The organism is Streptomyces sp. NBC_00224 (assembly GCF_041435195.1).
Taxonomy (GTDB): domain Bacteria; phylum Actinomycetota; class Actinomycetes; order Streptomycetales; family Streptomycetaceae; genus Streptomyces.
Genome location: NZ_CP108106.1, coordinates 2912304 through 2969974 on the forward strand (window position 1 = coordinate 2912304; position 57671 = coordinate 2969974).

General features: G+C 71.4%; 52 protein-coding genes (2 of these 52 cut by a window edge). 15 read left to right on the forward strand and 37 right to left on the reverse strand.

Annotated elements, in window-relative coordinates:
• The 3 genes from OG965_RS12985 to hisI form a co-directional block, all read right to left on the reverse strand.
• A protein-coding gene (locus tag OG965_RS12985; RefSeq protein ID WP_371652184.1) for a TIGR02234 family membrane protein crosses the window boundary here: on the reverse strand, window positions 1–141 show its beginning. The gene continues 510 nt to the left of window position 1, outside the view; the window shows 141 of its 651 coding nt (coding positions 1–141); its start codon is at window positions 139–141; its stop codon lies off the left edge, out of view.
• Between the two features lie 142 nt (window positions 142–283).
• Window positions 284–1768, reverse strand: a complete 1485-nt coding sequence (locus OG965_RS12990) for an anthranilate synthase component I (RefSeq protein ID WP_371652185.1) — start codon at window positions 1766–1768, stop codon at window positions 284–286.
• 9 nt (window positions 1769–1777) lie between these two features.
• A complete protein-coding gene (hisI, locus tag OG965_RS12995; RefSeq protein WP_344079184.1) occupies window positions 1778–2134 on the reverse strand; it encodes a phosphoribosyl-AMP cyclohydrolase in 357 nt (118 codons plus the stop codon).
• An 82-nt stretch (window positions 2135–2216) separates the two neighbouring features.
• On the opposite strand from hisI, the gene OG965_RS13000 reads away from it, so the two are divergent.
• Complete coding sequence (locus tag OG965_RS13000) at window positions 2217–2849, forward strand: TIGR03085 family metal-binding protein (protein ID WP_371652187.1); 633 nt, start codon at window positions 2217–2219, stop codon at window positions 2847–2849.
• 156 nt (window positions 2850–3005) lie between these two features.
• Here OG965_RS13000 and hisF read toward each other — a convergent pair whose 3' ends face one another.
• The 8 genes from hisF to hisD are packed head-to-tail and all read right to left on the reverse strand — an operon-like array spanning window position 3006 to window position 8764.
• Window positions 3006–3761 carry an imidazole glycerol phosphate synthase subunit HisF gene (hisF, locus tag OG965_RS13005; RefSeq protein WP_371652188.1) on the reverse strand — a complete coding sequence of 252 codons (756 nt, stop codon included), beginning with the start codon at window positions 3759–3761 and terminating at the stop codon, window positions 3006–3008.
• Window positions 3758–4183 carry a RidA family protein gene (locus OG965_RS13010; protein WP_371652190.1) on the reverse strand — a complete coding sequence of 142 codons (426 nt, stop codon included), beginning with the start codon at window positions 4181–4183 and terminating at the stop codon, window positions 3758–3760. The genes hisF and OG965_RS13010 overlap by 4 nt, the downstream gene beginning before the upstream one ends.
• On the reverse strand, window positions 4180–4917 hold the full coding sequence (gene priA / locus OG965_RS13015) for a bifunctional 1-(5-phosphoribosyl)-5-((5-phosphoribosylamino)methylideneamino)imidazole-4-carboxamide isomerase/phosphoribosylanthranilate isomerase PriA (protein ID WP_371652191.1): 738 nt from the start codon (window positions 4915–4917) through the stop codon (window positions 4180–4182). Before priA ends, OG965_RS13010 begins: the two co-directional genes overlap by 4 nt.
• Window positions 4917–5567 carry an imidazole glycerol phosphate synthase subunit HisH gene (gene hisH / locus OG965_RS13020; protein ID WP_371652193.1) on the reverse strand — a complete coding sequence of 217 codons (651 nt, stop codon included), beginning with the start codon at window positions 5565–5567 and terminating at the stop codon, window positions 4917–4919. Before hisH ends, priA begins: the two co-directional genes overlap by 1 nt.
• A complete protein-coding gene (locus OG965_RS13025) occupies window positions 5564–5728 on the reverse strand; it encodes a hypothetical protein (RefSeq protein ID WP_371652195.1) in 165 nt (54 codons plus the stop codon). Before OG965_RS13025 ends, hisH begins: the two co-directional genes overlap by 4 nt.
• Window positions 5725–6318 carry an imidazoleglycerol-phosphate dehydratase HisB gene (hisB, locus tag OG965_RS13030; RefSeq protein ID WP_067158063.1) on the reverse strand — a complete coding sequence of 198 codons (594 nt, stop codon included), beginning with the start codon at window positions 6316–6318 and terminating at the stop codon, window positions 5725–5727. Before hisB ends, OG965_RS13025 begins: the two co-directional genes overlap by 4 nt.
• On the reverse strand, window positions 6315–7436 hold the full coding sequence (locus tag OG965_RS13035) for a histidinol-phosphate transaminase (protein WP_371652197.1): 1122 nt from the start codon (window positions 7434–7436) through the stop codon (window positions 6315–6317). Before OG965_RS13035 ends, hisB begins: the two co-directional genes overlap by 4 nt.
• Complete coding sequence (gene hisD / locus OG965_RS13040; RefSeq protein WP_371652199.1) at window positions 7433–8764, reverse strand: histidinol dehydrogenase; 1332 nt, start codon at window positions 8762–8764, stop codon at window positions 7433–7435. Before hisD ends, OG965_RS13035 begins: the two co-directional genes overlap by 4 nt.
• Window positions 8765–8934: 170 nt before the next feature.
• Between hisD and OG965_RS13045 the strand changes: the two genes are divergently transcribed.
• The 4 genes from OG965_RS13045 (at window position 8935) to ybaK (ending at window position 13073) form a co-directional block, all read left to right on the forward strand.
• Window positions 8935–10536 carry an oxidoreductase gene (locus OG965_RS13045; protein WP_371652201.1) on the forward strand — a complete coding sequence of 534 codons (1602 nt, stop codon included), beginning with the start codon at window positions 8935–8937 and terminating at the stop codon, window positions 10534–10536.
• A gap of 96 nt (window positions 10537–10632) precedes the next feature.
• Entirely contained in the window at window positions 10633–11796 is a 1164-nt protein-coding gene (locus tag OG965_RS13050) for a hypothetical protein (protein ID WP_371652202.1), read from the forward strand.
• A gap of 5 nt (window positions 11797–11801) precedes the next feature.
• Window positions 11802–12563 (forward strand): LON peptidase substrate-binding domain-containing protein, encoded by a 762-nt coding sequence (locus tag OG965_RS13055; protein WP_371652204.1) that lies wholly within the window; start codon window positions 11802–11804, stop codon window positions 12561–12563.
• An 18-nt stretch (window positions 12564–12581) separates the two neighbouring features.
• Entirely contained in the window at window positions 12582–13073 is a 492-nt protein-coding gene (gene ybaK, locus OG965_RS13060) for a Cys-tRNA(Pro) deacylase (RefSeq protein ID WP_371652205.1), read from the forward strand.
• Between the two features lie 608 nt (window positions 13074–13681).
• Here ybaK and OG965_RS13065 read toward each other — a convergent pair.
• The 4 genes from OG965_RS13065 to OG965_RS13080 form a co-directional block, all read right to left on the reverse strand.
• Window positions 13682–14323, reverse strand: a complete 642-nt coding sequence (locus OG965_RS13065) for a DUF2567 domain-containing protein (protein ID WP_371652206.1) — start codon at window positions 14321–14323, stop codon at window positions 13682–13684.
• Window positions 14324–14357: 34 nt separating this feature from the next.
• Complete coding sequence (locus OG965_RS13070) at window positions 14358–15185, reverse strand: ABC transporter permease (protein WP_371656931.1); 828 nt, start codon at window positions 15183–15185, stop codon at window positions 14358–14360.
• 5 nt (window positions 15186–15190) lie between these two features.
• Entirely contained in the window at window positions 15191–16198 is a 1008-nt protein-coding gene (locus tag OG965_RS13075; protein ID WP_371652208.1) for an ABC transporter ATP-binding protein, read from the reverse strand.
• 164 nt (window positions 16199–16362) lie between these two features.
• Window positions 16363–17625 (reverse strand): NYN domain-containing protein, encoded by a 1263-nt coding sequence (locus tag OG965_RS13080; RefSeq protein WP_371652210.1) that lies wholly within the window; start codon window positions 17623–17625, stop codon window positions 16363–16365.
• A gap of 283 nt (window positions 17626–17908) precedes the next feature.
• On the opposite strand from OG965_RS13080, the gene OG965_RS13085 reads away from it, so the two are divergent.
• Window positions 17909–18082, forward strand: coding sequence for a hypothetical protein (locus tag OG965_RS13085; RefSeq protein WP_371652212.1), 174 nt, complete (start codon window positions 17909–17911; stop codon window positions 18080–18082).
• A gap of 90 nt (window positions 18083–18172) precedes the next feature.
• Here OG965_RS13085 and dnaE read toward each other — a convergent pair whose 3' ends face one another.
• The gene (gene dnaE / locus OG965_RS13090) at window positions 18173–21715 is read right to left on the reverse strand and encodes a DNA polymerase III subunit alpha (RefSeq protein ID WP_371652214.1); all 3543 of its coding nucleotides are present in this window, start codon (window positions 21713–21715) and stop codon (window positions 18173–18175) included.
• A gap of 223 nt (window positions 21716–21938) precedes the next feature.
• Between dnaE and OG965_RS13095 the strand changes: the two genes are divergently transcribed.
• The 4 genes from OG965_RS13095 to OG965_RS13110 all read left to right on the forward strand — a co-directional run bounded on the left by OG965_RS13095 (window position 21939) and on the right by OG965_RS13110 (window position 26718).
• Window positions 21939–23291, forward strand: coding sequence for a DUF2252 domain-containing protein (locus OG965_RS13095; protein WP_371652215.1), 1353 nt, complete (start codon window positions 21939–21941; stop codon window positions 23289–23291).
• A gap of 55 nt (window positions 23292–23346) precedes the next feature.
• Window positions 23347–24036 (forward strand): hypothetical protein, encoded by a 690-nt coding sequence (locus tag OG965_RS13100; protein WP_371652217.1) that lies wholly within the window; start codon window positions 23347–23349, stop codon window positions 24034–24036.
• Window positions 24037–24127: 91 nt separating this feature from the next.
• On the forward strand, window positions 24128–24940 hold the full coding sequence (locus OG965_RS13105) for a thioredoxin domain-containing protein (protein WP_371652219.1): 813 nt from the start codon (window positions 24128–24130) through the stop codon (window positions 24938–24940).
• Between the two features lie 128 nt (window positions 24941–25068).
• Window positions 25069–26718 (forward strand): alkaline phosphatase, encoded by a 1650-nt coding sequence (locus OG965_RS13110; protein WP_371652220.1) that lies wholly within the window; start codon window positions 25069–25071, stop codon window positions 26716–26718.
• 10 nt (window positions 26719–26728) lie between these two features.
• Here the strand turns inward: OG965_RS13110 and OG965_RS13115 are convergent, their stop codons facing one another.
• A complete protein-coding gene (locus OG965_RS13115) occupies window positions 26729–27298 on the reverse strand; it encodes a dienelactone hydrolase family protein (RefSeq protein WP_371652221.1) in 570 nt (189 codons plus the stop codon).
• Between the two features lie 30 nt (window positions 27299–27328).
• Between OG965_RS13115 and OG965_RS13120 the strand changes: the two genes are divergently transcribed.
• Entirely contained in the window at window positions 27329–28396 is a 1068-nt protein-coding gene (locus OG965_RS13120; RefSeq protein ID WP_371652222.1) for a mechanosensitive ion channel family protein, read from the forward strand.
• 162 nt (window positions 28397–28558) lie between these two features.
• On the opposite strand, the gene OG965_RS13125 is transcribed toward OG965_RS13120, so the two are convergent.
• The 4 genes from OG965_RS13125 to OG965_RS13140 form a co-directional block, all read right to left on the reverse strand.
• On the reverse strand, window positions 28559–30145 hold the full coding sequence (locus OG965_RS13125; protein ID WP_371652223.1) for a Na+/H+ antiporter: 1587 nt from the start codon (window positions 30143–30145) through the stop codon (window positions 28559–28561).
• Window positions 30146–30333: 188 nt separating this feature from the next.
• Window positions 30334–31275: an RluA family pseudouridine synthase gene (locus OG965_RS13130; protein ID WP_371652224.1), complete on the reverse strand. Its 942-nt coding sequence runs from the start codon at window positions 31273–31275 to the stop codon at window positions 30334–30336.
• A 52-nt stretch (window positions 31276–31327) separates the two neighbouring features.
• Window positions 31328–31894 (reverse strand): signal peptidase II, encoded by a 567-nt coding sequence (gene lspA, locus OG965_RS13135; protein WP_371652225.1) that lies wholly within the window; start codon window positions 31892–31894, stop codon window positions 31328–31330.
• A 60-nt stretch (window positions 31895–31954) separates the two neighbouring features.
• A complete protein-coding gene (locus OG965_RS13140; protein ID WP_371652226.1) occupies window positions 31955–32914 on the reverse strand; it encodes a TraR/DksA family transcriptional regulator in 960 nt (319 codons plus the stop codon).
• Window positions 32915–33501: 587 nt separating this feature from the next.
• Between OG965_RS13140 and ileS the strand changes: the two genes are divergently transcribed.
• The gene (gene ileS / locus OG965_RS13145) at window positions 33502–36654 is read left to right on the forward strand and encodes an isoleucine--tRNA ligase (RefSeq protein WP_371652227.1); all 3153 of its coding nucleotides are present in this window, start codon (window positions 33502–33504) and stop codon (window positions 36652–36654) included.
• 436 nt (window positions 36655–37090) lie between these two features.
• Here the strand turns inward: ileS and OG965_RS13150 are convergent, their stop codons facing one another.
• From OG965_RS13150 to rsmH, 16 genes are all read right to left on the reverse strand, one after another.
• Window positions 37091–38323: a DivIVA domain-containing protein gene (locus OG965_RS13150; protein WP_371652228.1), complete on the reverse strand. Its 1233-nt coding sequence runs from the start codon at window positions 38321–38323 to the stop codon at window positions 37091–37093.
• Between the two features lie 55 nt (window positions 38324–38378).
• Complete coding sequence (locus OG965_RS13155) at window positions 38379–38669, reverse strand: YggT family protein (RefSeq protein WP_067158122.1); 291 nt, start codon at window positions 38667–38669, stop codon at window positions 38379–38381.
• 68 nt (window positions 38670–38737) lie between these two features.
• Window positions 38738–39355 (reverse strand): cell division protein SepF, encoded by a 618-nt coding sequence (locus OG965_RS13160; protein WP_101387917.1) that lies wholly within the window; start codon window positions 39353–39355, stop codon window positions 38738–38740.
• Between the two features lie 142 nt (window positions 39356–39497).
• Window positions 39498–40220 carry a YggS family pyridoxal phosphate-dependent enzyme gene (locus tag OG965_RS13165; protein ID WP_371652229.1) on the reverse strand — a complete coding sequence of 241 codons (723 nt, stop codon included), beginning with the start codon at window positions 40218–40220 and terminating at the stop codon, window positions 39498–39500.
• On the reverse strand, window positions 40207–40998 hold the full coding sequence (gene pgeF, locus OG965_RS13170) for a peptidoglycan editing factor PgeF (protein ID WP_371652230.1): 792 nt from the start codon (window positions 40996–40998) through the stop codon (window positions 40207–40209). Before pgeF ends, OG965_RS13165 begins: the two co-directional genes overlap by 14 nt.
• A complete protein-coding gene (gene ftsZ, locus OG965_RS13175) occupies window positions 40995–42188 on the reverse strand; it encodes a cell division protein FtsZ (protein WP_371652231.1) in 1194 nt (397 codons plus the stop codon). The genes pgeF and ftsZ overlap by 4 nt, the downstream gene beginning before the upstream one ends.
• 276 nt (window positions 42189–42464) lie before the next feature.
• Window positions 42465–43268 carry a cell division protein FtsQ/DivIB gene (locus OG965_RS13180; protein ID WP_371652232.1) on the reverse strand — a complete coding sequence of 268 codons (804 nt, stop codon included), beginning with the start codon at window positions 43266–43268 and terminating at the stop codon, window positions 42465–42467.
• A gap of 24 nt (window positions 43269–43292) precedes the next feature.
• Window positions 43293–44378 (reverse strand): undecaprenyldiphospho-muramoylpentapeptide beta-N-acetylglucosaminyltransferase, encoded by a 1086-nt coding sequence (gene murG / locus OG965_RS13185; RefSeq protein WP_371652233.1) that lies wholly within the window; start codon window positions 44376–44378, stop codon window positions 43293–43295.
• A 6-nt stretch (window positions 44379–44384) separates the two neighbouring features.
• Window positions 44385–45734: a putative lipid II flippase FtsW gene (ftsW, locus tag OG965_RS13190; protein WP_371652234.1), complete on the reverse strand. Its 1350-nt coding sequence runs from the start codon at window positions 45732–45734 to the stop codon at window positions 44385–44387.
• A gap of 60 nt (window positions 45735–45794) precedes the next feature.
• Window positions 45795–47225, reverse strand: a complete 1431-nt coding sequence (gene murD, locus OG965_RS13195; protein ID WP_371652235.1) for a UDP-N-acetylmuramoyl-L-alanine--D-glutamate ligase — start codon at window positions 47223–47225, stop codon at window positions 45795–45797.
• Entirely contained in the window at window positions 47207–48277 is a 1071-nt protein-coding gene (gene mraY / locus OG965_RS13200) for a phospho-N-acetylmuramoyl-pentapeptide-transferase (protein ID WP_371652236.1), read from the reverse strand. Before mraY ends, murD begins: the two co-directional genes overlap by 19 nt.
• Window positions 48274–49695 (reverse strand): UDP-N-acetylmuramoyl-tripeptide--D-alanyl-D-alanine ligase, encoded by a 1422-nt coding sequence (murF, locus tag OG965_RS13205; RefSeq protein ID WP_371652237.1) that lies wholly within the window; start codon window positions 49693–49695, stop codon window positions 48274–48276. Before murF ends, mraY begins: the two co-directional genes overlap by 4 nt.
• Entirely contained in the window at window positions 49692–51377 is a 1686-nt protein-coding gene (locus tag OG965_RS13210) for a UDP-N-acetylmuramoyl-L-alanyl-D-glutamate--2,6-diaminopimelate ligase (protein WP_371652238.1), read from the reverse strand. Before OG965_RS13210 ends, murF begins: the two co-directional genes overlap by 4 nt.
• A 14-nt stretch (window positions 51378–51391) precedes the next feature.
• Window positions 51392–53323, reverse strand: coding sequence for a peptidoglycan D,D-transpeptidase FtsI family protein (locus OG965_RS13215; protein ID WP_371652239.1), 1932 nt, complete (start codon window positions 53321–53323; stop codon window positions 51392–51394).
• Window positions 53324–53327: 4 nt separating this feature from the next.
• Window positions 53328–53927 (reverse strand): septum formation initiator, encoded by a 600-nt coding sequence (locus OG965_RS13220; RefSeq protein ID WP_371652240.1) that lies wholly within the window; start codon window positions 53925–53927, stop codon window positions 53328–53330.
• Window positions 53924–54928, reverse strand: coding sequence for a 16S rRNA (cytosine(1402)-N(4))-methyltransferase RsmH (gene rsmH, locus OG965_RS13225; protein WP_371652241.1), 1005 nt, complete (start codon window positions 54926–54928; stop codon window positions 53924–53926). Before rsmH ends, OG965_RS13220 begins: the two co-directional genes overlap by 4 nt.
• A 409-nt stretch (window positions 54929–55337) precedes the next feature.
• Between rsmH and OG965_RS13230 the strand changes: the two genes are divergently transcribed.
• The 3 genes from OG965_RS13230 to OG965_RS13240 form a co-directional block, all read left to right on the forward strand.
• Complete coding sequence (locus tag OG965_RS13230; protein ID WP_371652242.1) at window positions 55338–55901, forward strand: beta-class carbonic anhydrase; 564 nt, start codon at window positions 55338–55340, stop codon at window positions 55899–55901.
• Window positions 55902–56229: 328 nt separating this feature from the next.
• The gene (locus OG965_RS13235; RefSeq protein WP_371652243.1) at window positions 56230–57240 is read left to right on the forward strand and encodes an AAA family ATPase; all 1011 of its coding nucleotides are present in this window, start codon (window positions 56230–56232) and stop codon (window positions 57238–57240) included.
• Window positions 57240–57671, forward strand: partial view of a DUF58 domain-containing protein gene (locus OG965_RS13240; protein ID WP_371652244.1) — the 5' end (the start) only. 975 nt of this gene lie beyond the right edge of the window; only the first 432 of its 1407 coding nucleotides appear in the window; the start codon lies at window positions 57240–57242; the stop codon falls past the right edge of the window. Before OG965_RS13235 ends, OG965_RS13240 begins: the two co-directional genes overlap by 1 nt.

The window sequence follows — 57671 nt, forward strand, 5'->3', positions numbered from 1 at the left end:
CCCGGAGGCGAGCAGGACCACGGCGGCTCCGACGGCTGCGAAGAGCAGGGCGGCGGCGAGGGCGCGGCGACCGCCGCCACGGGCGGGCGACGCGGATTCGGCACGCGACTGGGGTTCGGGAACGGCACTCACGTACTCCACTATCGCCTGCGCGGCGGTGATCTTGTCAGCCGGGGGCGTGTTATGGCGCGAAATCTATCGGCGAGAAGTTCGGCTGCGGACCGGTGGGAACTGCGCGAGCGACCCAGCACGGTCCGCAGGGCGACGCACTTGCCGCGGAGCACTAGTCGTTGAGTCGGTTCGCCGTATGCACTGCCCGCAGCACCGCCGCCGCCTTGTTGCGGCACTCGTTGTCCTCCGAGACCGGGTCGGAGTCGGCCACCACGCCCGCCCCGGCCTGTACGTACGCCGTGCCGTCGCGCAGCAGCGCGGTGCGGATGGCGATGGCGGTGTCGGAGTCCCCGGCGAAGTCGAGATAGCCGACGCAGCCGCCGTAGAGCCCTCGGCGGCTCGGCTCCAGCTCCTCGATGATCTGCATCGCACGCGGCTTGGGCGCGCCGGAGAGGGTCCCGGCGGGGAAGCACGCGGTGAGCACGTCGAAGGCGGTACGACCCGGGGCGACCCGGCCGGTCACGGTCGACACGATGTGCATGACGTGCGAGTACCGCTCGACGGACATGAAGTCGACGACCTCGACGCTGCCCGGCTCGCAGACCCGGCCCAGGTCGTTGCGGCCCAGGTCCACCAGCATCAGGTGCTCGGCCCGCTCCTTGGGGTCGGCGAGCAGCTCCTCGGCCAGGTCGTTGTCCTCCTGCGGGGTGGCGCCCCGGTGCCGGGTCCCGGCGATCGGGTGGACCATGGCCCGCCCGTCCTCGACCTTGACGAGGGCCTCGGGGCTGGAGCCGACGACGTCGAAGCCGTCGAAGCGGAAGAGGTACATGTACGGGGACGGGTTGGTGGCCCGCAGCACCCGGTAGACGTCGAGCGCGCTGGCGCTGCAGGGCGTCTCGAACCGCTGCGAGGGCACCACCTGGAAGGCCTCGCCCGCGCGGATGCGCTCCTTGATGTCCTCGACGGCGTCCTGGTACGCCTTGCCGCCCCACAGCGCGGTGTACTCGGGCAGCACGGACGGCGGGAGGGCGGCGGGCGCGTACTCGGCGGGCTTCGCCAGGTCCGCCTCCATGGCGTCGAGCCGGGCCACGGCGTCCGCGTACGCCTCGTCGACGCCGGTGTCCAGGTCGTTGTGGTTGATCGCGTTGGCGATCAGGAGCACCGACCCGGCCCAGTGGTCGAGCACGGCGAGGTCGGAGGTGAGCAGCATGGTCAGCTCGGGCAGCCGCAGGTCGTCGCGCCCGTGCTCCCCGATCCTCTCCAGCCTGCGCACGATGTCGTAGCCGAGGTAGCCGACCATGCCGCCGGTGAACGGCGGCATTCCCGCCGCCAGGTCGCGCGGGGTGTGCAGCGCCTCGACGGTCGCCCGCAGGGCCTCCAGCGGATCACCCGAGGTGGGGACGCCGACGGGCGGGGTGCCCAGCCAGTGGGCTTCGCCGTCGCGGGCGGTGAGCGTGGCGGCGGAGCGCACGCCCACGAACGAGTAGCGCGACCAGGACCGCCCGTTCTCGGCGGACTCCAGGAGGAAGGTGCCGGGCCGCTCGGCGGCGAGCTTCCGGTAGAGCCCGACGGGGGTGTCGCCGTCCGCGAGGAGGCGGCGGCTGACCGGGATGACGCGGCGGTCCACCGCGAGCTTGCGGAAGGTTTCGAGATCCATGGCGAGACCCTACTGAGCGGGGGCGGGCAGCAGGACGTCGGCGTCGAAGCATGTCCGATCCCCGGTGTGGCAGGCGGCGCCGACCTGATCGACCTTGACGAGGAGGGTGTCCCCGTCACAGTCCAACGCGACGGACTTCACCTGCTGGAAATGCCCGGAAGTGTCGCCCTTGACCCAGTACTCGTTCCGGCTGCGCGACCAGTAGGTGCAACGGCCGGTGGTCAGGGTGCGGTGCAGGGCCTCGTCGTCCATCCAGCCGAGCATGAGCACCTCGCCGGTGTCGTACTGCTGGGCGATGGCCGGGACCAGTCCATCGGCGGTCCGCTTGAGGCGGGCGGCGACGGCGGGGTCGAGAGTGCTGGTCATGGCCCCATTGTGCCGTGGCGCGGGGGCGCTCCGGCGGTGCGTCCACTGGGCGGACGTGGGCGCGGGTCGTACGCTGGCCCCCATGTCGACCCATGCCAAGCGTGAACGGCTCCTGCTCGCCGACCTGTTGGAGGCGGCGGGCCCGGAGGCCCCGACCCTCTGCGACAGCTGGACGGCGCGCGACCTCGCCGCCCACCTGGTGGTCCGCGAGCGCCGCCTCGACGCGGCCGGCGGGATAATCCTCGGCGCGCTGAAGTCCCGTCTCGACCGGGTGCAGGCGGAGTTCGCCGCGAAGCCGTACGAGGAGCTGGTCCAGCTCTTCCGTACGGGGCCGCCGAAGTACTCGCCGTACAACCTCAAGCAGGTCGACGAGGGGGCGAACGCGATCGAGTTCTACGTCCACGGCGAGGACGTCCGCCGCGCCCAGCCCGACTGGACGCCGCGCCCGGTCGACCCGGTCTTCGCGGACGTCCTCTGGTCCCGCCTGGAGAGGATGGCCCGCCTGATGGGCCGCCGCTCCCCCGTGGGCCTGGTCCTGCGCCGCCCCGACGGCCAGACGGCGGTGGCGCGGCGGGGCACCCCCGTGGTGACGGTCACGGGCGAACCGGGCGAACTGGCCCTGTTCGTGTCGGGGCGCCAGGGGGCGGCGGATGTGCAGGTGGAGGGGGAGAAGGACGCGGCGGCGCGGGCGCTGGAGGCGAAGCTGGGGGTTTGATCCCCCGTTCGTCTGCGGGCCGGTGGGGGTTGCTCGCGCAGTTCCCCGCGCCCCTAGGGGGTTAGGGGCGCGGGGAACTGCGCGACCAGCCACAGACGGCCCGCAGACGAACACCCACCGCCGGAGGCTTTCGGGAAGGGGCGGGGTGGGGAAAAATCAGCGCACCGGGTGGCCCGCCTCGCGCAGCGCGGTCTTTACGTCCCCGATCCGCAGGTCCCCGAAGTGGAACACCGACGCTGCCAGGACCGCGTCCGCACCCGCCGCCACCGCCGGAGCGAAGTCGGCGAGACGGCCCGCCCCGCCCGAGGCGATCACCGGCACGGTGACGTGGCGGCGGACCGCCGAGATCATCGGGACGTCGTACCCGTCCTTCGTCCCGTCCGCGTCCATGGAGTTCAGCAGGATCTCCCCCGCCCCCAGCTCCGCCGCCCGGTGCGCCCACTCCACCGCGTCGATGCCGGTGCCCCGGCGCCCGCCGTGCGTGGTCACCTCGAAGGAGCCGGATTCGGTACGGCGGGCGTCGACCGACAGGACGAGCACCTGGCGCCCGAACCGCTCCGCGATCTCGCGGATCAGCTCGGGGCGCTCGATCGCCGCCGTGTTGACGCCCACCTTGTCCGCCCCGGCCCGCAGCAGCTTGTCCACGTCGTCCGTCGAGCGGACCCCGCCGCCCACTGTCAGCGGGATGAAGACCTGCTCGGCGGTGCGCCGCACCACGTCGTACGTCGTCTCGCGGTTGCCCGAGGACGCGGTGATGTCCAGGAACGTCAGCTCGTCCGCGCCCTCGGCGTCGTACAGCTTGGCCATCTCGACCGGGTCGCCCGCGTCGCGCAGGTTCTGGAAGTTGACACCCTTCACCACCCGGCCGTTGTCGACGTCCAGACAGGGGATGACTCGCACCGCGAGCGTCATGCGGGGGCTCCTTCGGGGGCGCCGTCGGTGGCGCCTCGGTAAGCGTCCACTTCTACTTCGACCAGCATGCGCGGGTCGACCAGACCGGTCACGATGACCAGCGTGGCCGCCGGACGGACGGCGTCGAAGAGCTCCTTGTGGGCCCTGCCCGCCTCGTCGATGTCCCGCGCGTGGGTCAGATACATACGGGTGCGGACCACGGACTCGACCCCGAGCCCGAACTCCGCGAGCGCGGCGAGGGCGTTCGAGAAGGCCACCATGGCCTGCTCGTACGGGTCGCCCTCGCCGTACAGCACCGTGCCCTTGAACGGCGTGGTGCCGGCGACGTGCACATGGTCGCCCGCGGCGACGGCGCGCGCGAAGCCGAACGAGTCCTCCCAGGGACTGGGAACGTCACTCTGCACACGCCGTACGTCGCTCATCGGGACACAGCCTCCAGGGCTTCTTCGAGGGTGAACGCCTTCGCGTACAGGGCCTTGCCCACGATGGCGCCCTCCACACCCTGCCCCACGAGCCCCGCGATCGCCCGCAGGTCGTCGAGCGAGGATACGCCGCCGGAGGCCACCACCGGCTTGTCGGTGGCCGCGCAGACGTTGCGCAGCAGCTCCAGGTTGGGGCCCTGGAGGGTGCCGTCCTTGGCGATGTCGGTCACCACGTACCGCGCGCAGCCCTCGGAGTCGAGGCGCGCCAGCGTCTCGTAGAGGTCGCCGCCGTCGCGGGTCCAGCCGCGGCCGCGCAGGGTCGTGCCCCGTACGTCCAGACCGACCGCGATCCTGTCGCCGTACTCGGCGATGACCTTGGCGACCCACTCCGGGGTCTCCAGGGCCGCGGTGCCCAGGTTGACGCGGCGGCAGCCGGTGGCGAGCGCGGCCTCCAGGGAGGCGTCGTCGCGGATGCCGCCGGACAGCTCGACCTTGATGTCCATCGCGCCCGCGACCTCGGCGATCAGCGCACGGTTGTCGCCGGTGCCGAAGGCCGCGTCCAGGTCCACCAGGTGCAGCCACTCGGCGCCGGAGGCCTGCCAGGCGAGCGCCGCCTGGAGCGGGGAGCCGTAGGAGGTCTCCGAGCCGGACTCGCCGTGGACGAGGCGGACGGCCTGGCCGTCGCGGACGTCGACGGCGGGCAGGAGTTCGAGCTTCGGGGACGACGGTGCCATCACAGGGTTCCGATCCAGTTGGTCAGCAGCTGGGCGCCGGCGTCGCCGGACTTCTCGGGGTGGAACTGGGTCGCCCACAGCGCGCCGTTCTCCACCGCGGCCACGAACGGCTCGCCGTGGGTGGCCCAGGTGACCTTGGGGGCGCGCATGTTGGCGTTGCCGACTTCCAGGGTCCAGTCGTGCACCGCGTACGAGTGCACGAAGTAGTACCGGGCGTCGGCGTCCAGGCCCGCGAAGAGCTCGGTGTCCTCGGGGGCCTTGACCGTGTTCCAGCCCATGTGCGGGACGATCGGCGCCTTGAGCGGCCCGACCGTGCCGGGCCACTCGTCCAGGCCCTCGGTCTCCACGCCGTGCTCGATGCCCCGGGCGAACAGGATCTGCATGCCGACGCAGATGCCCATCACCGGGCGGCCGCCCGACAGGCGCCGGCCCACGATCCAGTCGCCGCGCGCCTCGCGCAGCCCCTGCATACAGGCGGAGAAGGCGCCGACGCCGGGGACGAGCAGCCCGTCGGCGTTCATGGCCGTGTCGTAGTCACGGGTGATCTCGACGTCCGCGCCGACGTGGGCGAGGGCGCGCTCGGCGGAGCGCACGTTGCCGAAGCCGTAGTCGAAGACCACGACCTTCTTACGAGGGGTGCCCGTGCTCAATTCCACACCTCCAGCCGCAGGACGCCCGCGACCAGGCAGAGCGCCGAGCTGATCGCGAGCAGCGTGATCAGGCTCTTGGACATCTCCTGCTTGATGAAGGAGTAGACGCCGCCCGCGAGGAAGAGCCCGAGGACGATGAGGATGGTGTTGAGGCCGGTCACAGCGCGCCCTTGGTCGAAGGAAGGATGCCCGCGGCACGCGGGTCGTGCTCGGATGCGTAGCGCAGCGCCCGCGCCAGCGCCTTGAACTGGCACTCCACGATGTGGTGCGCGTTGCGCCCGTACGGGACGTGGACGTGCAGGGCGATCTGCGCCTGCGCCACGAAGGACTCCAGGATGTGCCGGGTCATCGTGGTGTCGTACTCGCCGATCATCGGCGCCATGTTCTCGGGCTCGGTGTGCACGAGGTACGGGCGGCCGGAGAGGTCCACGGTCACCTGGGCGAGGGACTCGTCGAGGGGGACCGTGCAGTTGCCGAAGCGGTAGATGCCGACCTTGTCGCCGAGCGCCTGCTTGAAGGCGGCGCCGAGCGCGAGGGCGGTGTCCTCGATGGTGTGGTGCGAGTCGATGTGCAGGTCGCCGTCCGTCTTGACCGTGAGGTCGAAGAGGCCGTGGCGGCCGAGCTGGTCGAGCATGTGGTCGTAGAAGCCGACTCCCGTCGACACGTCGACCTTTCCGGTCCCGTCAAGGTCGATCTCGACGAGGACGGACGTCTCCTTGGTGGTGCGTTCGACACGGCCGACGCGGCTCATGCTCTCTGCTCCTTCTTGAGTTGACGGACCGCGTCCAGGAACGCGTCGTTCTCGGTCGGGGTGCCGGCGGTGACGCGCAGCCACCCGGGCACCCCGTTGTCACGGACCAGGACGCCCTGGTCGAGGATCCGCTGCCAGGCGGTGTGGGAGTCCTCGAAGCGGCCGAACTGGACGAAGTTGGCATCCGACTCGGTCACCTCGTACCCGACCGCCCGCAGCTCGGTGACCAGCCGGTCCCGCTCCTTCTTCAGCTGCTCGACATAGCCGAGCAGCGTGTCCGTGTGCTCCAGGGCCGCGAGCGCGGTCGCCTGGGTGACGGCGGAGAGGTGGTACGGCAGGCGGACGAGCTGGACCGCGTCGACCACCGCCGGGTGCGCGGCGAGATAGCCGAGGCGCAGCCCGGCCGCGCCGAAGGCCTTGGACATGGTCCGCGAGACGACCAGGTGGGGGCGGCCCTCGATGAGCGGCAGCAGCGACTCGCGGTGGCTGAACTCGACGTACGCCTCGTCGACGACCACCAGGGACGGCTTGGCGGCCTGGGCGGCGTCGTGGAGCGCGAGAACCGTTTCGGCGCCGACCGCCGTGCCGGTGGGGTTGTTGGGCGAGGTGATGAAGACGACGTCCGGGGCGTTCTCCGCGATGGCCTTCTCGGCGGCCTCCACGTCGATCGTGAAGTCCTCGTTGCGCGGACCGGAGATCCACCCGGTGCCGGTGCCGCGCGCGATGAGGCCGTGCATCGAGTACGAGGGCTCGAAGCCGATGGCGGTGCGGCCGGGGCCGCCGAAGGTCTGCAGCAGCTGCTGGATGACCTCGTTGGAGCCGTTGGCCGCCCACACGTTCTCGACGCCGACGGTGTGTCCGCCGGTGCGGGTGAGGTAGCGGGCGAGCTCGGTGCGCAGCTCCACCGCGTCCCGGTCGGGGTAGCGGTTGAGCCCGCGCGCGGCCTGCGCCACGCGCTCCGCGATCCGCGCGACCAGCGCCTCGGGCAGCGGGTACGGGTTCTCGTTGGTGTTGAGCTGGACGGGCACGTCCAACTGGGGCGCGCCGTAGGGGGACTTGCCGCGCAGTTCGTCGCGTACGGGCAGGTCGTCCAGGGTGAGGCGCTGGTTCTCGGTCACTGGCCCGGCACCTTCCATCCGAACCTCGCCTTGAGCGCGGCCCCGTGCGCGGGCAGGTCCTCGGCCTCCGCGAGCGTGACCACGTGGTGGGCGACCTCGGCCAGGGCGTCCCGGCTGTAGTCGACGATGTGGATGCCCTTGAGGAAGGACTGGACCGACAGGCCCGAGGAGTGGCAGGCGCAGCCGCCGGTGGGCAGCACGTGGTTGGAGCCCGCGCAGTAGTCGCCGAGCGAGACCGGGGCCCACGGGCCGACGAAGATCGCGCCCGCGTTGCGGACCCGGCCGGCCACGGCGGCGGCGTCGGCGGTCTGGATCTCCAGGTGCTCGGCGCCGTACGCGTCGACCACCTTGAGGCCCTGCTCCAGGCCGTCGACCAGCACGATCGCGGACTGCCTGCCCGCCAGCGCGGGCTTGATCCGGTCCTCGACGTGCTTGGTGGCCGCGATCTGCGGCTCCAGCTCGCGCTCGACCGCGTCGGCGAGCGCCGCGCAGTCGGTGACCAGGACGGCGGCCGCCATCGGGTCGTGCTCGGCCTGGCTGATCAGGTCGGCGGCGACGTGCGCCGGGTCGGCGGTCTCGTCGGCGAGCACGGCGATCTCGGTCGGTCCGGCCTCGGTGTCGATGCCGATGCGGCCCGTGAAGTAGCGCTTGGCGGCGGCGACCCAGATGTTGCCGGGGCCGGTCACCATGTTCGCGGGCGCACACCCGTCGGGTCCGGAGGTCCCGTACGCGAACATCGCGACGGCCTGGGCGCCGCCCGCCGCGTACACCTCGTCGACGCCGAGCAGCGCGCACGCGGCGAGGATCGTCGGGTGCGGCAGTCCCCCGAACTCCTTCTGCGGCGGGGAGGCCAGCGCGATCGACTCGACGCCCGCCTCCTGGGCCGGGACCACGTTCATGACCACGGACGACGGGTACACCGACCGGCCGCCCGGCGCGTAAAGACCCACGCGCTCGACCGGCACCCACTTCTCGGTGACGGTGCCGCCGGGCACCACCTGGACGGTGTGCTCGCCGCGGCGCTGGGCGCGGTGGACGATCCTGGCGCGCCGGATGGACTCCTCCAGGGCCGCCTTGACCTGCGGGTCGAGCGTCTCCAGGGCCTCGGCGAGCGCCTCGGCGGGCACCCGGATCCGCTCCAGGGTCACTCCGTCGAACTTCTCCGCGTACTCGATCAGCGCCGCCGTGCCGCGATGATGCACGTCCTCGCAGATGGGCCGCACCTTCTCCAGGGCGGCTTCCACGTCGAACTCGGCACGGGGCAGCAGGTCGCGCAGGGCGCCCCCCTCGGGGAGGGCGTTGCCGCGCAGATCGATTCGAGAGATCACGGAACCAATTCTCTCAGACGGCATCGCGCCACCGATCGCCCGTATCACTGGCTGATACGTATCCCGCCCGCCCCGCGCCCCGGCCGTGACCACTAGCGTTCACTCCGTTACACACGCATGTACATCCTCACGCGACCGCGGGGGGCGGGCAGGGGACGAGGGGGACGGCAGTGACCGAGGCGCCGGATGCCGATGTGGCCCCGGACTGGTTCAGTCCGGTGGAGCGGGGGATGTGGGATTACTTCCGCAACGGCAGCACCTACGACCTGCGCACCCGCAGCCGGGTGCGGGACGACCCGTTCTCGGGGCGCGTCTGGGGGCCCGAGCGCCATGTGAAGGCCCGCGCGGTGGCACTGCTGCTGCTCCACGGGCCGCCCGCGCTGCCCGGCCGGGTGGCGGCCCTGAAACTGAACGGCGTGCAGATCGTCGGGGTGCTCAATCTGTCGGGCGGCACGGTCACGCCGTATGTGGAACTGAACAACTGCCGGTTCGAGAACGAGGTGCTGCTGCCGGAGTGCCGGGTCACCACCGTGCGGATGGTGAACTGCGCGATCCCGCGGATCGAGGCGGCCCGGCTGCAGACCGAGGGCGATCTGCATCTGCCGCGCTGCCGGATCGCCCGCGGCATCCGGCTCACCGACGCCCACATCGGCACCGATCTGCTGCTCAACGAGGCCGTGATCCGCGCCGACCGCAAGGGCCGCTCGATCGCGGCCGACGGCCTCTCGGTCGCCCAGGACCTCCAGGCCGAGCTGATCGAGTCGTACGGGGAGGTGAGCCTGCGCGCGGCGAAGGTCGGGGTGACGCTGAGCCTGCGCGGCAGCCGGCTGGTGAACCCGGAGGGGCGGCGCGCGCTGAACGCTCCGCAGCTGACCGTGGAGCGCACGCTCTACATGACGGCGGCGGCCGTCTCGCCCGGCGCCACCGAGACCACCACTCCGCCGTACGGGACGAACTACACGGGCACTCCGGCCCGGGGCACCCGCGTCCAGCCGTTCGTCTGCGAGGGCGGGCTGCGGCTTGACGACGGCCGGTTCGGGGACGCCGTGGACTTCCAGAGCGCGCGCTTCGTGATGCGGGACTACCAGGAGCTGTCGCTGCGCCGGGTGCAGACTCCGGAGCTGCGCTTCCTCGGGGAGCGGCCGGAGCGGGGCCGGGTGGTGCTCTCGGGCGCCCGGGTCGTGAACCTGGTCGACATGTCGACGAGCTGGCCGGGGCCCGGCGGGCTCGCGATGGGCGGCTTCAGCTACGACAACCTGATCCCGCGCGGACTGTTCCCGCTGGCCAGACGGCTGGAATGGGTGGCGGCGGCGACTCCGGAGTACGCGCCTGAGCCGTATGAGCGCCTCGCCACCGTGCTGCGCAACAGCGGCGAGGACGCGGACGCGCGCGAGGTGCTGCTCGCCAAGCAGCGCCGGCGCCGCGAGACCCTGCCGCTGGCGGGGAAGCTGTGGGGGGTGCTCCAGGACCTGACCGTGGCGTACGGCTACCGGCCGGGCCGGGCGGCGCTGTGGATGGCGGTGCTGTGGGCGATGGGCGCGCTGGCGTTCTCGCACTACGACCCGACGCCGATCAAGGCGGACGAGCACCCGGACTGGAACGCCTCGCTGTACGCCCTCGATCTGCTCGTGCCGGTGATCAACCTGGGGCAGGACGGCTACTGGCAGCTGCACGGCAGCTGGCAGTGGGTCTCGGCGGTGCTCATCGTGCTCGGCTGGATCCTGGCCACCACCGTGGCGGCGGGCGCCTCGCGTCTGCTGCGGCGTGGCTGAAATTTGCCGGTCCTTGACCCGCGCCCGTACAACCGTCACGGCCGCCACAGACTCTTCACCGCACACCACTGGCGGAGCTCCGACCTGCGGTTTTGAATGGTTCGCACCATGTCATTCGTACGCGCCCTGCTCCGTGCCGTCCGCGCGGTCAGGCACACCCCGCACCTCGCAGCCGACCTCCCGGCCGACGAGGATCTGTTCCTCGACGCACCCGACGGACGCCTCGGCCCCGCGCTCGTGTCCGCCGCCCGGGGCGAGTACAGAGGGGCGGCCGAGCTCCTCGCCGTCACCCGCGAGTCGGCCGAGTGGGAGAACCGCGACCGCTACACCATGCGGCTCGCGGCCTTCGCGGTCAGCCGCCCGGACTGGCTCGCCGACTGGCTCGCCGCCGCGCCCCGGGACCCGGACGCCCTGCTGGTCAAGGCGGAGCTGGCGATCGTACGGGCGTGGGGCTCGCCGGCCCGCGCCGAGCTGCTGCGCGAGATCGCGCCGCTGATCGACGCGGCGGCCTCGGCCGAGCCCGCGGACCCGGTGCCGTGGCGGATCGCGCTCGACCACGCGCGCGGCACCCATGCGCCGCACACCGTCTTCGAGTCGCTGTGGGGGGAGGCGGTCGGCCGCTCCTCGCACCACTACGGCTGCCATGTGGCCGCGCTGCAGTACCTCTCGGCGCAGTGGTACGGCTCGCACCGGGAGTGCTTCGGCTTCGCCGAGGAGGCCGCGGCGGACGCCCTGCCCGGCTCGCTCGTCCAGGCGCTGCCGGTACGGGCCGCGTTCGCCTGCCTGGCCGCCGACGTGAGCGGGGCGCCGACCGGCCGGCAGAGCCCGCAGGAGCTGTTCCGCGACCGGATCGACGCGGCGGCGGACCTCGCCATCGCGCTCTCCGCCGCGTACGAGCCGGGCGACCCGTGGCCCGCCGAGGTGCGCAATCTGCTGACGTACGTCCTGGTCGTACGGGAGCGGTGGGAGGAGGCCCTGGAGCAGTTCCGCCGCATCGGCCCCTATGCCACCGCCTTCCCGTGGGCGCGGCTCGACGACGACCCGCTGGACCGGTTCACCGAGCTGCGCGACGGGGTGCGCAGGCAGGTGGCGGCGCGGACGCCGTCGGCGCGCGAACGCGGCCCGGCGGGGGCCGCGGCCGGGCCCGTCGACGCCCCCGGGCAGCCCCCGGCGAAGGCGCCCGGCCGGGCCGCCGGGCTCCCGGGCGCGGGCGCCCTCGGGAAGCCCGGACGCAGCCGGTCCGGCGACCATTACGCTTGAGCGTTGTGACCACCGCTCGCCTGCCCCTCTTCCCGCTCAACTCGGTCCTGTTCCCCGGCCTCGTCCTGCCGCTGAACGTGTTCGAGGAGCGCTATCGCGCCATGATGCGCGATCTGCTGAAGTCCGGCCCGGACTCCGGCGCCGACTCCGACGACGAGCCGCGCCGGTTCGCCGTGGTCGCGATCCGCGACGGCCGCGAGGTCGCGCCGACCGGCCCCGGGCTGCCCGACCAGACGGCGATCCCGGAGAAGGGCCCGGCCGCCGGGTTCGGCTCCGACCCGATCCAGGCGTTCCACCAGGTCGGGTGCATCGCGGACGCGGCGACGATCCGGGAGCGCGCGGACGGCAGCTTCGAGGTCCTGGCAACGGGCACGACACGCGTAAAACTCCTTTCGGTGGACGCGAGCGGCCCGTATCTGACCGCCGAACTGGAGGAGCTGCCCGAGGAGCCGGGCGAGGAGGCGGGGGCGCTGGCGGAGGGCGTGCTGCGGGCGTTCCGGGCGTACCAGAAGCGGCTGGCGGGCGCGCGCGAGCGGTCCGTCACCGGCTCGGCCGAGCTGCCCGACGAGCCGTCGGTGGTGTCGTACCTGGTGGCGGCGGCCGCGGTGCTCGACGTCCCGGCGAAGCAGCACCTGCTCCAGGCACCGGACACGGCGACGCGGCTGCGCGAGGAGCTGAAGCTGCTGCGAGCGGAGACGGCGGTGATCCGTCATCTGCCCTCACTCCCGGCGGTGGACCTGACCCGCTCCCCCACGAGCCCCAACTGACATAAGGACGCAGGCGAGTTGGCGAAGAAGAGGGCGCCCGGGGGCACCCCGGCGACGGTGGCGCTTACGGCGGCGGGCACGGAGTTCACGGTGCACGCCTACGAGCACGACCCGTCGTCCGCGTCGTACGGCGAGGAGGCCGCGGCGGCCCTTGGCGTCTCCCCCGACCGCGTCTTCAAGACACTGGTGGCGGACGTCGACGGCGAGCTGACCGTGGCGGTGGTCCCGGTGGCGGGCTCCCTCGACCTGAAGGCGCTGGCGGCGGCGGTCGGGGGCAAGCGGGCGGCGATGGCGGACCCGGCGGCGGCGGAGCGGACCACGGGCTACGTCCGGGGCGGCATCTCCCCACTGGGCCAGCGCCGCCGCCTGCGCACGGTCCTGGACGCGTCGGCGTCCTCGCACGCCACGATCTGCGTCTCGGCCGGGCGCCGGGGCCTGGAGGTCGAGCTGGCCCCCGGGGATCTGGTGGCGCTGACGGGGGCGGTGCTGGCGGCGGTGGCGCGGGGGTAGTTTCCGGTTGTGTCCGGTAACCCCCCTGGACACTTCGCCCCTGGGCGAGCAGGTTGCCCCCATGTCGAAACGAACCCGCAAGCGGAAGTGGCGAATCAAAAAGGGCCGAGCAAACCACGGGCGACGCCCGGCGTAGCGACCTGGGGCTGCACCCCGCCGGCCCGGTGCTCGGCTGCGGGCTGACTGTGGCTGGTCGCGCAGTTCCCCGCGCCCCTTTTAGGCCCGGTGTTTGTCTGCGGGTCGGCTGTGGTTGCTCGCGCAGTTCCCCGCGCCCCTTAGGTAACTCCAGCCCCGGCAGCACGAAAGTCAGCCCCTCCGGCGTGCAAGGAGGGGGCTCGGGCAAAATCAGCCCCTCGGGCGTGCGAGGAGGGGTCCGGGCACATTCAGCCCCTCGGGCGTGCGAGGAGGGGTCCGGGCAAAATCAGCCCCTCCGGCGTTTGAGGAGCGGGGGCCGGGGCGGAGCCCCGAAGCGGGGTGCAGGGGCCGCAGGCCCCGCAAGCGGGTGCAGGGGCGCAGCCCCGCCCGGGGGTCCGGGGGCGTAGCCCCCGGGAAACCCACCTCCACCCCCACCCACCCCCGGAGGGTTCAGGTAACGGGCGGGGTGGGGGTCAAAGCTCGGTAGGGGGCCACGCCTCCGGGTCTCGCGGAGCGAACAACGCCGTCAGCCCCAGATGCGTCCCCATCGCCGCCACCGGCCACGCCAACAACGCCCCCTTCGCGTTGAGCTTCAGCGGCGCGTCGAACACGACGCCCTTGCCCGCGGCCCGCGCCGCCGCCACCACGTCCTGCGTCGGCCCCAGCCACACCCCGACCCGCCAGGCCAGCCAGGACCCCAGCAACCCGCCCACGGCGAGCCCGGCCACCAGCGGGATGCCGCCGCGCTTGCGCAGCAGGAAGACGAGGGCCGCGCACACGACGCCGAACCCCAGCGCGAGCAGGATGAACGTTCCGTCCGCCCCGATGGCCTCTTCGCCCTCGGTGTCCTTGAGGAACACGGCCTTGTCGTCGGAGACGAGCGGCACCCGCGGCGCCAGCCACACCCACAGCAGCCCGAGCAGCACGCCCGTGACCGCCACCGCGACCGCCGCGACCACGGCGTCCCGCAGCTCCGCCTTCATCGCGGTCCCCTCCTCGCGTACGGGGGCGACCGGGCCGCCCTCGGTACCCGGCCCGGGACCGGGGTGTGCGGAGTCCTGCCAGGCGTCGTCGTCCGGTGGCTGCTGGTGAGGCGGCGTCAGAGGTGCGGTCACCCCGCCATCGTGCCAGGCGCTCCTGTGCGGCGCCTCACCGGGAGACCGCCGCGCGCCGGTACGCCCAGGTCGCGACGAGCAGCGAGACGACACCGACGGCCGCGCAGACCGCGAGGTCGAGCCCGATGACGGCCCAGTCGGGGTGCCCGCCGAAGCTGTGCGCGAAGGCCTCCACCCCGTACGTGGAGGGCAGCAGATCACGTGCGTACGCGATCGGTCCGGGCAGCCGGTCGGCCGGCAGGACGCCGAGCAGCAGCGCCGCCGACATGCCCAACTGGCCGAGCAGGGTCGCCAGTTCCTGGCGCGGGGCCAGCAGCCCGAGGGCCGCGCCGAGCCCGGCGAGCGCGGCGCCCGCCAGCGGGACGACCGCGGCGAGCACCCACAGATGCGCCATCGGGAGCCCGAAGAGCACACAGCCGGTGATGGCCGTGACCAGCGTGCCGGGCACGGTGAACGAGGCGTACGCGGCGGCCGCGCCGAGCACCACGGACGCGGGCGGCACCGGCAGCGTCGCGTAGTGGTCGAGCCCGCCGCCCGCCCGCAGCTGCCCGAAGTACTGCGCGAGCAGGTTGAGCGCGACGAAGGCGACCACCAGCACACTCGACCCGGCGACCACGGCCCGCGCCTCGCTGCCGCCGTCCACGACCCCCCGCATCAGGACCATGATCCCGATCGACTGGAAGGTCGCCACGAACAGCAGCGGGATGCGGGCCACCTTGGCCCGGGAGAGCTGGGCCCGGTAGACGGCCGAGAGGGCGGGGAACAGCCGCGCCCGGGGCGCGAGCGGCGCGACGGCCCCGGCTCGCTCCGCCGGGGCGGTGAGCGCCTCCGGAGGAGCCTCCACGGAAACCTCCAGGGGAATCGCGCTCACGCCTTCACCAGACCTTCCGTGCGGCCGCCGAGGGCGAGGTAGACGTCTTCCAGGCTCGGCGTGGCCAGGGTGAAGTCGTCGAGGGCGGCGAACGCGGGCCCGCCGGTGACCGCCGCGACGGCGGCGCGCGCGGCGTCGGGGCCGAGCCGCAGCACCCAGCGCCGCCCGGATTCCTGCGCGTCCGCGCGCAGCGCCGCGACCTCGGGCAGCTCGACGGGCGCCCGCTCGCGCCACACCAGCTCGACCCGGACCTCCGAGGCGACCCGTTCCTTCAGGCCCGCCGGGGTGTCGCAGGCGATGACCTTGCCGCGGTCGAGGACGGCGACCCGGTCGAGGACGGTCTCGGCCTCGATGACGTTGTGGGTGACGAGCAGCACGGTCGCGCCGCGCTCGGCCCGGCGGCGGTCGACGGCGGCCCAGACGGCCCGCCGGGCCACCGGGTCCATGCCGGTGGTCGGCTCGTCGAGGACGAGCACGGGCCGGTCACCGACGAGCACGGCGGCGAAGCAGGCGAGCCGCCGCTGTCCGCCGGAGAGCTTCTTGAGCGGCCGCCCGGCGAGCGCGGTCAGCCCGAGCTCCTCCAGTACGGCGTCGCGCTCGGCCCGTGCGGCGCGGGCGGTGAGCCCGCGCAGCCGTCCGGTGGTCTCGGCGGCGAGCGACACGGTCAGCTCGTCGAGGGCGGTGGACTCCTGCCCGAGGTAGCCGATCAGCCGGGCGGCCCGCTCGGGGTGGCGCACCAGGTCGTGGCCGAGGACGTCGACGCTGCCGGAGTCCGGCCGCATCAGCCCGGTGAGCTGGCGCACGAGGGTCGACTTGCCCGCGCCGTTGGGCCCGAGCAGGCCGAAGATCTCGCCGCGTCCCACGTCGAGGTCGATCCCGTCGGTGGCCCTGATCTCGGGCGTACCGGCCGAGCCGCGTCTTCCGCGCGCGGCGGGGTACGTCTTGGTGAGGCCCCGCACCGCGCAAACGGTGCCGGCCCGCGCCGCTGCTGTGCCGGTACTCACGGACAACGAGCCTACGGGGTCCGCCGGGCCGCTCCGCCCCCGGACCCCCGTTTGTTCTGTTCGCCGAACGATCGGTGCCGAGGAGCCGGACAGTCCGGTTCGCCCCCCGGCAGCCGGGCGCCGGGCACGCGGCGGTGCTCTCCACGTGCCCCGCCGCGTACTGCCTACTCCCCCGCCGGCACGCGTTCCGCCGCGGCCCTGACGTCGATCTCCCGCCAGAAGCCCGCCCGGATCGCATACCGATCGTGCTCGTCGATCTGGTCGTCCTTGTGGGCGAGCAGCCCGAACCGGGCCGCGTACCGCAGGAGTTCGCCGTCGATGCGGTGCGGGATGCGCGGGTACATGGTGGACAGCTTCTGTACGTGGGTCGTCTCCGGCAGGCGCTCCATCCAGCGGCGCGCGAACACCTGCCCCACCTCGTACGGGTCGCCGCCGACCGTGGTGATGTCCTCCTCGCGGTCCGCCCAGCGCTGCTCGGCGCTGGTCAGCTGGGCGAGGGTGGGCAGGGATGCGGTCTCCGGGGACTCGCCGAGCGTGGAGCCGGGGCGCTCGACCCAGCCTTTGTCGGACGACCACCGCAGGGTCGCGTGCGGGCCGTGCGGCGAGGGGGCCTGGGGGCCGGGTGCGCGCAGGCCCGCCAGGTCCTTGGGCGTGGGCACGCCCTTGACCGCGGCGCCGGGCGCGGGGGCGACCGCCGTGCCGTTGCCGACGGCCGCCGCGGGCTGGGCCGTCCCGTTGCGCGCGGCCGCGGCCTGGGCCTCCGCGGCCCGCTCGGCGGAGGCGGCGAGCGCCGACTCGGGCAGCGGGGCGGAGAGGATGGCGGCGATCTCCGGGCGGGGGGCCGCGGCCGGGGCGTACATGGTGCTGAGTTCCTTGACCCGGACCGCCTGGGTGATCCAGGCGCGGTCGAGCACTCGCCGTTCGTCAGCCTCGGCCACCAGGTCCTCGGACTGGTTGTAGTCGCCGTCGGCGGCCTGGACAGCCCACAGGTGCACGGCGACCCCGTGCTCCTTGGCCGACATCAGACCGGGCAGCAGATCGCCGTCCCCGGTCACCAGGACCACATCCGAGCAGGCGCGATTTCTGGCCAACTCGGTGAGCTCGGCGTGCATGGCCGCGTCGACGCCCTTCTGGGCCCACCGCCCGTCGCTGCGGGTCAGTGCGCCCAGCCGGACCGTCACCCGGGACATCACCCGCAACCTGCGGTGTTCCGGCTGCGGCACCCGGTCGGGGGCGCCGTCGAACCAGTAGATCCGCAGCAGCGGCTGCTCGGTGTCGGCCTCCGCACGCTCGCGCAGCGCCTGGATCAGGGCGGCATGGTCGACGGTGATCCGTGAACGGGCGGGCTCTCCGGCCAGAAGGCTTGCGGCCGCGCCCAACAAGTAACCCGCATCCACAAGGACGACGCAGCGGTCCACGCGTTCCACCCTCTTTCAAAACCTTGAAAATCAAAAGATCAGAGGCAAAGGAGATCAGGGAGATAAGAGTGCAGGAGATCCAGAGATCAGGGAACGTACTTCGGGTTTCCTTCGAGTCTGCCCGACCCTGCAAGGGTTAACGGCCGGAACTCGATCATCGGCGTGGCGAACCTGTACACCACGTACCCCTTACAGAGGGCTACACACGGTAATCGTCTGAAATGCGTTCTTTGTCGTGGCGTGTGAGGCTGGCAGCGGCCCTGGACCCCTAGTCCCCCCAGGAGGCATCACCATGGCCAAGAACAAGTCCGGCCGTAAGCAGCAGCAGCCCGCCTCGCAGGCCGAGCGCGGTCAGCAGGAGGCGCAGAAGTCCGCGATGGAGTCGCAGGGCATGCCCCAGACGCAGGCACAGGGCAGCCCGGCGGATGTTGCCCGTAAGCACCAGCGTCGCTTCGGCCACAACTGATAATTCCAGACACACCAGGCACACAAATACGGAAGGGGCGCGCCCTATTGGACGCGCCCCTTCCGTATGAAATAGAAACTCCGCCGCCGGTCAGCCAGCCAGGCAGGACGGGCCGAGCAGCACCTTCAGATCTCCGAAGAGCGCCGGGTCCGGCTGGACCCGGTGCCGGTCGAGCCGCAGCACCGTGGTCGAGCGCGGCCCCTGGAGCTTGATCCGCACCTCGGTGTTGCCCTTGTGGTGGCCGAGAATCTCGCCCAGCCGGCTGACCATCGGCGGGGTCACCTTCACCGTCGGGATGGTCAGCACCACCGGCGCGTTGGTGCCCGCCGACGACAGGTCCGGGACCATCAGCTCCATCGCGACCAGGCGCGGGATGTCCTCGCGCTTGTCGAGGCGGCCCTTGACGAAGACCACCGCGTCCTCGACGAGCTGGGTGGAGACCAGCTGGTAGGTCGCCGGGAAGAACATGCACTCGATGGAGCCCGCCAGGTCCTCGACGGTGGCGATCGCCCAGGCGTTGCCCTGCTTGGTCATCTTGCGCTGGAGGCCCGAGATGATGCCGCCGATCGTCACGATCGCGCCGTCCGCGTGCTCACCTCCGGTGAGCTGCTGGATCGAGGAGTCGGACTTGTCGGAGAGCACGTGCTCCAGACCGAAGAGCGGGTGGTCCGACACATACAGACCGAGCATCTCCCGCTCCTGGGCGAGCAGGTACGACTTCTCCCACTCGACGTCGGAGAACTCGACGTCGAGGCCGAAGCCCGGCTCGGAGTTGTCGTCGGAGTCGCCCATCCCGCCGAAGAGGTCGAACTGCCCCTCGGCCTCCTTGCGCTTGACCTGCACCACGTTGTCGATCATCGGCTCGAACTGTGCGGTGAGGCCCTTGCGGGTGTGCTTCATCTCGTCGAAGGCGCCGGCCTTGATCAGCGATTCGACGGTCCGCTTGTTGCAGACGACCGCCTCGACCTTGTCGAGGAAGTCGGGGAACGAGACGTACTTCCCCTTCGCCTTGCGGGACTTGATGATCGAGTCCACCACGTTCTGACCGACGTTGCGCACGGCGGTGAGGCCGAACAGGATCACGTCGTCGCCCTGCGCCGAGAAGTTGGACTCGGACTCGTTGACGTTGGGCGGCAGCACCTTGATGCCCATGCGGCGGCACTCGTTGAGGTAGACCGCCGACTTGTCCTTGTCGTCCTTGACGGAGGTCAGCAGCGCCGCCATGTACTCGGCGGGGTAGTTCGCCTTGAGGTAGGCGGTCCAGTACGAGACGAGGCCGTACGCGGCGGAGTGCGCCTTGTTGAAGGCGTACCCGGCGAACGGGACCAGCACGTCCCAGAGCGCCTTGATGGCCTCGTCGCTGAAGTTCTTCTTCTTGGCGCCGGCCTCGAAGATGACGAAGTTCTTCGCCAGCTCGTCGGGCTTCTTCTTGCCCATGACGCGACGGAGGATGTCGGCCTCGCCGAGTGAGTACCCGGCGATGATCTGGGCGGCCTTCTGGACCTGCTCCTGGTAGACGATCAGGCCGTAGGTGACGGCCAGGACCTCTTCGAGCGGCTTCTCCAGCTCGGGGTGGATCGGGGTGATCTCCTGCTGCTTGTTCTTGCGCAGCGCGTAGTTCGTGTGCGAGTTCATGCCCATCGGGCCCGGCCGGTAGAGCGCGGACACGGCGGAGATGTCTTCGAAGTTGTCGGGCTTCATCAGACGCAGCAGGGACCGCATGGGCCCGCCGTCGAACTGGAAGACGCCGAGGGTGTCGCCGCGCTGGAGCAGCTCGAAGGTGGTCGGGTCGTCGAGCGGCAGCCCGAGCAGGTCGATGTCGACGCCCTTGTTGGACTTCACCATCTTGACGGCGTCGTCCATGATCGTCAGGTTGCGCAGACCCAGGAAGTCCATCTTCAGCAGGCCGAGCGACTCACAGCTCGGGTAGTCCCACTGGGTGATGGTCACGCCGTCGGTGTGGCGCACCCACACCGGAACGTGCTCGGTAATGGTCTCGCTGGACATGATCACGCCGGCCGCGTGCACACCCATCTGCCGGACCAGGCCCTCGACGCCCTTGGCGGTGTCGATGACCTTCTTCACGTCCGGTTCGTTCTCGTACATCCCCCGGATCTCGCCCGCCTCGCTGTAGCGCGGGTGCTTGGGGTCGGTGATGCCGTTGAGGTCGATGCCCTTGCCGAGGACGTCGGCGGGCATCGCCTTGGTGAGCCGGTCGCCCATCGCGTACGGGTAGCCGAGGACGCGGGCGGAGTCCTTGATGGCGTTCTTCGCCTTGATCTTGCCGTAGGTGCCGATCATGGCGACCTTGTCGGCGCCGTACTTCTCCGTCACGTACCTGATCACCTCGACGCGCCTGCGCTCGTCGAAGTCGATGTCGACATCGGGCATCGAGACGCGCTCGGGGTTGAGGAACCGCTCGAAGATCAGACCGTGCGGGATCGGGTCGAGGTCGGTGATGCCCATGGCGTACGCGACGATCGAACCGGCCGCGGAACCACGGCCGGGACCCACCGCGATGCCCTGGTTCTTGGCCCACATGATGAAGTCGGCGACCACCAGGAAGTAGCCCGGGAAGCCCATCGAGATGATGGTGTCCATCTCGTACTCGGCCTGCTTCATGCGGTCCTCCGGGATGCCTCCCGGGAAGCGGCGGTGCATGCCGCGCAGGGTCTCCTCGCGGAACCAGGTGACCTCGGTGTAGCCGTCGGGGATGTCGAACTTCGGCATGAGGTTCTTCGCCTCGAACATGCCGCTGACGTCGACCTGCTCGGCGACCAGGGCGGTGTTGGCGCAGCCCTGCTGCCAGGCGTCCGAGGCGTCGATCGCGTACATCTCGTCGGTCGACTTCAGGTAGTAGCCGGTGCCGTCGAACTTGAAGCGGTCGGGGTCCGAGAGGTTCTTGCCGGTCTGGATGCACAGCAGCGCGTCGTGCGCGGTGGCCTCGTGCGCGTACGTGTAGTGCGAGTCGTTGGTGACCAGGGGCGGGATGCCCAGCTCCTTGCCGATCTTCAGGAGGTCGTCGCGGACCCGGCGCTCGATGTCGATGCCGTGGTCCATCAGCTCCAGGAAGTACCGGTCCTTGCCGAAGATGTCCTGGTAGTCGGAGGCGGCCTGGCGGGCCTCCTCGTACTGCCCCAGGCGCAGCCGGGTCTGGAGCTCGCCGGAGGGGCAGCCGGTGGAGGCGATCAGGCCCTCCGACCACTGGGAGATGGTCTCCTTGTCCATCCGGGGCCACTTCGTCAGCCAGCCCTCCGCGTACGCGTCGGAGGAGAGGCGGAAGAGGTTGTGCAGGCCCGTCGCGTTCGCCGCCCAGATCGTCTTATGGGTATAACCACCCGAACCGGACACGTCGTCGCGCTTCTGGTGCGGCTGTCCCCACTGGATCTTGCGCTTGTTGCGGCGGGACTCGGGGGCCACGTACGCCTCGATGCCGATGATCGGCGTCACGCCCGCCTTCTTCGCCGTGTGGAAGAAGTCGTACGCCCCGTGCAGGTTGCCGTGGTCGGACATCGCGATGTGCGTCATGCCCATCTCGTTGCACGCGTCGAACATGTCCTTGAGCCGCGCGGCACCGTCCAGCAGCGAGTACTGGGTGTGTACGTGAAGGTGCGTGAACGGCGGCTTCGACACGGTGGGGGCCTCCATGGCGGGGAGAGGGGGACAGCCTGGAAGTCTACGTCGACCCGGTGACAGCCGGGGGCGATAACAGCGGCGCGCAGCGCCTCGATGAGGGGTGGTGGTCGGGCGACGGGTGGGCACTCCGGGGTACGGTCACGCGTTGGAAGGGGCGGAATCACCCGTCCCATTTGTTGCGCAGCTCTACCCGCACGTACGCACCAGGAGGCACCCGGCGATGTCGGTCCCGCAGCACACCACCGAGGAGCGCGGCGAGCAGATCCTCGCCGTCTTCGGCACCGCCTTCGGCGAGCTCCTGGCCGCCGACCCGGCCGCGTTCCGGGTCAAGTTCCGCAAGATGGCGGCCTCCGCGTTCGCCTTCTACCGGGGCACGGCCTGCCTGTTCTACGCGGACCTCGACGCGGAGAACGCCGGGCGGGGCGGTGGGAACATACACAGCGGTCCGTACCTGGACGAGCGCACCGGCCGGGTGTGGATCCACGGCGACCTGCACGCCGAGAACTTCGGCACGTACATGGACGCCAACGGCCGGCTGATCTTCAACGTCAACGACTTCGACGAGGCGTACGTGGGCCCCTTCACCTGGGACCTCAAGCGCTTCGCCGCCTCCCTGGCCCTGGTCGGCCACGCCAAGGCGCTCAGCGACGAGCAGATCACCGAGCTGGTGCGGATCTACGCCGCCGCCTACCGCGAGCGGATCCACGCCCTCGCGACCGGCGCCAAGGATGACGAGGTCCCCGCGTTCACCCTGGACACGGCCGAGGGGCCGCTGCTCGGGGCGCTGCGCTCGGCACGCGCGCGTACGCGCTTCTCGCTGCTCGACTCGATGACCGAGATCCGCGAGTACGAGCGCCGCTTCGCCGAGGACGACGGCTCGATAGAGCTGGACGCGGCGACCCGCTACAAGGTCCTGGCGGCCTTCGACGGCTACCTGGAGACGCTGCCGGACTCCAGCCTGCTGCGGCCCGACTCGTACCGGGTGAAGGACGTCGTCGGGCGGCGCGGCATCGGGATCGGCTCGGCCGGTCTGCCCTCGTACAACATCCTGCTTGAGGGCCACAGCGACGCGCTGGAGAACGACGTCGTGATCTACATGAAGCAGGCGCAGACCCCGGCGGTCTCACGTCACGTCACCGACCCCGCGGTGCGCGGCTACTTCCAGCACGAGGGCCACCGCACGGTGATCTCGCAGCGCGCCCTCCAGGACGCGGCCGACCCGTGGCTGGGCTGGACGGAGCTGGACGGGGCGGGCCAGCTGGTCGCCGAGGTCTCGCCGTACGCGGTGGACCTGGACTGGTCGGACATCGACGACCCGGAGCAGATCGCGGCGGTCGTCGCGGACCTGGGCCGCGCCACCGCCACCATGCACGGTGCGGCGGACGACGAGAGCGGCCACTCGGAGCTCGTTCCGTTCTCCACCGAGCGGGCCATAGACGCGGCGATCGCGGCCGACGAGGAGGGCTTCGCGGACCTGTTGGTGGACTTCGCGCACGCTTACGGGGCACGGGCGCGGGCCGACCACCAGATCTTCGTCGACCTGTTCCGTAACGGTCGGATTCCGGGTCTTTAGTCTCACGGAATTCTTAGGCCCTGCTGACAGCGGGCCGTGGCAGACTTCCAGACCGATGGACGTATCAGGGACGCGGCTCAGAGCGGCACGCGCGGCGCTTTTCACGGCGCTCGTCGTGGCGCTCTCCAGCGCGTCCCACGTCCTGCTCTCCCGCGTCCCGCTGCCGGTGCCCCTGGTGGCCGGCGCGGCCGGCGCCGTGTTCCTGATCGCGTACGCGCTGGCGGGCCGGGAGCGCGGCTTCTGGTCGATCGCCGGACTGCTCGTCCCGCTGGAGCTCGCCGCCGACACCGTCTTCTCGACCGGCCAGCACGTCTGTTACGGGCCCTCCGGCGGCCCGGTCGCGGGCGCGCTGCGGTCGGTGGGCGTGAACGTGCTGTGCGGCGGGAGCGTGGGCACCGAGCTGCCCGGCGTCGCCGGGTCCCGGGCGGGCGCGGCCGTGCTGCTCGGCGGGCCGGGACCGGCCGTGCCGTGGCTGCTGCTCGCCGCGCACGTGACGGTCGGGCTGCTCGCCGCGGCCTGGCTGCGGCGCGGCGAGGCCGCTCTCGCGCGGCTCGTGCGCACGGTCGGGGTGCTGGCGTTCCGGCCGCTGCTGCTCGCGGTCGCCGTGGTGGGCGGCGCGATCCGTCCCGTACGGGCGCGGGTGCGGCCCGTACGGCGCGCGGGGCCGCCGTCGCGCGCCCGGCTGCTCGTGCACTCCGTGGGACGGCGGGGACCGCCCCGCCCCGCGCTGCTCACCGCCGTCTGAGCGACGGCCCTTCCGAGCACGGCGACCCGACCGCACGGGTCCCCCTCAGCACTTTCTCACCTGCCCTACCTGCCACACGGAGAAAACGATCATGAGCAAGCGCAACAGCCAGGCCAACAAGGCAGCCGCCCGTGAGCGGCTGAAACTGGAGCGCGAGCGCCAGGCCAAGAAGGACAAGGTGCGCCGCCAGGTGGTCGTCGCCGCCTCGATCGTCGGCGTCCTCGCGATAGCCGGCGGCGTCGGCTACGCGGTCATGCAGGCCAACAAGCCCGGCGCGTGGGACGCGGCCAAGGACAAGACGCTGGTCAAGCCCGCCAACACCACGGGCACCGACGGCACCACCGTCGTCATCGGCAAGCCGACCGCCAAGAAGACGCTGGAGATGTACGAGGACGCGCGCTGCCCGGTCTGCTCGGTCTTCGAGCAGCAGGTCGGCGCCACGGTCAAGAAGGACGTCGACGCCGGCAAGTACAAGATCCAGTTCATCGGCGCCACCTTCATCGACAACGGCAGCCCGGGCACCGGCTCCAAGAACGCGCTCAGCGCCCTGGGCGCCGCGCTCAACGTGAGCCCCGAGGCGTTCATGGAGTACAAGGCGCAGCTCTTCTCGGCGAAGTGGCACCCGGCCGAGACCACGGACAAGTTCAAGAACGACGACTACCTGATCCAGGTCGCCGACAGCGTTCCGGCCCTCAAGGGCAACGCCAAGTTCCAGAAGGACGTGCAGGACGGCACGTTCGACAAGTGGGCGCTCACCATGTCGAAGAAGTTCGACGACAGCGGTGTGACCGCCACGCCGACCCTGAAGATGGACGGCAAGAAGATCACCGGCGCGAACAGCGACAACGCCCCGCAGGACCCGGCCGCATTCACCGCCGCCATCGACAAGGCCCTGAAGGGCTGACGCCGCTCCGGAGGGCCTTCGGCGGGTCCGGGCGCTGACGCGCGCTCAGATGGCCGCCGGCGAACGGGCAGACAAACTTTTGCCGTGAGTCTGCCCGTTCGCGCTACCCATCAGTAAGGTGTGCGGCTGTGACCAGTCGATTCACCTCATCCCCCACGCGCCGCACGGTCGTCAAGGCCGCTGCCGCCACCGCTGTCGTCGCCGCGCCCCTCGTGGCCGGCGCGACCGCCGCCGTCGCGGACTCCGCTCCGGCCCCCGCCTTCCTGCACGGCGTCGCCTCCGGCGACCCGCTGCCCGACGGCATCCTGCTGTGGACCCGGGTCACCCCCGCTCCCGACGCGGTGCCCGGCTCCGGCAAGGGCCCGGACACCGAAGTCTCCTGGGAGATAGCCGAGGACAAGGGCTTCGCGCGAATAGTGGCCCAGGGCCGCACCACCGCGACGGCCGCCTCGGACCACACCGTCAAGGCCGATGTGCGCGGCCTGCGCCCGGCGACCGCGTACTGGTACCGGTTCGCCGCGGGCACCGCGCTCTCCCCCGTCGGCCGTACGCTCACGGCCCCCGCCACGGACGCGGCGGCCGCCAACGTCCGGTTCGGCGTGGTCTCCTGCTCCAACTGGGAGTCCGGCTACTTCTCCGCCTACCGTCATCTCGCCGCCCGCGCCGACCTGGACGCGGTGCTGCACCTGGGCGACTACATCTACGAGTACGCGTCGGGCGCCTACCCCGAGGCGAAGTACGTCGTACGACAGCACGAGCCGGCCCACGAGATCCTGAACCTGGCCGACTACCGCACCCGGCACGGCAAGTACAAGACGGACGCCGACCTCCAGGCGATGCACCACGCGCACCCGGTGATCGCCATCTGGGACGACCACGAGTTCGCCAACGACGCCTGGTCGGGCGGGGCCGAGAACCACACGCCCGGCACCGAGGGCGACTGGGCGGCGCGCGTATCGGCCGCCAAGCAGGCGTACTTCGAGTGGATGCCGGTCCGCCCCTCGATCGCGGGCACCACCTACCGGCGCATCCGCTACGGCAAGCTGGCCGATCTGCACCTGCTCGACCTGCGCTCCTTCCGCTCGCAGCAGGCGAGCGTGGGCAGCGGCAAGGTGGACGACCCGGAGCGCACCCTCACCGGCCGCGCCCAGCTGGACTGGCTCAAGTCGGGGCTCTCGGCCTCCAACGCCGCCTGGCAGCTGGTCGGCACGTCCGTGATGATCTCGCCGGTCGCCTTCGGCGCGCTGCCGGCCGAACTGACCGCGCCGCTGGCGGAGTTGCTCGGCCTGCCCAAGGAGGGCATCGCCATCAACGTCGACCAGTGGGACGGCTACACGGACGACCGCCGCGAGCTCCTCGGCCACCTGGTGGACAACGGCATCAAGAACACCGTCTTCCTCACCGGCGACATCCACATGGCGTGGGCCAACGACGTACCGGTGAAGGCGGGCACCTACCCGCTGTCGAAGTCGGCGGGCACCGAGTTCGTGGTGACGTCGGTGACCTCCGACAACCTGGACGAGATGCTCCACGTCGCCCCGCACACCGTGTCGCTGGTGGCGGCGGCCGCGATCAAGGCCGCCAACCGCCATGTGAAGTGGGTCGACATGGACTCGCACGGCTACGGCGTCCTCGACGTCGACGCCCAGCGCTCGCAGATGGACTACTACGTGGTCTCCGACAAGCGGAAGCAGGACGCCACGTCCGCGTGGACCCGCTCGTACCGGACGCTCAACGGCAGCCAGAAGGCCGAGCGGGTCTACTCGCCGGTGGTCTGACGCTCGCGGGTCAGAGCGACGCGAGGAAGCCGAGAGCGACGGCCCAGCTCTTCTCGGCGGCCTCTTCGTCGTAGTCCGGCAGCTCAGGATCGGTGTACAGGTGCCCGGCGCCCGGGTACCTGTACACCTCCGCGTCGGCGCCGATCCGGCCCATGCGCAGGTACCAGGTGTTCAGCCAGTCGTCCGTCTCGAACGGGTCCGGGTCCGCCACGTGCAGCTGTACGGGCAGCTCGTCCACCGAAGCGCCGTCGGCGATGTCGGCGGTGCCGTGCAGGAGCAGCAGCCCGCGCGCCTTCTCGTCGCCGAGCGCGAGGGTCTGGGCGAGCGAGCCGCCCAGCGAGAACCCGGCGTAGACCAGACCTTCGTCGGAGTGCGGGGCGGCGGCCAGGATCGCGCGCTTGAGCAGCTCGTCGTTGCCGATCCCGTCGCGGATCGTCATGCCCTCCTCCAGGGTGTCGGCGGTGCGGCCGTCGTAGAGGTCGGGCACGTGCACCACGTGCCCGGCGGCGCGCAGCCGCTCGGCCGCCTCGTGCACGGCGGGCCGCAGGCCGTACGCCGAATGGAAAAGCATGATGTTCATGAGGCCATGGTGCCAGCTACGGTCGGGGGCATGGAGAACGTGCTGCGTCCGTTGATCGTGATCGGCGGCTCGGTCGTGCTCACGCTGGCCCTCGTGTGGCTGGCCGACCGGCTGCTCCGCCAGGCCGACGCCCGGCACAGCGAGACCCCGCTGTGGGGCCTGCTGCGCCGCTGCCGCGTCCCGTTGCAGGTCGTCGTCCTCACCGCGCTGCTGAGAGGCACCTACCGCCAGATCAAGTGGAACCCGGTCCAGGACCACGACGCGGGCCTCGGCCAGCTCCTCTCCCTCGTCCTCATCGGGGCGAGCGCCTGGCTGGTGGTGCGGATCGCGGCGGCGGTCGTGGAGGCGTCGTACGCGCGGTACGCGGCCTCCGCGCTCGACCCGGCGCGGGTGCGCCGGGTCCGTACGCAGGTGACGCTGATCCAGCGCGTGGTGACGGCGGTCGTGGGCGTCGTCGCGGTCGCGTCGATGCTGCTGACGTTCCCGGCGATGCGGACAGCGGGGACCTCGATCCTCGCCTCCGCGGGCATCATCGGCATCGTGGCCGGTGTGGCCGCCCAGTCGACGCTCGGCAACCTCTTCGCGGGGCTGCAGATCGCGTTCGGCGACATGGTGCGGATCGGGGACACCGTGGTGGTCGACGGCGAGTGGGGCGTGATCGAGGAGATCACGCTGACCTACCTCGCGGTGCGCACCTGGGACGAGCGGCGGCTGACGATGCCGGTGTCGTACTTCACCAGCAAGCCGTTCGAGAACTGGTCGCGCGGCGGCGTACAGATGACCGGCACGGTCTTCTTCCACCTGGACCACGCGGCCCCGGTGGCGCTGATGCGCGAGAAGCTGGCCGACATCCTGCGGGAGTGCCCGGCGTGGGACGGCCGCGAGAGCGGCCTCGCGGTCACCGACACCACCCCGTCGACGATCGTGGTCCGCGCGACGGTCACGGCGAAGGACGCGGGCGACATCTGGACGGTACGGGTCACAGTCCGCGAACAGATGGTGACGTGGCTCCACGACAACCACGCGTACGCCTTGCCGCGCATCAACACGGACCGGGACGCGGGCGAGCCGCACGGGCAGAACGGACGTGCCGGCTAGGGGCGCGGGGAACTGCGCGAGCAACCCACCACTGCGCGCAGACGAACGAAGCGGGGTGCAGTGGCCGCAGGCCCCGCAAAGGGGGTCCGGGGCGAAGCCCCCGGGAAACCACCTCGACCCCCACCCACCCCCGGAGGGTCCAGGTGAAGGGGCGGGGTGGGGTCATCGAAGGCTGCGCACATCCAGCTGGCGCAGGACCCGGTCGACGATCTCCGGGTCCGCGCCCGCCTCGCTGCGCGCCGACAGCACCTCGTGGCGCGCCGCCGACATCATCTCCCGCTGGATCCGCTGGACCGTCCGCAGCCGCTCCACCCGCTTCGCGTACGCCTCCCGCCGCTCCACGTCGACCATGTCCGGGCTGATGCGCGCCCCCACGTCGTACGCCCGCCGCAGAAGCTGCTCCATGACCTCCTCGGGCAGCTCCTCCACGTCCTCGATCTCCCGCAGCCGCCGCTTCGCCGCCTTCGCCGCGCGGATCGCGAGCTCCCGCTCCAGCGCCCGCTCGGCGTCGGTGTCGGCCTGTACGCCGAGCCGCCGCACCAGGGACGGCAGGGTCAGGCCCTGGAGCACCAGCGTCACCATGATCACGCAGAAGGCGACGAAGACGATCTCGTCGCGCGCGGGGAACGGCGAGCCGTCGTCCGTCTTGAACGGGATCGCCAGGGCGAGCGCGACCGAGGCCACCCCGCGCATCCCCGCCCACCACATGACGATCGTCTCCCGCCAGGTCGTGGGGATCTCCTCGTCGTAGTCCCGCCGTGTGTGCAGCCGCTTGGCGAGCCAGGTCGCGGGCAGCAGCCACACCAGCCGTACGCCCACCACGACCCCGACCACGACCGCGCCCCAGCCCGCCATCTCGCCCACGCGGCCGGTCGCGGTGCCGAACACGTTGTGCAGTTCGAGGCCGATGAGCCCGAACGCGATCCCCGTCACCAGGGTGTCGACGATCTGCCAGAACGTGGCCCCGGCGAGGCGCCCCTGGACGTCGTCGGCGTCCACCGCATGCTCGGCGAGGAACAGCGCGAGGGTGAGCACGGCGAGCACCCCGGAGCCGCCGAACTCCTCGGCCAGCACATAGCCGACGAACGGCACGAGCAGGGTGAGGCCGATCTGGAGTGTGGCGTCGTCCAGCAGGCCCATCAGCTTGTTGGCGGTCCAGCCGAGGACGAGACCGACCACGACCGCCACCACGGCGGAGAGCACCAGCTCGCCCACCGCCTCCGGCCAGGAGAAGTCGCCGCTGACCGCCGCCGCGATCGCCACGTGGTAGAGCACGATCGCGGTGACGTCGTTGAACAGCCCCTCGCCCTCCAGGATCGACACCAGCCGGCGGGGCAGCCCGAGCGAGCCCGCGACGGCGGTGGCGGCGACCGGGTCGGGGGGCGCCACGAGGGCGCCGAGGGCGACGGCGGCGGCGATCGGCAGTCCGGGCACGATGGCGTGGGCGACGGCCGCCACGGCCGCCGTGGTGACGAACACCAGGGCCACCGCGAGCAGCAGGATCGGCCGCACGTTGGCGGCGAACTGCCGCCAGGAGGTGCGCTGGACGGAGGCGTAGAGCAGCGGCGGCAGCACGAGCGGAAGGATGAAGTCCGGCGGCACGGCGACGTTCGGGACGAACGGCAGCAGGGCGAGGACCCCGCCGAGGAGCGTCATCAGGACCGGCGCGGGCAGCCCGAGCCGGTCCCCGACCGGAACGGTGACCACCGCTCCGAGCAGAAGCACGAACAGCAGGGCCAGCTGATCCACGGATGCCCTCCGGGCGGCGAGGCGATCAAGACCCCCAGCGTGCCACGCGCGTCACCGGATAAAGCTGCGGACCGTGCTGGGTTGCTCGCGCAGTTCCCCGCGCCCCGGACTACCCAGGGGCGCGGGCAACTGCGCGACCAGCCACGCACGGTCCGCAGTCGAAAGAAACAGGCCCGACGCCTACGGCGTCACTCGCTCTCCGCCCGGATCACGTCCAGCGCGTGCTGGAGGTCGTCCGGGTAGCCGCTCTCGAACTCGACCCAGCCGCCGTCCGACGGGTGCTCGAAGCCGAGGCGCACCGCGTGCAGCCACTGCCGGGTCAGGCCGAGGCGCTTGGCGATGGTGGGGTCCGCGCCGTACGTCAGGTCGCCCACGCACGGGTGGCGGTGGGCGGACATGTGCACGCGGATCTGGTGGGTGCGGCCCGTCTCCAGCTTGATGTCGAGCAGCGAGGCCGCCCGGAACGCCTCGATCAGGTCGTAGTGCGTCACCGACGGCTTGCCCTCGGCCGTGACCGCCCACTTGTAGTCGTGGTTGGGGTGGCGGCCGATGGGGGCGTCGATCGTGCCGCTCATCGGGTCCGGGTGGCCCTGCACCAGGGCGTGGTAGCGCTTGTCCACGACGCGGTCGTGGAACTGCCGCTTCAGATACGTGTACGCCCGCTCCGACTTGGCGACGACCATCAGGCCGGAGGTGCCGACGTCCAGGCGGTGGACGATGCCCTGGCGCTCGGCGGCGCCGGAGGTGGAGATCCGGTACCCGGCCGCCGCGAGGCCGCCGATGACCGTGGTCCCCGTCCAGCCCGGGCTCGGGTGGGCGGCGACGCCGACCGGCTTCACGATCACGACGATGTCGTCGTCGTCGTGCACGATCTCCATGCCCTCGACCGGCTCGGCCACGATCTGCACCGGCGCGGGCGCCTGGGGCATCTCGACCTCCAGCCACGCGCCTCCGCGGACCCGCTCGGACTTGCCTACCACCGAGCCGTCGACCTGGACCTTCCCCGCCGCGGCGAGCTCAGCGGCCTTCGTACGGGAGAACCCGAACATGCGGGAGATGGCGGCGTCGACGCGCTCGCCCTCCAGACCGTCGGGAACGGGCAAGGTGCGGATCTCGGGAAACGTACTCACCCGTCGAGTATGCCTTGTCGCACCGACAACCCCGGCCCGAGCGGGGTGCGGCTCAGTCCTTGTGGACCGTTCCGTCCGGGTCCAGGCCGCGGAAAGAGAGGATCACGATCAGGAAACCGCCGCAGACGATCGAGGAGTCGGCCAGGTTGAAGACCGCGAAGTGGGCCGGCGCGATGAAGTCGACCACCGCGCCCTCGAAGACGCCCGGGGAGCGGAAGATGCGGTCGGTGAGGTTGCCGAGCGCGCCGCCGAGCAGCAGGCCGAGCGCGATCGCCCACGGCAGGCTGTAGAGCTTGCGGGCCAGCCGGAAGATCACCGCGATCACCGTCGCCGCGATCACCGTGAAGATCACGGTGAAGGCCTCGCCCATGCCGAACGCGGCGCCCGGGTTGCGGATCGCGTTGAGCTCCAGCAGGTCTCCGACGATCTCGATCGGCTCGTGGTGCTCCAGCCTGGCCACCACGAGCATCTTGCTGCCGAGGTCGAGCAGGTACGCGAAGAGCGCCACCGCGAACAGCACGGCGATCCTGCGCCTGCCCTTGGGCCGCTCGTCGGGAGCCGCGGCCTCGTCGGGCCCTTCTACGTCCGGCGTACCGATGATGCGCTCCGCCTCTGCCACGTGAGTCCCTCAACCCTAGGTACCTGACTGAGGACGAGGGTACGACACACGCTTACGGAGTCAGCCTCGGCGTTCCTGCTTCTGCTTGTCCTCGACGCAGAGGGTCGCGCGCGGGAAGGCCTGCATCCGCGCCTTGCCGATGGGATTGCCGCAGACCTCGCAGTAGCCGTACGTACCGGCGTCGAGCCGCTCCAGGGCCCGCTCGGTCTGCTCCAGCATCTCGCGCGAGATGGCGGCGAGCGCCATCTCGTGTTCGCGGGTGATGTTCTTGGTGCCGGTGTCGGCGTCGTCGTCGCCCGCGCCGTCCCCGGAGTCCCGCATCAGCCCGCTCAGGGCGGTCTCCGAGGCCTCGATCTCGGCCCGCAGCCGCAGGACCTCGCTGGTCAGCTCGGTGCGCGCCTCGGCGACCTCGGCGGGCGTCCACGGGGCCTCCCCGGGCCGTACCGGCAGCTCGCCGGGCACCCCGGCGACGACGGTACGGGCCTTGGGCACGGCCGACGCCGCCGTGGACTTCCTGGCCGCCGCTTCGCCGGCCGTGTTCTTGGCTACCACCTTCTTGGCTCCCCTCTGCTCCGCGGCCTCGGCCGCCCCCTTGGCCGCCGTTGCGGCCTTCTTCGCTGCCGAGCCGGCAGCCTTGCCCGATACCGCTTTCTTGGCGGACGCCTTCTTCTCGGCGGCAGCCTCAGTGGCCGGAGCGGCCTTTTCTACGGCAGCCTCCTCGGCCACGGCTTTCTTTGCAGCGCCCTTCTCGGCCACGGCTTTCTTGGCCGGAGCCTTCTTGGCAGCGGCCTTCTTGGCCCCCGCCTCTTCAGCCGCGGCCTTCTTGGTCGCGGCCTTTTTCGGCGTGGCCTTCTTGGCGACGGCCTCCTTGGTCGCGGTTTTCCCGGCCGGTGTCTTCTTGGCCGCCGCTTTCCTCGGGGCCGCCTCCTTCTTGGCCGCGGTCTTCTTCCCGGACGAGTCCTCCGTAGCGGCCCTCTGCACCGCGGCCTCGGACGCCAACGCGGTCTTCTTAGCCACCATGGCCGCGGCCCCTTCACATATTGTGATCTTGCTCGCGAATCGTGCTGGGACGATAAATCGACCCCAGGCCCGCGGCAACGGGGCACGCCGCCGGTCCGGCCCCGCGCGACCTGCCCGGAGACGAACCTGCATCCGTTGTGCCCAGCTCTCCGGCCGGTAATCCGCCTCACGGGCGGCGCCGGACTCCGTCGGACCACGTATGCCCATTCGGGTCATGTACGCACGCGTGGGGACCGTCCGGCAGACCTCCGCTCCGGCCGCGTCGAAATCCGGTCGGCCGCTGTCGGTGCGGGCCCGTACACTGGGCGCAGCGAGAGGCGTGAATGGGACGAGTAGCGTCGTACGCAGCCAAGAGCGATCCGGGGACGGTGGGAGCCCGGAGGCGAGCGCGATGTGAAGATCACCCCGGAGCCGCCGGAAGAAAGCACCCCCGGGTGCGAGTAGAACCGGCTTCGCGACCCCAATGAGGGGGCGGTGTTCCGCACACCGCCAAGGAGGGTGGTACCGCGGGAGCGCGGGGCCGTGAGACGGCCGGGGCTCTCGTCCCTCCGACGGAAACGTACGACGATCCGCCGGAGGATGAACGGATGTCGCAGTACCGCCAGGTGCCCGCCCAGGTCGACCTGCCCGCGCTGGAGCACGCCGTGCTCGACTTCTGGCGCGAGGCGAAGGTCTTCACCAAGAGCCTCGAACAGTCCGAGGGCCGCCCCGAGTGGGTCTTCTACGAGGGCCCGCCGACCGCCAACGGCATGCCCGGTGCCCACCACATCGAGGCCCGCGTCTTCAAGGACGTCTTCCCCCGCTTCCGGACCATGCAGGGCTACCACGTGGCCCGCAAGGCCGGCTGGGACTGCCACGGCCTGCCGGTCGAGCTCGCCGTCGAGAAGGAACTCGGCTTCAACGGCAAGAAGGACATCGAGGCGTACGGCATCGCCGAGTTCAACGCCAAGTGCCGCGAGTCCGTGACCCGCCACACCGACGCCTTCGCCGAGCTCACGACCCGGATGGGCTACTGGGTCGACCTGGACGACGCGTACCGCACCATGGACCCGCAGTACGTCGAGTCCGTGTGGTGGTCCCTGAAGGAGATCTTCAACAAGGGCCTGCTCACCCAGGACCACCGCGTCGCCCCCTGGTGCCCGCGCTGCGGCACGGGCCTGTCCGACCACGAGCTGGCGCAGGGGTACGAGACGGTCGTCGACCCCTCGGTCTTCGTCCGCTTCCCGCTGACCGGCGGCCCCCTCGCGGGCGAGGCGGCGCTCCTGGTGTGGACGACCACGCCGTGGACGCTGGTCTCCAACACCGCCGTGGCCGCCCACCCCGAGGTCACCTACGTCGTCGCCCGCCGTACCGACGGCGAGGACACGGAGAAGCTGGTCGTCGCCCAGCCGCTCCTGGAGAAGGCGCTCGGCGAGGGCTGGGAGGCCACCGGGCAGACCTTCACGGGCGCCGAGATGGAGCGCTGGACCTACCAGCGCCCCTTCGAGCTGATCGAGTTCCCGGCCCCCGCCCACTACGTGGTGAACGCCGAGTACGTGACGACCGAGGACGGTACGGGTCTGGTCCACCAGTCCCCCGCCTTCGGCGCCGACGACCTCCTGGTCTGCAAGGCGTACGGCCTGCCCGTGGTGAACCCGGTCCGCCCCGACGGCACCTTCGAGGAGGACGTCCCGCTCGTCGGCGGCATCTTCTTCAAGAAGGCCGACGAGAAGCTGACCGAGGACCTCAAGGAGCGCGGCCTCCTCTTCCGTCACGTCCCGTACGAGCACAGCTACCCGCACTGCTGGCGCTGCCACACCGCGCTGCTCTACTACGCGCAGCCGTCCTGGTACATCCGCACCACCGCCGTCAAGGACGCGATGCTGCGGGAGAACGAGAAGACCAACTGGTTCCCGGACTCGGTCAAGCAGGGCCGCTTCGGCGACTGGCTGAACAACAACATCGACTGGGCGCTCTCCCGCAACCGCTACTGGGGCACCCCGCTGCCGATCTGGCGCTGCGAGGACGACCACCTGACCTGCGTCGGCTCGCGCGCCGAGCTGAGCGAGCTGACGGGTACGGACCTCTCCGCCCTGGATCCGCACCGCCCGTACATCGACGACGTCACCTTCACCTGCACGGCCGAGGGCTGCTCGCACACGGCGGTCCGCGTCCCCGAGGTGATCGACGCCTGGTACGACTCGGGCTCGATGCCGTTCGCGCAGTGGGGCTACCCGTACAAGAACAAGGAACTGTTCGAGAGCCGCTACCCGGCGCAGTTCATCAGCGAGGCCATCGACCAGACCCGCGGCTGGTTCTACACGCTGATGGCGGTCGGCACCCTGGTCTTCGACAAGTCGTCGTACGAGAACGTGGTCTGCCTCGGCCACATCCTCGCCGAGGACGGCCGCAAGATGTCCAAGCACCTGGGCAACATCCTGCAGCCGATCCCGCTCATGGACCAGCACGGCGCGGACGCGGTGCGCTGGTTCATGGCGGCCGGCGGCTCCCCGTGGGCCGCGCGCCGGGTGGGCCACGGCACCATCCAGGAGGTCGTCCGCAAGACGCTCCTCACGTACTGGAACACGGTGGCCTTCCAGGCCCTGTACGCGCGCACGTCCGACTGGGCGCCCAGCGCGGCCGACCCGGCCCCGGCCGACCGCACGGTCCTGGACCGCTGGCTGCTGAGCGAGCTGAACACGCTGGTCGACCAGGTGACGCAGGCGCTGGAGGCGTACGACACACAGCGCGCGGGCAAGCTCCTGTCGGCCTTCGTGTACGACCTGTCCAACTGGTACGTGCGCCGTTCGCGGCGCCGGTTCTGGCAGGGCGACAAGGCGGCGCTGCGCACGCTGCACGACGTGGTGGAGACGGTCACGCGACTCCTTGCCCCGCTGACCCCGTTCATCACCGAGCGGGTGTGGCAGGACATGGTGGTGCCGGTGACGCCGGACGCCCCGGAGTCCGTGCACCTCTCCTCCTGGCCGAAGGCGGACACATCGGCGATCGACCCGACGCTGTCGCAGCAGATGCTGCTGGTGCGGCGTCTGGTGGAGCTGGGCCGCGCCACGCGCGCGGAGTCGGGCGTCAAGACGCGCCAGCCGCTGTCGCGCGCGCTGGTGGCCGTGGCGGGCTTCGAGTCGCTCTCGCCGGAGCTGCACGCGCAGATCACGGAGGAGCTGAACGTCTCGTCGCTCGCGTCGTTGAGCGAGGTCGGCGGCTCCCTGGTGGACACGACGGCCAAGGCCAACTTCCGAGCCCTCGGCAAGCGGTTCGGCAAGGGCGTCCAGGACGTGGCCAAGGCGGTCGCGGCGGCGGACGCGGCGGCGCTGTCGGCGTCCCTGCGCGACACCGGGACGGCGGAGGTGACGGTCAACGGCGAGCCGGTCTCCCTCGCTCCGGACGAGGTGATCATCACGGAGACCCCGCGTGAGGGGTGGTCGGTGGCGTCCGACTCCGGCGCGACGGTCGCGCTCGACCTGGAGATCACTCCGGAGCTGCGGCTGGCGGGCCTGGCCCGTGACGCGATCCGGCTGATCCAGGAGGCGCGCAAGAACAGCGGGCTTGATGTGGCGGACCGGATCGCGGTGCGGTGGGAGTCCTCGGACGCGGAGGTCGTCTCGGCGCTCTCCGCCCACGCGGGCCTCGTCGCGGAGGAGGTCCTCGCGGTCGACTTCGCGTCGGCGCCGGCGGACGCGTCGTACGGCGCCCCGTTCACGGACGAGCCCCTGTCGCTGACGTTCCGCCTACGCAAGGCGTAACTTCCGGCCGGCATCGGAGCGGCCCGCCCCCTGGAAACACCGGGGGGTGGGCCGCTTTGTTTCTGCCCCACCCCGCCCCTTCCCAAAAGCCCTCGGGCGGGCGGCCGGGGGTTCGCGCCGGGTCGCGTTTCGGCTGCGGGCCGGTGGGGGCTGAGCGCGCAGTTCCCCGCGCCCCTAAAGGCACCTCCAGCCCCTCCGGCGTTTGAGGAGCGGGGTCCGGGGCGGAGCCCCGAAGCGGGGTGCAGGGGCCGCAGGCCCCGCCCGGGGTCCGGGGGCGCAGCCCCCGGGAAACGAGCCTCCACCCCCCACCCACCCCCGGAGGGTTAAGGGAACGGGCGGGGTGGGGGCAAAAAAGGGCCGGGCCCCCGGAAATCCGGGGGCCCGGCCCTTCAGCCTGCCGACGGCTGTGCGCGGCGTACGCGCGTACCGCAGCCCGTCAGTTGTCGTCCTCGTCGATCAGGAAGCCCCGCATCGGAGAGGGAGCCTGCTGCATCGGCGACGGCCCCTGCGGCCGCACCGGCGCCATCGGCTGCGTCATCGCGGGCGACATCTGCTGCTGCCCGCTGTACGACGGCGCACCGCCCATGGACGGCTGGCCGCCCATGGTGTGGCCCATCGAACCGGCACCGGCCGACGCCATCGACCCGCTCATCTGCGGAGCCGGCGGCAGCGAGGCGGTCGCCGGGGTGCGCGGCGGAGCCAGCGAGTCGTCCGCCTGGGTCTCCAGCTGACGCAGCTGCGACTCCAGGTAGGACTTCAGCCGCGTACGGTACTCGCGCTCGAAGCCGCGCAGGTCCTCGACCTTGCGCTCAAGGGTGGCGCGGGCGGACTCCAGCGAGCCCATCGCGACGCGGTGCTTCTCCTGCGCGTCCCGCTCCAGCGCGTCGGCCTTGGCGCGGGCGTCCCGCTCCAGGCCCTCGGCGCGCGACCGGGCCTCGCCGACGATCTTGTTGGCCTCGGAGCGGGCCTCGGCGATCGCCTGGTCGGCGGTCTGCTGGGCCAGCGAGAGGACACGCGCGGCGCTGTCGCCACCGGGGCCCTGACCGGGCTGAGACATCTGCGGACCGTGGCCGCCCATGGGGCCGCCCATCGGCTGACCCATGGGGCCCTGGCCGAGCTGGTTCTGACCCATCTGGTTCTGGCCCATCGGACCCTGACCCATGGGGCCCTGGCCCATCGGACCCTGACCGAGCTGGTTCTGGCCCATCGGACCCTGGCCCATGGGGCCCTGGCCGAGCTGGCCCTGACCCATCGGACCCTGACCGAGCTGGCCCTGGCCGTGCTGGCCCTGGCCGTGCTGACCCTGCGGGCCGTGGCCACCGGGGCCGGCGGGCAGCTGCGGAGCGCCGCTCGGCAGCTGGGGCGGGCCCATCTGCGGCTGCTGCTGCTGCACCTGCGGAGGTCCGGATATGGCGGCGGGCACGGGGGCGCCCGGACCGCGCTGGTCCTGCGGCTCCGGCTTGCGCATACCCTGCTGCTGCTGGTTCTGCGCGGCGGCACGCGTCGCGGCGGCCAGCTTGGCGCGCAGGTCCTCGTTCTCGCGAAGCAGGCGGGTCAGTTCGGCTTCGACCTCGTCCAGGAAGGCATCGACCTCGTCCTCGTCGTAGCCTTCTCGGAGCCGGACGGTCGTGAACTGCTTGTTCCGCACGTCCTCAGGGGTCAGCGGCATCTCTTCTTCACCTCTACGTAGTCGTCGGCAGTCGGCAGGACCGTGTCGCTCACATCTATCTCCCCACGCTGGTGACGATGGAGATCAGGATGTACACGATGATCATCAGAACGAAGAAGGACAGGTCGAGTGCCACGCCCCCGAGACGCAGCGGCGGAATGAACCGCCGCAGAAGCTTGAGCGGTGGATCGGTGACAGTGTAGGTGGCCTCAAGAACGACCACCATCGCCTTGCCGGGTTCCCATGAACGTGCGAACTGCAAGACGTAGTCCATGACGAGCCGGAAGATCAGCACGATGAGGAAGCACATCAGCGCGATGTAGACCACATCCAGTGCGACGCCCATCTCGCGCTTCCCTCTCCCCTTGCTCTATGCCCCCGGCCCCGTGGCCGGATCGTTCCCGGTGTCGTGTCTCAGCTCTGGTTGAAGAAACCGCCCTCTGCGATACGGGCCTTGTCCTCCGCCGTGACATCGACGTTAGCAGGCGACAACAGGAACACCTTCTGCGTCACCCGTTCAATGCTGCCGTGCAAACCAAACACAAGTCCGGCGGCAAAGTCGACAAGTCGCTTCGCATCCGTGTCATCCATCTCGGTGAGGTTCATGATCACCGGCGTGCCCTCGCGGAAGTGTTCCCCGATGGTACGGGCCTCGTTGTAGGTCCGCGGGTGCAACGTGGTGATGCGGTAGGGCTCCCGCTCGGACACGACCTTGGGCATGATCACCGGTGCGTTCTTCTCCAGGCTCGGGCGTTCAGGTGTGATGGATGCCACGGGGGCGATTCGCGCCGGACGCCCCGATTCCGCGGGCATCACGGCTGCGTGCGCGACCGGTTCACGGGGGGCCGGAGGCTGTACGGCTCGTACCGGTTCGTCCCGTTCGACCTGATGCGGAGGCTGGTGCCGCCGGCGGTCCCGCTCGGGCTCCGGCTCGGGTTCGAACTCGTCATCGGGGTCGAACCCCGGGCCGTCGTACCCATCGTCCTCCACGAGACCGAGGTAGACCGCCATCTTGCGCATCGCGCCGGCCATGCTCCGATTCCTCCGCTCTGTGGTGGATCGCCCTTGTCGCCAAATGTCGCTGTGTCACCAAGTGCCCACGATCCACTAGGTCTGCCCACCGAAGAGTGGGAATGACCATATTTTCTGCTGTGGTCCGACTTGCTTCGCGACGTTACCCGAGCCGGGGTCGGACTCCGAGTACCGCCGTACCGACGCGTACATGTGTCGCTCCGGCCGCAACAGCCTCTTCGAGGTCCGCACTCATCCCTGCTGACACCATGTTCGCAGCCGGATGGGTGCGGCGCAGGTCAGTCGACAAATCCATCAGCCGCTCGAATGCGGCCCGTTGCCGGTCCGCGTACTCGCCCGCCAGCGGCGCCACGGTCATCAGACCGTCGAGCCGCAGACCGGGCGCGTCCGCCACAAGTCCGGCCAACTGCTCGATTCCATCGGGGGCGGTGCCGCCCCGGTCGCCCCGTGCCCCCGAGGCGGCGTCGAGCGCCACCTGGATCAGACACCCCACCTCCCGCTCCGCCTTCACGGCGGCCGCGGAGAGCGCGCCGACCAGCTTGGGCCGGTCGACGGACTGCACCAGATCCGAGTAAGTCACCACGGAACGGACCTTGTTCGTCTGGAGCTGACCCACGAAGTGCCAGCGCAGATCCGCGAGGTCCGCGCAGTCGGCCGCCTTGGGCGCCGCGTCCTGGTCCCGGTTCTCGGCGACCTGACGCACCCCCAGCTCGTACAGGAGCCGGACGTCGCTGGCGGGGTAGGTCTTGGTGACCACGATGAGCGTCACATCGTCCCGCTTGCGCCCGACGGCCGCACAGGCGGCGGAGATACGTTCCTCCACCTGTGCCAGGTTCGCGGCGAGTTCCGCCTTACGGTCCGTCATGCCCGCTTCCCTCCCCCTCGGCCGCATCGGCCCCATCGGCTCCCGCGGCGTCGAGCCAGACGTATCCGGCGAGCCGCCCGGTGGTGCGGTCGCGGCGGTACGAGAAGTGGTCGTGCGATTCGAGCGTGCACACCCCGGACGCCTGCCGGTCCTTCACCCCGAGCGCCCCGAGCTGCGCGTGCACTCCGGCGGTGACGTCGACGGCCGGGGTCCCCCAGCTCGTCTCCGCCCGGGCGGCCGGCTCGGCCGCGGCGACCTCGTCCCGCATCGCCGCCGGGACCTCGTAGCACTTGCCGCAGACGGCGGGGCCGGTCCGCGCGGTGATCCGGGACGGCTCGGCGCCGAGCGAGACCATCGCCGCGACCGCCGCGGGCACCACGCCCGCGACCATCCCGGGCCGCCCCGCGTGCGCGGCGGCCACCACCCCGGCGACCGGGTCGGCGAGGAGAACAGGTGTGCAGTCGGCGGTCAGGACCGCGAGGGCGAGCCCGCGACGAGCCGTCACCACCGCGTCCACGGCCGACACCTCTGCGCCCGGGCCCCACGGCCCGTCCACCACGGCCACGTCCGGCCCGTGCACCTGGTTCATCCAGACCACGAGGTCCGGGTCGAGCCCCAGTGCCTTCGCGGCGAGGCCGCGGTTGGTCCGGACCGCGGCGGGGTCGTCACCGACCGCGCCGCCGAGGTTGAGCTCCTCGTACGGAGCGGCGCTCACTCCGCCCCACCGGTCGGTGAAGGCGAAGTGCGCGCCGCTCACGAGGGAGTGCTGCCCTATCACTTCAAGAAGTCCGGGACATCCAGCTCTTCGGCCTGGCTGTCCTGGTACGGGCGGGCCGTCGGCACCTGCGGCGGGGCGGACTCGCCGACCGGCGCCGTCTCGACCGGGGCCGGGGCCGGGGTCTCCTCACGGGCGCTCACCGTGCCGAGCCCGCCGAGCGGGCGCTCGGCGGCGCGGACCGGTGTGGGCTCGTCGCGCTTGGCGGCGGTGGAGCCCAGCACGGTGTCGCGGCGGGCGGGCGGCTGGCCGCCGTCGAACCCGGCCGCGATGACCGTGACCCGTACCTCGTCGCCGAGGGCGTCGTCGATGACCGCACCGAAGATGATGTTGGCCTCGGGGTGGGCGGCCTCGCTGACCAGCTGCGCGGCCTCGTTGATCTCGAAGAGACCGAGGTCCGAGCCACCGGAGATGGAGAGCAGCACACCGCGGGCGCCGTCGATGGACGCCTCCAGGAGCGGCGAGGAGATCGCCATCTCGGCGGCGGCCACCGCGCGGTCGTCGCCGCGCGCCGAGCCGATGCCCATGAGCGCCGAACCGGCCTCGGACATGACCGACTTGACGTCGGCGAAGTCGAGGTTGATCAGGCCCGGGGTGGTGATCAGGTCGGTGATGCCCTGGACGCCGGAGAGCAGCACCTGGTCGGCCGACTTGAACGCGTCGAGCACGCTGACCTGGCGGTCCGAGATGGAGAGCAGCCGGTCGTTGGGGATGACGATGAGGGTGTCGACCTCTTCGCGGAGCTCGGCGATGCCGTCCTCCGCCTGGTTGGCGCGACGGCGGCCCTCGAAGGTGAACGGCCGGGTGACCACACCGATCGTGAGTGCGCCGAGCGAGCGCGCGATGTTGGCGACGACGGGTGCGCCGCCGGTGCCGGTGCCGCCGCCCTCGCCCGCGGTGACGAAGACCATGTCGGCCCCCTTGAGGACCTCCTCGATCTCCTCGCGGTGGTCCTCTGCCGCCTTGCGCCCGACTGCCGGGTTGGCTCCGGCGCCGAGGCCGCGGGTGAGTTCACGGCCGACGTCGAGCTTGACGTCGGCGTCGCTCATCAACAGAGCTTGTGCGTCGGTGTTGATCGCGATGAACTCGACGCCCTTGAGACCGACCTCGATCATTCGGTTGATGGCATTGACACCACCGCCGCCGACACCGATGACCTTGATGACTGCGAGGTAGTTCTGCGGTGCTGCCACGTCGAAGGCCTCTCGCCTCGAGTTACGGGTCGTCACGTGCGGGTGTCGCACGGCGACGACGAATGCCGATGTGGGACGGTCCGAACGCCGACCCGAACCCTAACGTTGAAGTTTAGGGTTACCAATGTGTCTGTTCCTTGGACTCTTCCGAACAGGACACTAAGTCGACAAGTGGCGCACGTTCAACGAACACGCCGAACCTCCCGTTTTTCTTTTCACCCTATGTGATCACCCGTAGCGATGACCAACCAGGGTGCTGGCCAGCGCATATGTGCGTCAACTCCCCGATGCCGCCGGGGCGGTGGGGGCGCTCACATCGAAGTACCGCGCTCTGGGCGCCGCTTTCATGAGGGCGACCAGCGTACGGGCCTTGAGCTCCCCCTCCTCGTCACTGCCCCACAGGACCGTACGCCCGCGGCTCAACTCCAGGGAGACCGCGTCGTACGAGGTGACCCGGACGAGGTGGGTGTCCTTGGCTACTGCGGACGGGAGTTCGCCCGCCACCTTGACCGCCTCGCGCACCAGTGCGTCGGCCGGAAAGCGGCGCAGCGAAGCCGAGTTGTCCGGATTCAGGTCAAGCAGCGGTACGTGCGCGGGCGCCTTGGCGACCGTGGCGAACCGCACACCCTTGGCGTCCACTTCGGTGAAGTTCGCGCCTTTTTTCATCAGGAGAACGGGCTTGCGCTCGGTCACGTCGAGCGTGATGCCGTGCGGCCAGGAGCGGCCGACCTCCACCGAGTCCAGCCGCGGCAGTTTGCGCAGCAGCCGGGCCTCGATCGCCCCCGTGTCGACCGAGACCAGCGGGGAGCCGACCGGAACGGCCGCCACCGCCTCGACCTCGGCGGGGGTGAGCACCTCGGTGCCGGTGGTTTCCACCTGTTCGACCCGCAGCCAGGTGGAGCCGTACAGCACCCACACGACGGCCGCGCCGAGGACGACGGCCGTGGCCAGAATCAGCAGCAGCCGGCGCCGGGCGGGCAGGCGCAGCCGCAGCCGTCCCGCGCCGGGGCGGCGGGGGCCGGACGGGCCGGACTTCTTCGCCTGTCCCGCTCCGCGTCGAGCGGTCGCCTGTCCGGCCACGGTCCCCTGCCTTCTGCCGCTCCGTCAGCGTGCGGCGATCGCCTCGTACACCATGCCGACGAGCAGGTCGTCGGCGTCCCGGCGGCCGAACTCGGAGGCGGCGCGGGACATCTCGTACAGCCGGTGCGGGTCGGCGAGCACGGGCAGGACCTGGTCCTGCACCCACCCGGGGGTGAGCTCGGCGTCGTCGACCAGCAGACCGCCGCCCGCCTTCACCACCGGCTGGGCGTTCAGCCGCTGTTCGCCGTTGCCGATCGGCAGCGGTACGTAGGCGGCGGGCAGCCCGACGGCGGAGAGTTCGGCGACGGTCATCGCGCCCGCGCGGCAGAGCATCATGTCGGCCGCGGCGTACGCGAGATCCATCCGGTCCACGTACGGTACCGGGATGTACGGTGGCATTCCGGGCATGTTGTCGACGCGCGGCACTTCGTTCTTCGGGCCGACCGCGTGCAGGATCTGGATGCCGGAGCGCTGGAGCACCGGAGCGACCTGCTGGATCACCTCGTTGAGGCGGCGGGCGCCCTGCGAGCCGCCGGAGACCAGCAGCGTCGGCAGGTTGGGGTCCAGGCCGAACGCGGCGCGCGCCTCGGGGCGGACCCGGGCGCGGTCGAGGGTGGCGATGGAGTACCGCAGCGGGATCCCGATGTAGCGGGCGCCCCGCAGCTTGCTGTCGGGGGTGGCGACGGCCACACCGGCCGCGTACCGCGAGCCGATCTTGTTGGCGAGGCCGGGGCGGGCGTTGGCCTCGTGGACCACGATCGGCACCCCGAGCCGCTTGGCGGCCAGATAGCCGGGCAGCGCCACATAGCCGCCGAAGCCGACGACGCAGTCCGCCTTGGTGCGCTCCAGGATCTGCTCGGCGGCCTTGATGGTGCCGCGCAGCCGGCCCGGGACCGTGATCAGTTCGGGGGTGGGCCTGCGGGGCAGCGGGACGGCCGGGATGAGCGCGAGTTCATAGCCCCGCTCGGGGACCAGCCGCGTCTCCAGGCCTTTCTCCGTGCCGAGGGCCGTGATCCCCACGGTCGGGTCCTGCCTGCGCAGGGCGTCCGCGAGGGCGAGCGCGGGCTCGATGTGGCCGGCGGTCCCCCCACCGGCGAGTACGACATGCACCGAAATTCACCGCTCTCCGGACGGACGCTTCTTGACGCGCCGTCTCATCGACTTCCAACTCACCCGAGGCTGCCGCATGGCCAGCGCCGCCCGCGCCGCGGGGTCGTCCCGCGCGAACGCGATCAGCAGCCCCACGGCGAACATGGTCGGCAGCAGCGCGGACCCACCGTAGGAGAACAGCGGGAGCGGGACACCGGCGATCGGCAGCAGGCCGAGCACCGCACCGATGTTGATCACGGCCTGGGCCACGATCCAGGTGGTCACACCTCCCGCGGCGTACCTCACGAAGGGGTCCTCCGTGCGTCCGGCCACGCGGATACCCGCATAGCCTAGAGCCGCGAACAGGGCGAGCACCGACAGTGTGCCCGCCAGGCCCAGTTCCTCACCGGTGATGGCGAAGATGAAGTCGGTGTGCGGTTCGGGGAGTTGACCCCATTTTTCCACACTCGCGCCCAGCCCGGAACCGAACCATCCGCCCGAGGCGAGGGCGTAGATTCCATGGACCGCCTGCCAGCACTGGTCCTGCGGGCCGGGGTCGGTGGCCCCGATGCAGGCGAGCCGGCCCATCCGGTTGGGGCTGGTCTTGATGAGGAGCACCGCGATGGTTCCGGCCACCGCGAGGACGCCCCCGAAGAGCCGGGTGGGGGCCCCGGCGAGCCAGAGCAGTCCGAAGAGGATCGCGCAGAGGATGATCGCGGTGCCCATGTCGCCGCCGAGCATGATCAGCCCGAGCAGCAGGAACGCCACCGGGACCAGCGGCACCAGCATGTGCTTCCACTGGGTGAGCAACCGTTTGTCCTGCTTGCGGGCGAGCAGGTCGGCGCCCCACAGGATCAGCGCCAGCTTGCCGAACTCGCTGGGCTGGAGCTGGAACGGGCCGCCCAGATAGATCCAGTTCTGGTTGCCGTTGACCGACATCCCTATCCCGGGGATCTGCACCAGGACCATCAGGAAGACGGTGACCATCAGCATCGGGTACGAGAGCGCCCGGTGCAGCTTGGCGGGCATCCGGGCGGCCGCGAACATCAGGGCGCCGCCGATCATGGCGGCGAGGAACTGCTTGCGGAAGAAGTACGAGGCCGGCAGCGACAGTTCCAGGGCCTTGATCATCGAGGCCGAGTAGACCATCACCAGACCGAGCACGGTGATCAGCAGCGCGCTGCCGAGGATCAGGTAGTACGCGGTGAGCGGCCGGTCCCAGGCCCGCCTGGCCCGCTCGAACAGCCGCCGCGGGCCGCCGCCCCGGGGTCGTGACGGGGTGCCGCTCGAACCGCCGCGCCCGGCCGCGGGACGGCGTACGGACCCGGCGGCACGGCTGCGCAGGACGAGCCCGGGCGGGGTCGCTTCGGCCGGCATGTGTGCTGTCCCCTCCAGTCGTGCCCGGCGCCGCCGGTCCGCGGGACGGGTCCCGGCCGGTCAGGCGCGCTCGGCTGCGAGCTCGCGGACCGCTTCCGCGAAGGCCTCGCCGCGCTTGTTGTAGTTGGTGAACATGTCCATCGAGGCGCAGGCCGGGGCCAGCAGGACCGTGTCCCCGGGCTTCGCGAGACCGGCCGCTTCGCGGACCGCCGCGGACATCGCCCCAGTGTCGGTCCGGCCGACGTCGACCACCGGTACCTCGGGGGCGTGTCGCGCCAGCGCTTCGGCGATCAGGTGGCGCTCGGCGCCGATCAGGACGACCCCGCGCAGCCGCTTGGCCGACCTCTGGACGAGCTCGTCGAAGGACGCGCCCTTGGCGAGGCCCCCGGCGATCCAGACGATCGGCTCGTAGGAGGCCAGGGACGCCTCGGCGGCGTGCGTGTTGGTCGCCTTGGAGTCGTCCACGTACGCGACCTCGTCCACGTCCGCGACGTGCGCGATGCGGTGGGCGTCGGGGCGGAAGGCCCGCAGCCCGTCCCGTACGGCCTTGGGCTCCACGCCGAAGGCGCGGGCCAGCGCGGCCGCCGCGAGGGCGTTGGCGATGTTGTGGGGCGCGGGCGGGTTGACGTCCGCGACCTCGGCCAGCTCCTGCGCGTTCTTCTGCCGGTTGGTGACGAAGGCGCGGTCGACCAGGATGCCGTCCACGACGCCGAGCTGGGAGGGGCCGGGGGTGCCGAGGGTGAAGCCGATCGCCCGGCAGCCCTCCTCGACATCGGCCTCGCGGACCAGGTCCTCGGTGGCCGGGTCGGCCACGTTGTAGACGCAGGCGACGGTGTTGCCCTCGTAGATCCGGCCCTTGTCGGCCGCGTACGCCTCCATGGAGCCGTGCCAGTCGAGGTGGTCCGGGGCCAGGTTGAGCACGGCGGCCGAGTGGGCGCGCAGCGAGGGCGCCCAGTGCAGCTGGTAGCTGGAGAGCTCCACGGCGAGTACGTCGTACGTCTCCTCGCCGAGCACCACGTCGACGATCGGCGTGCCGATGTTGCCGACGGCGGCGGTGCGCAGGCCCGCCGCGCGCAGGATCGACGCCAGCATCTGGGTGGTGGTGGTCTTGCCGTTGGTGCCGGTGATCGCCAGCCACGGCGCCGCGTTCTCGCCGCGCAGCTGCCAGGCGATCTCCACGTCCCCGACCACGTCCACGCCCGCCTCGGCGGCGGCCGCGAACAGCGGGGAGTCGGGCTTCCAGCCGGGCGAGGTGACGACCAGACCGGTCCCCTCGGGCAGCGTTTCCGCGTCCCCGAGGCGGACGGAGATACCTTCCTCCGCCAGTTCGGCCGCGCGCTCCCGGTGCGTACCGGAGTCACCGCCGTCCACGACCGTCACCACGGCGCCGAGACCGGCCAGGGCGCGGGCGGCGCTGATGCCGCTCACCCCGAGACCGGCGACGGTGATCCGCCTGCCCTGCCAGCTCTGACTCACTTGTCGGCTGCCCATCCCGCGTAGAAGAGACCCAGACCCACGATGACGCACATGCCCTGGATGATCCAGAATCTCACCACCACAAGGACTTCGGACCAGCCCTTGAGTTCGAAGTGGTGCTGGAGCGGGGCCATTCGGAAGACGCGCTTTCCGGTCATCTTGAACGAGCCGACCTGGATGACCACCGACATGGTGATCATCACGAAGAGGCCGCCGAGCAGCGCGATCAGGAACTCGGTGCGCGAGCAGATCGCGAGACCGGCGAGCGCGCCGCCGAGCGCGAGCGAACCGGTGTCGCCCATGAAGATCTTGGCGGGCGAGGTGTTCCACCACAGGAAGCCGAAGCAGGAGCCCATCAGGGCCGAGGCGACCACCGCGAGGTCCAGCGGATCGCGCACCTCGAAGCAGGCGTTGGGGTTGGTCAGGGTCTGCGCGTTGGCGCAGGACTCCTGGAACTGCCACAGCCCGATGAAGGTGTACGCGCCGAAGACCATCACCGACGCGCCGGTGGCCAGGCCGTCCAGACCGTCCGTCAGGTTCACGCCGTTGGACATGGCGAGAATCATGAACAGCGCCCAGATCACGAACAGGACGGGGCCGATGGACCAGCCGAAGTCCGTGATGAAGGAGAGCTTGGTGGAGGCCGGGGTGTTGCCCCGCTTGTCCGCGAACTGGAGCGCCAGGACCGCGAAGGCGATGCCGACGATCAGCTGTCCGGCCATCTTCGCCTTGGCCCGCAGACCGAGCGAACGCTGCTTGACGATCTTGATGTAGTCGTCAAGGAAGCCGACCACACCCATGCCCGCGGTCAGGAAGAGCACCAGCAGACCCGAGAAGGTCGGGTCCTCGCTGGTGATCACCTTCGTGGCGGCGTACGCGATGAGCGTGGCCAGGATGAAGGCGATGCCGCCCATGGTGGGCGTGCCCTTCTTGCCGGCGTGGCCGCGCGGGCCGTCGTCGCGGATGAACTGGCCGTAGCCCTTGCGGGCGAGCAGCTTGATGAGCAACGGGGTGCCGACCAGGGTCAGGAAGAGACCGATGGCTCCCGCGAAGAGGATCTGCCTCATCGGGCGGCGACCTCGCCCTCGACGCCACCGTCGAGCAGCGCGAGTGCCACCCGTTCCAGGCCGATCGACCGCGATGCCTTCACCAGCACGACGTCTCCCGGGCGCAGTTCACTGCGCAGCAGGTCGACGGCCGCCTGTGCGTCGGACACGTGCACCGACTCCTCACCCCACGAACCCTCGTTATATGCGCCCAGTTGCAGCCAGGACGCTTCCCGGTCCCCGACTGCCACGAGCTTGCTGACGTTGAGCCGGACGGCGAGCCGTCCGACCGCGTCGTGCTCGGCGAGCGATTCGTCGCCGAGCTCGGCCATCGGACCGAGCACCGCCCACGTACGTCCCCCTTTTGCCCGTGAGGCCTTGCCCATGGCCGCGAGCGCGCGCAGGGCGGCTCGCATGGACTCGGGGTTCGCGTTGTAGGCGTCGTTGACGACTGTCACTCCGTCCGGACGCTCGGTGACCTCCATGCGCCAGCGGGAGAGGGTGCCCGCCTCGGAGAGCGCGAGGGCGATCTCGTCGACAGGCATGCCCAGCTCATAGGCGACGGCGGCCGCGGCGAGCGCGTTCGACACGTGGTGCTCACCGTACAGGCGCAAGGTCACGTCGCTGCACCCGGAGGGTGTGTGAAGCTTGAAGGAGGGCTGTCCGGCTTCTGTGAGCCGGACATTCTCGGCACGTACGTCCGCGTCCTCGGCCTCGCCGAAGAGCACGACGCGCGCCTTGGTGCGCGGCGCCATGGCCCGTACGAGCGGATCGTCCGCGTTCAGCACGGCGCAGCCGTCCTGTGGCAGCACCTCCACCAACTCGCCCTTGGCCTCGGCGATCTGCTCGCGGCCGCCGAACTCGCCGATGTGGGCGGTGCCGACGTTGAGGACGAGCCCGATCCGCGGCGGGGTCAGACCGGTCAGATAGCGGATGTGGCCGATTCCGCGCGCGCCCATCTCCAGGACCAGGTGCCGGGTTTCGGAGGTGGCGGTGAGCGCGGTCAGCGGCAGGCCGATCTCGTTGTTGAGCGAGCCCGGCGTGTAGACCGTCGGCGCGTGCCGCTGGAGCACCTGCGCGATCAGGTCCTTGGTGGAGGTCTTGCCGGAGGAGCCGGTGAGCGCCACCACGTCGGTGCCCAGGCGGCGTACGACCTCGCGGGCCAGCGCCCCGAGGGCGCCCTGGACGTCGTCGACGACGATCGCGGGCACGCCGACGGGCCGGGCGGCCAGCACGGCCACCGCCCCCGCCTCGTACGCCACGCGCGCGTAGTCGTGGCCGTCGACGTGCTCGCCCGCGAAGGCGGCGAAGAGGGAACCGGGCGCCACTCGGCGGGAGTCGATGACGACGGATCCGGTGACCTGGGCGGACGGATCCGGTATGTCGTACGACTGCCCGCCGACGATTTCGGCGATCTCGGCGAGGGAGAGGGCGATCACTGCTTCATCCCTGACTGTGCTTGGCGGTGTTCGATCGCGGCCCGCAGGACCAGACGGTCGTCGAAGGGGCGGACCACTCCGGCGGTGTCCTGGCCCTGTTCATGGCCCTTGCCCGCGACCAGGACGGTGTCGCCCGGCTCGGCGCGGGCCACGGCCGCGGCGATGGCGGCGGCCCGGTCGGCGTCGACCAGGACGTTGCCGCGCTCGTGGACGGGCACCTCGGCGGCGCCCGCGAGCATCGCGGCGAGGATGGCGAGGGGGTCCTCGGAGCGCGGGTTGTCCGAGGTCAGTACGGCGGTGTCGGCGAGCCGGGCGGCCGCGGCGCCCATCGGCGCGCGCTTGGTCCGGTCGCGGTCCCCGCCGCAGCCGAGGACGATGTGCACCTTGCCCCGGGTGACCTTGCGCAGCGAGCGCAGAACCGATTCGACGGCATCCGTCTTGTGCGCGTAGTCCACCACCGCCAGGAACGGCTGGCCCGCGTCCACCCGCTCCAGCCGGCCGGGCACGCCGGGCACGGCGGCCACGCCGTCGGCGGCGGTCTGCGGGTCGATGCCCGCGACGGCCAGCGTCACGATCGCGGCGAGGGTGTTGGCCACGTTGAAGGGGCCGGGCAGCGGGGCGGTGGCGGAGATCCGCTCGCCCTTGGGGCCGACGGCCGTGAAGGTCGAGCTGTCCTGGCGTACGTCCACGTCCTCGGCGCGCCAGTCGGCGTCCGGGTGGCCCTCGGCCGAGAAGGTGGTGACCGGGATGCCGGACTCGACGGCCAGTCTGCGGCCGTACTCGTCGTCGAGGTTCACCACCCCGAGCCGCGCGCGCTCCGGCGTGAACAGCCGCGCCTTGGCCCGGAAGTAGTCCTCCATGTCGGAGTGGAACTCCATGTGCTCCGGGCTCAGGTTGTTGAAGACGGCGACGTCGAAGACGCAGCCGTCGACCCGGCCGAGCACCAGCGCGTGGCTGGAGACCTCCATGGCGACCGACTCGACCCCGCGCTCGCGCATCACCGCGAACAGGGCCTGCAGGTCGGTGGCTTCGGGGGTGGTGCGCTCGGACTTGATGCGCTCGTCGCCGATGCGCATCTCGACCGTGCCGATCAGGCCGGTGCGGTGCCCGGCCCCGCGCAGCCCGCCCTCGACGAGGTACGCGGTCGTGGTCTTCCCGGAGGTTCCGGTGATGCCCAGCTGGAGCAGGTCGCGGCCGGGGTGTCCGTAGATCTCGGCGGCCAGCTCGCCCATGGCTCCGCGCGGGTCCTCGGTGACCAGGACCGGCAGGCCGGTCGCGGCGGCGCGGTCGGCGCCCGCCGGGTCGGTGAGGACGGCGGCGGCGCCCAGGCTCGCGGCCTGGGCGGCGAAGTCGGCGCCGTGGAAGCGGGCGCCGGGCAGGGCCGCGTAGAGGTCGCCGGGGCGGACCGCGCGGGAGTCGTGGGTGATGCCGGAGACCTCTCCCGACCCCGGGTCCCCGGATCCCAGCCGGTCGGCCAGTTCGCCCAGGGATGTCGGGCGGGCCCGGTCCGGCCGGGGCGCTCCCGGCTGGTGCGCGGGGGCGTCCTGCGGGGCGGTTCGGTACTGATCAGCGTGTGGCACGGCGGTGAGCGTACCGGGCGTACCCGCCGGGTCGCCAAAAGAGGGGGGCGGGGCGTGGTGGTTGCGGTCCTGGTTCCCGGGGCCGGGGGTGATGGTTGTCACTGATGGTTCCGGATTCAGTCGTTGCCGCCGAAGGAGACGGGCAGATTGGGCTGCTTGGCGCCGGTCGGCGGGATCTGCAGGGTCTTGAGCGCGAACTCCATCACCTGCTTGTAGATCGGGCCGCAGATCTGGCCGCCGAAGTAGCTGCCCTTGGTCGGGTTCTGGATGGCGCAGTAGACGGTGATCGCCGGCTTGTCGGCGGGGGCGAAGCCGGCGAAGGACGCGGTGTAGCCGTGGTAGCGGCCGGTCTTGGGGTCGACCCGGTTGGCGGTTCCGGTCTTGCCGGCGACCCGGTAGCCGGGGATGCGGGCCTTGATTCCGGTTCCCTCCTCGTCCCCGACGACCGACTCCAGCATCTGGGCGACGGTCCTGGCGGTCTTCTCGCTGACCACCCGGGACTGCTTGGGCGCGGGGGCCGGGGTGAAGCGGCCGTCGGGGCCCTTGGTGCCCCGTACCAGCGTCGGTTCGATCCGCACCCCGCCGTTGGCGATCGTCGAGTACACGGAGGCCGCCTGCATGGCGCTGAGCGAGAGGCCCTGGCCGAAGCGGACCGTGTACTGCTGGGAGGTCGACCACTTCTGCGGCGGCGCCAGGATGCCGGGGGTCTCGCCGGGGTAGCCGAGGCCGGTCGGCGAGCCGAGGCCGAACTTGCGCAGATACGAGTAGAGGACCTGGTCGGCCTCGGCGTCGGTCTTGCCGAGCTGCTCCACGGCGAGGATCGTGCCGATGTTGCTGGACTTGGCGAGGACGCCGTTGAGCGTCAGGTTCCAGGTCGGGTGGTCGATGTCGTCCTTGAAGAGCCGGTCGCCCCGGTGCAGCCGGTTGGGCACGGTGACGTGGGTCAGCGGAGTCGCCGCGTTCTCCTCCAGGACGGCGGCCATGGACATGACCTTGGCGGTGGAGCCCGGCTCGTACACGTCCTGGAGGGCCGCGTTGCCCAGCGCCGCCTTGTTGGCGTGCGAGAGGTCGCCCGGGTCGAAGCCGGGGGCGTTGGCCATGGCCAGGACCTCGCCGGTGTCGGTGCGCTGGACCACCACATAGCCCCGGTCGGCCTGGGACTTGCGGACCTGGTCGGCGACGGCCTTCTGGGCCATCCACTGGATGTCCCGGTCGATGGTCAGCTCGACGCCCGAGCCGGGCACGGCCGGTGTCTCGTGGGTGCCCGCCGTGGGCACCCGGCGGCCGCCGGACTGGGCGTAGGTGATCTTGCCGTCCTGACCGGCCAGAACCTTGTCGAGCTGGGACTCCAGGCCCCCGCCGCCGCGCCCCTCGGCGTTGACGTAGCCCAGTATCCCGGCGGCGAGGTCGCCGTTGGGGTAGACCCGCTTGCTGCTGGACTCGTTGAAGACGCCGCCCAGCACATTGGCGCCGGGGCCGCCCTTGGCCAGGTCGGCGCGGGCCTTCTCGGCGAAGACCTTCTTGAGGTCCTTGATCTGGTTCCACACCTGCGGGGTCTGGCGGCGGGCCAGGACCACATAGCGGCTCTTGGGCGTCTTGAGCTTCTTGGCGATCTCCTCCTGGTCCTTGCCGATCAGCGGGGACAGGAGGGCCGCGGCCTGCTCGGGGGCGTCGTCGGCCTTGCTGGCCGCCGGCGTGAACATCGACGGGTCGGCGGTGATGTCGTACGCGTCGACGCTGGTGGCCAGGGCGATGCCGTCGCGGTCGGTGATCTCGCCGCGCTCGGCGGGCAGCGCATAGCTGGCGTACCGGTTCTTCTCCGCCTTGGCGGAGTACGCGCTGGCGTCGACCGCCTGCACCTGGAGCAGCCGGACCACGAACGCGATCATGATGAGGGTGAGCCCCAGGCTGACCAGGCGCAGCCGGGGCCGGGGGCTGCCGAGTCTGATGCGTGCGGGCGCCTTGGGGCGGCGCTGCGCCGGGCGGGCCTGGGGGCGCGGCCGCGCGGGTGCTGGCACCCGGCGGCGCGGCGGTTCCTGAGGGCTCACTGCGTCACCTGCCGGGGGTCGGGGAGGTCTTCGCGGGGGCGGGCGCCTGGGGTGCGGCGGGAGCGGCGGCACTCGGCGACGTGCCGGAGGAGGTGTGCGCGGGCGCGGGGACCGGCGCGGGGGTCCCGTGCGGCTGGGTGCCGGGCACCGGGGACGCCGCGGGGGCGTCGGTGGCCGGGGCGGTCACGGTCGCGCCCTGGACCAGCTCGGGGCTGAGCGCCGGGGCCGGCCGGGCGGCGCCCGCGCCGGGCACGCCCTTGACCGTGCCGTCCGGGTTGAGGAAGAGGGGGCTGGTGCCGGGGACCATGCCGAGCTCGGTGGCCCGGCGGGAGAGCGCGTCGGGGGCGGAGAGGCCGTCCACGTCGTGCTGGAGCGCCTGCTGCTCGTCGGTGAGCCCGGTGGTCTCGCGGCGCAGCTCGCTCAGCTTGAACGAGCCCTCGTTCAGCGCGGAGTTCAGCAGCAGCAGGCTGATCAGACCGCCGCCGAGGAGCACGACGACCAGCAGCACGAAGGGGGTGCGGGCGGCGCTGCGCGCGCCCGCCGGGGGCAGCAGCCGGCCGAGCCGGGCCGCCCGCCCCCGCAGCTGCCTGGCCGGTCCGCTCACCGCACATCCTCCCGGATCCGCTGGGCCCCGCGGAACCTGGCGGGGGCCGCCCGCCGGTTCTCGGCGATCTCCTCCTCCGTGGGCAGCTCCGCGCCGCGGGTGAGGAGCTTGAGGCGCGGCTGGTACTGCTCGGGCACGACCGGCAGCCCCGGCGGGGCGGTGTTGGCCGCGCCGGCCGCGAAGACCTGCTTGACCAGGCGGTCCTCCAGCGAGTGGTACGACAGGACCGCGATCCGGCCGCCGACGTCCAGGGCCGCCACGGCCGCCGGGATCGCCCGCTCAAGGACCGAGAGCTCGCCGTTGACCTCGATGCGCAGGGCCTGGAACGTGCGCTTGGCGGGGTTGCCGCCGGTGCGCTTGGCGGCCTGCGGCAGCGAGTCGCGGATCAGCTCGACGAGCCGCGCGCTGTTGCTGAACGGCTCCTTCTCGCGCTCGCGGACGACCGCCGAGACGATCCGCTTGGCCTGCTTCTCCTCGCCGTACTGCCGAAGGATCCGCACCAGCTCGCCCGGCGCGTAGGTGTTGAGCACCTCGGCCGCGCTGACGCCGGTGGTCTGGTCCATGCGCATGTCGAGCGGGGCGTCCTGCGCGTAGGCGAAGCCTCGGTCGGCCTCGTCGAGCTGCATCGAGGAGACGCCGAGGTCGAAGAGGATGCCCTGGACGCGCGGGATGCCGAGCCGCTCCAGGACCTCGGGGAGCTCGTCGTAGACGGCGTGGACCAGGGTCGCGCGCTCCCCGTAGGGCGCCAGGCGCTCGCCGGAGAGCCGCAGGGCCTCCTTGTCCCGGTCGAGGGCGATCAGGCGCGCCTCGGGGAACTGGGTGAGCAGTGCTTCACTGTGGCCGCCGAGGCCCAGGGTGCAGTCGACGACGACCGCCCCGGGCTGCGTCAGGGCCGGGGCCAGCAGGTCCAGGCACCGCTGGAGCATCACCGGGACGTGCCGCTGCTGTCCCTCCGCTCGCCCGCCGTCGCCTTCGCTGGGAAGCGCTTCGCGCCCTGTCACTTTGGCCCTCTCAGGTCCGGCGGGCACCGGGCGCATACCGCCGGGTCCCCACCCGCTCGGAAGGTCTGCCGGCGCCGGGGAAGTGGCGTCAGCCGACCGGCGAGCGGGGGGAGGCCGAGCCGTACGCGCGCCGCGCACGCGGGGGGAAACTGTGCAACTGCTCTGTACTGCGGATACGGAATCTGTCCCCGCAAGCGGGCCGGAGCGTGTCGCCCCTCCCACTTCGCGTCACTTTAGTCCACCGGTCCTTTCGGTCAATCAACGGCCCAGCGCGTCGCGCGGTGCGCTTTTCACCCGCACGGGCGACCGATTACCACGCTTGTGGGTTACCTCACAACCGACCGAGTTGACGGGATTTTTCCGTCCCCAGGACGAGACTGAACGATCTACGGCGACTACCGTCATAGACATGTCGACTCCTGCGCACCTCCCCGCAGAGCCCCCCGTCCGCCCTCACCTCGCGGTCCGTGACGGGGGAACCGTCACAGACCGGCTCGTCGAGGCGAACCGCCGGTACGCGGACGCGTTCAGCGACCCGGGCATGGACGCCCGGCCGGTCCTGCGCGTCGCCGTCGTGGCCTGTATGGACGCCCGTCTCGACCTGCACGCGGCCCTCGGCCTGGAACTCGGCGACTGCCACACCATCCGCAATGCCGGCGGTGTGGTCACCGACGACGTCATACGGTCGCTGACCATAAGCCAGCGGGCGCTCGGCACCCGCAGCGTCATGCTCGTCCACCACACCGGCTGCGGCCTCGAATCCCTCACCGAGGACTTCCGCCACGAGCTGGAGGACGAGGTCGGCCAGCGCCCCGCCTGGGCGGTGGAGTCCTTCCGCGACGTCGACCAGGACGTACGCCAGTCCATGCAGCGCGTCCGCACCTCACCGTTCCTGCCGCACCTCGACGACGTGCGCGGATTCGTCTTCGACGTCACCACCGGCCTGCTGCGCGAAATAGACCCGGCGGCCTGAGCCACCCGCGGCTTCTCGGTTCCTCCGGAGCGTGTTCGGGGCGTGGTCGGGGCGTGTTCGGACTCGATTCCGCGTCGCTTCGGAATCTCTTCAGGGTCTCTTCAGGGACAAAAACACGGCAACCCCCGACATATCCCCTCCAGTTATCCACAGGCGAGTGACACGACGCGGCGACGGCAACAAGAATGCGGGTGTGGCATCGGTCCGAACGTCTCGGACGCGGTGTCCGTATTTCGAGGTGGGCCGTGCCGTTTCCAGTGCGCCGGCCCGCAGGCAACTGGGGTAACCCGCCGCTCCATGAGCGGGGGGAAGGGCCGAGGAGGGCCGGGTGACGACCTATGACGAGCGAGCGAGCCTCACAGATCTGACCGCCACTGCGGAGCGCGTCCGCAGGTCGGTGGAGGGTGTGATCGAGGGCAAGCCCGAGGTCGTACGGCTCTCGCTGACCGTACTGCTCGCCGAGGGGCACCTCCTGATCGAGGACGTCCCGGGTGTGGGCAAGACCATGCTGGCCAAGGCGCTGGCCAAGTCCATCGACTGCACGGTCCGGCGCATCCAGTTCACGCCGGACCTGCTGCCGTCGGACATCACCGGTGTGTCGATCTACGACCAGCAGCGGCGGGACTTCGAGTTCAAGCCGGGCGCGATCTTCGCGCAGATCGTGATCGGCGACGAGATCAACCGCGCCTCGCCCAAGACGCAGTCCGCGCTCCTGGAGTCGATGGAGGAGCGCCAGGTCACCATCGACGGACAGACCTACGAACTGCCCAGCCCCTTCATGGTGGTGGCCACCCAGAACCCGGTGGAGATGGAGGGCACCTACCCGCTCCCCGAGGCCCAGCGCGACCGCTTCATGGCCCGCGTCTCGATCGGCTACCCGTCGGCCGAGGCCGAGCTCCAGATGCTCGACGTGCACGGCGCTGTCTCGCCGCTGGACGACCTCCAGCCGGTGGCGCACGCGCACGACATCGTCAAGCTCGTCGACGCGGTCCGCAAGGTCCACGTCGCCGACGCGGTCCGGCGGTACGCGGTGCAGCTGGTCGGGGCCACCCGCAACCACCCCGACCTCAGACTCGGCGCCTCGCCGCGCGCCACGCTGCACCTGCTGCGCGCGGCCAAGGCGTCCGCGGCCCTGAGCGGCCGGGAGTACGCACTGCCGGACGACGTCCAGGCGCTCGCCGTCGCGGTGCTCGCGCACCGGCTGCTGCCCAACGCCCAGGCCCAGTTGAACCGCCGCACCGCCGAGCAGGTCGTCCTGGAGATCCTCCAGCGCACCCCCGTGCCGCAGGCGGGCGGCCCGCTCTACGGCCAGCAGCAGCCCGGCACCCGGCGGCTGTGATGGCGGCCGGGGAACCCCCGGCCGAGGCCGGGCCGGAGAGCGCCGAGAAGGGCGGTGCCCGGGCCGCGCTGTCCGGGCTGACCACACGCGGCCGGTCGTTCCTGGCCGCCGGTATCGCCGCCGCGATCTGCGCGTATGTGCTGGGCCAGGAGGATCTGCTGCGGGTCGGGCTGCTGCTCGCCGTGCTGCCCCTGGTCTGCACGACCGTCCTGTACCGCACGCGCTACCGGGTCGCGGGCAGCCGGCGCCTCTCCCCCGCGCGCGTGCCCGCGGGCTCCGAGGCCCGGGTGCACCTGCGCGTCGACAACGTCTCCCGGCTGCCCACCGGGCTGCTCATGCTCCAGGACCGGGTGCCGTACGTGCTGGGCCCCCGGCCCCGTTTCGTACTGGACCGGGTGGAGGCGGGCGGCAAGCGCGAGGTGTCCTACCGG

Excerpts from the sequence above, each read along its gene's own strand:
- OG965_RS12990 (WP_371652185.1), bottom strand. The coding sequence starts at position 1,768 with ATGGATCTCGAAACCTTCCGCAAGCTCGCGGTGGACCGCCGCGTCATC.
- hisI (WP_344079184.1), bottom strand. The coding sequence starts at position 2,134 with ATGACCAGCACTCTCGACCCCGCCGTCGCCGCCCGCCTCAAGCGGACC.
- OG965_RS13000 (WP_371652187.1), top strand. The coding sequence starts at position 2,217 with ATGTCGACCCATGCCAAGCGTGAACGGCTCCTGCTCGCCGACCTGTTG.
- hisF (WP_371652188.1), bottom strand. The coding sequence starts at position 3,761 with ATGACGCTCGCGGTGCGAGTCATCCCCTGTCTGGACGTCGACAACGGC.
- OG965_RS13010 (WP_371652190.1), bottom strand. The coding sequence starts at position 4,183 with ATGAGCGACGTACGGCGTGTGCAGAGTGACGTTCCCAGTCCCTGGGAG.
- priA (WP_371652191.1), bottom strand. The coding sequence starts at position 4,917 with ATGGCACCGTCGTCCCCGAAGCTCGAACTCCTGCCCGCCGTCGACGTC.
- hisB (WP_067158063.1), bottom strand. The coding sequence starts at position 6,318 with ATGAGCCGCGTCGGCCGTGTCGAACGCACCACCAAGGAGACGTCCGTC.
- OG965_RS13050 (WP_371652202.1), top strand. The coding sequence starts at position 10,633 with ATGGTTCGCACCATGTCATTCGTACGCGCCCTGCTCCGTGCCGTCCGC.
- OG965_RS13085 (WP_371652212.1), top strand. The coding sequence starts at position 17,909 with ATGGCCAAGAACAAGTCCGGCCGTAAGCAGCAGCAGCCCGCCTCGCAG.
- OG965_RS13095 (WP_371652215.1), top strand. The coding sequence starts at position 21,939 with ATGTCGGTCCCGCAGCACACCACCGAGGAGCGCGGCGAGCAGATCCTC.
- OG965_RS13100 (WP_371652217.1), top strand. The coding sequence starts at position 23,347 with ATGGACGTATCAGGGACGCGGCTCAGAGCGGCACGCGCGGCGCTTTTC.
- OG965_RS13105 (WP_371652219.1), top strand. The coding sequence starts at position 24,128 with ATGAGCAAGCGCAACAGCCAGGCCAACAAGGCAGCCGCCCGTGAGCGG.
- OG965_RS13115 (WP_371652221.1), bottom strand. The coding sequence starts at position 27,298 with ATGAACATCATGCTTTTCCATTCGGCGTACGGCCTGCGGCCCGCCGTG.
- OG965_RS13120 (WP_371652222.1), top strand. The coding sequence starts at position 27,329 with ATGGAGAACGTGCTGCGTCCGTTGATCGTGATCGGCGGCTCGGTCGTG.
- OG965_RS13140 (WP_371652226.1), bottom strand. The coding sequence starts at position 32,914 with ATGGTGGCTAAGAAGACCGCGTTGGCGTCCGAGGCCGCGGTGCAGAGG.
- ileS (WP_371652227.1), top strand. The coding sequence starts at position 33,502 with ATGTCGCAGTACCGCCAGGTGCCCGCCCAGGTCGACCTGCCCGCGCTG.
- OG965_RS13150 (WP_371652228.1), bottom strand. The coding sequence starts at position 38,323 with ATGCCGCTGACCCCTGAGGACGTGCGGAACAAGCAGTTCACGACCGTC.
- OG965_RS13155 (WP_067158122.1), bottom strand. The coding sequence starts at position 38,669 with ATGGGCGTCGCACTGGATGTGGTCTACATCGCGCTGATGTGCTTCCTC.
- OG965_RS13160 (WP_101387917.1), bottom strand. The coding sequence starts at position 39,355 with ATGGCCGGCGCGATGCGCAAGATGGCGGTCTACCTCGGTCTCGTGGAG.
- OG965_RS13165 (WP_371652229.1), bottom strand. The coding sequence starts at position 40,220 with ATGACGGACCGTAAGGCGGAACTCGCCGCGAACCTGGCACAGGTGGAG.
- ftsW (WP_371652234.1), bottom strand. The coding sequence starts at position 45,734 with ATGCCGGCCGAAGCGACCCCGCCCGGGCTCGTCCTGCGCAGCCGTGCC.
- murD (WP_371652235.1), bottom strand. The coding sequence starts at position 47,225 with ATGGGCAGCCGACAAGTGAGTCAGAGCTGGCAGGGCAGGCGGATCACC.
- mraY (WP_371652236.1), bottom strand. The coding sequence starts at position 48,277 with ATGAGGCAGATCCTCTTCGCGGGAGCCATCGGTCTCTTCCTGACCCTG.
- OG965_RS13230 (WP_371652242.1), top strand. The coding sequence starts at position 55,338 with ATGTCGACTCCTGCGCACCTCCCCGCAGAGCCCCCCGTCCGCCCTCAC.